The following is a 57,671-nucleotide window of genomic DNA, read 5'->3' as shown; positions in this document are numbered from 1 at the left end:
CATCCCCTATTCGACGCTGGTGCAGGCATTTCAAAGCCTGGTGCGGCCGCTCCTGGGCAAACGCGACACGGAACTGGCGAGCTGGCGTAGCGCGTTGCTCGAGGCACTTGATCCCAATGCGCGGCTCATGACCGACCTCATCCCCGAACTGAAACTCATCATCGGTGAACCGCCACCGGTCCCGGAGCTTGAGCCACTGCAGGCACAACGCCGTTTCCTGCTGGTCTTCCGGCGCTTCATTGCAGTATTTGCCCGAGCGGAACACCCGCTCGCGCTTTTTCTCGACGATCTGCAGTGGCTCGACGCGGCGACGCTCGACCTGCTCGAGGACCTGTTGACCCAGGCAGACGTGCGGTACTTGATGTTGATCGGCGCATATCGCGACAACGAGGTCGATGCCACGCATCCGCTGAAGGTCAAGCTTCGGGCCATCAGGACCGCGGGTGTCAGGATCGACGAAATCACGCTGCCTCCGCTCGCCAGCGAGCACGTCAGGCAGTTGATTGCGGAGGCACTTCACTGCGAGCCGGCGCACGTCGAGTCTTTGGCTCAACTGGTGCGGGACAAAGCCGCCGGCAATCCGTTCTTCGTGGTCCAGTTCCTGCACGCACTTGCCGAAGAGAATTTACTCAACTTCGACCATGGCGCGGGGCACTGGTTCTGGGATCCCGTTCGCATCCATGCCAAGGGTTATACCGACAACGTCGTGGACCTGATGGTCGACAAGCTGACGCGCCTGCCGGTTCGCACGCAGCAGGCGTTGCAGCAACTTGCCTGTCTCGGGAACGTCGCCTCAATTACGAAACTTTTGACCGTTCTTGGAAGCACGGAGACACAGATCCACGCGGCGTTGCGGGAAGCCATCCATCAGGGACTGGTCGAGAGACTGGAGGACTCGTACCAGTTTGGACACGACCGGATTCAGGAAGCCGCCTATTCACTAATCCCCGAAGTCACGCGCGCCGAGGCCCATCTGCGGATCGGGCGTCTGCTCGCCGCGCAGTCGCCCTCCGAGAAGCTGGAGGAGGCGATCTTCGAGATCGTGGGTCAACTCAATCATGGCGCCAGGCTAATCACCGAAAAGAGCGAGCGCGAGCAGCTGGCCGGGCTCAACCTGCTCGCAGGCCAGCGTGCCAAAGCGTCCACAGCCTATGCCTCGGCGCTCGCCTATCTCGTCACCGGTGCCGAACTGTTGGACGACGACTGCTGGGAACGCCGGCATCAACTGATCTTCGCTCTGGGACTGAACCGCGCCGAATGTGAATTTTTGACGAGCCAACTATCGATGGCAGAGGAACACCTGGTGGCACTGTCGAATCACGCCACGACAACTGTCGAACGAGCCCTCGTCGCGTGCCTGCAGATGGATGTCTACCTGATTCTCGATCAGACGGGCCGCGCGGTCGACGTTTGTCTCGCCTTCCTCCGGCATGTTGGCATCGCGTGGTCGCCCCATCCCGTCGACGAGGACGCGAGACGCGAATATGAGCTCATTGGTTCACGGCTTGCAGGCCGGACCATCGAGGATCTCATCGATTTGCCCATGATGGAGGACGCGGCCTCCCTCGCGACCGTCGAAGCGCTGAGCAAGCTCTTCCCGTCGGCCGTGCAGACGGACGCAAACTTGGCAGCCCTGACGATCTGCAAAGGAGTGAGTCTCAGCATCGAGCGGGGCAACTGCGATGCTTCGTGTGTGCTCTATACCAATGTCGGCAGGATCACCGGACCGCGTTTCGGCGACTACCAGGCCGGATTTCGATTCGGTCAACTAGGCTACGAGCTCGTCGAACGACGTGGGCTCAAACGCTTTGAGGCAAGCGTCTATCTATGCTTCGCGATTCTTGTCGTGCGCTGGTTGAAACCCGTACGGGCTTGCCGTGATCTGCTACGCCGCGCGTTCGACGCGGCAAACCGGATCGGAGACCTCGCGTTCGGCGCCTACGCGTGCAACTGTCTCAACACGGACCTGCTGTTCGCCGGCGAGCCGCTGCCTGAGGTGCAGCGCGAAGCCGAATATGGCCTCGCGTACGCCAGTAAGGTGCGATTCGGTCTTGTCGTTGACTTCATCGCCGGGCAACTCGCGCTAATCCGCATGCTCCGCGGCTTGACGCCGACTTTCGGCTGCTTTGACGACGGGCAGTTCAGTGAAGTGCGTACCGAATACCATCTGTCCAGCAACCAAGCTCTGGCGCAAGCTGCGTGTTGGTACTGGATCCGGAAACTGCAGGCGCGCTATATTGCCTGCGACTACGCGGCGGCGATGGACGCCGCATCGAGGGCGCAGCATCTACTTTGGACCTCATCAGCGTTCTTTGAGGAGGCCGAATGTTACTTTTATGATGCGCTGACCCGAACCGCCTGGTTCGACTACGCCCCGGCCGGCGAGCGCCCGCAGCACCTGCGCACTGTGGCTGCGCACCACAGGCAGCTACAGATCTGGGCGGAACATTGTCCGGAGAATTTCGAAAACCGCGCCGCGCTGGTGGGCGCCGAAATCGCCCGCATCGAAGGCCGCGTGGTTGATGCCGAGCAGCTGTACGAGCGCGCCATCCATCTCGCCCAGGAAAGCGGCTTTCTGCATATTGAGGCGCTCGCCTGCGAACTCGCTTCCCGCTTTTACGCGGCGCTCGGTCTTGAGAAGATAGCCCGGCTGTATCTGCAGGACGCCCGATACGGCTACCAGCGTTGGGGAGCAGACGGGAAGGTCCGGCAACTCGAGGAAACCTATCCGTACCTGAGAACGGAAGCGCCCGCCCCGGGCCCGACGAGCACGATTGCAACGCCGGTTGAACGCCTCGACCTCGCGACCGTGATCAGGGTGTCACAGGCCGCCTCAGGCGACATCGTGCTTGAAAAGCTGATCGATATGGTCATGCGTACGGCGATTGAACAGGCCGGCGCCGAACGAGGTCTGCTGATTCTGTCTGACGGCAGCAAGCAACGCATCGCGGCGGAAGCGAACACAGGTGGCGACACGACCCAATTGCTACTGCACGACGTGCCGGTGAGCGCGGAGATGCTGCCGGAGTCGATTCTCTACAATGTCCTACGCACACGGGAGAGCGTTTTTCTCGACGATGCTACGGCCGGGCAACAATTTGTCGCGGATCCGTATATTCGTCAGCATCGTACCCGTTCGATCCTCTGCATGCCTTTGATGAACCAGGCAAAGCTCACCGGTGCGCTCTACCTCGAAAACAATCTGACCGCCCATGTGTTCAGCCCTGCCCGGATCGCCGTGCTCAAGCTGTTGGCTTCGCAGGCCGCCATCTCGCTGGAGAATGCCCGCTTGTACCGCGACCTCGCAGAACGCGAAGCGAAGATCCGGCGGTTCGTCGACGCCAATATCATCGGGGTAATCGTCTGGAATGCAAATGGCGACATTCTTGAGGCCAATGATGCTTTCCTTCGCATGATGGGATACGAGCGGGAGGACCTTGTCTCAAGTCGCGTTCGCTGGAAAGACCTGACGCCGCCGGAATGGAGTCAGGGCGATGAAATGGCACTGGCAGAGGCTGAACAAACGGGGCACACGCAACCGTTTGAGAAGGAGTACATCAGGAAGGACGGTAGCCGTGTCCCTGTCATCGTCGGTGCGGCCACATTCGAAGCAAGCCGCAAGGAAGGCGTCGCTTTTGTGCTCGACCTGACCGAGCGCAAGCAGGCGGAGGAAAAAGTCCACGAAAGTGAACGTCGCTATCGCGAAGTGCAGAACGAAATGGCACACGCTAACCGGGTCGCAACGATGGGGCAACTCACGGCATCGATCGCTCACGAAGTCAACCAGCCAATTGCCGCGACGGTGACCAACGCACAGGCTGCGCTGCGTTGGCTGAAAGCACAGCCTCCTGACATCGACGAGGCCGTGCAGGTGCTCAGTCGCATTGTCAAGGACGCCAATCGAGCGGGGGAAGTGCTCGGCAGGATCCGTGAGCTGATCAGGAAGGCGCCACCACGCAAGGAGCCCGTGGACATTAACGAGGCGATTCGCGAGGTGATCGAATTCACCCGTGGCGAAGCCGCAAAGAGCGGCGCCTCTGTGAAGTCGCAACTGGAGGACGGACTGCCATCGGTCGAAGGAGACCGGATCGAACTGCAACAGGTATTGCTCAATCTGATCATCAATGCGCTCGAGGCGATGCGCGAAGTCAGCGACGGCGTAAGACAGTTGCATATCAGCACAGGGAACGCCGACTCTGGCTGCGTGCTTGTGACAGTGCGCGATTCGGGACCGGGCTTTGCGTCGCACAGCGCGGAGCAAGTCTTCGCCCCTTTCTACACTACGAAGCCAACCGGTTTGGGGATGGGGCTGTCGATCTGCCGTTCGATCATCGACGCGCATGGCGGCCTACTGTGGGCGAGCGCGAACGTGCCGCGGGGCGCCGTCATGCAGTTTACCCTACCTGCCCAATCCGCCATTTCATCCTGATTGCCAACCAGAGCGAGGACTGAATATGCAACGCTTGACAGGAAAAGTCGCCATCGTGACTGGCGCCAGTGCAGGAATCGGTCATGCCACCGCGAAACTGTTCGCCATGGAAGGTGCAAAAGTAGTGATCGCGGCGCGCCGAGAAGCTGAACTGGAAACGCTCGCTGCCGAGATTGTCCGAGCGGGCGGTGACGCCGTGTTTCTGGCGGGCGACGTACAGTCAGAAGACTTCTCGAAAGCGTTGGTCGCGCTCGCCATCAGCCGGTTTGATGGCCTTGACGTCGCTTTTAACAACGCTGGCACCCTTGGCGAAATGGGGCCGTCCACCGGCGTGTCAGCGGCAGGCTGGTCGGCCACATTGGCGACCAACCTTACGGCCGCCTTTTTGGGTGCGAAGCATCAGATTCCCGCAATGCTGAAGCGTGGAAGAGGATCGATCATTTTCACGTCGACGTTCGTCGGCTACTCATTCGCTTATCCGGAAGCCGCCGCGTACGCTGCGAGCAAGGCCGGCTTGATTGGACTTACGCAGGCGCTTGCCGCTGAATATGGAGCGCAAGGTGTTCGCGTCAATGCCATACTGCCGGGCGCCGTGGACACACCGATGTATCGCGGCATGAACGCCACCCCCGATTCACAGGCGTTCACGACTGCGTTGCATGCGCTCAAGCGCATCGCGCAACCGGCAGAGATCGCCCATTCCGTGCTTTATCTTGCGTCTGACGACTCGTCCTTCGTGACCGGCACCGCTTCGCTAGTCGATGGCGGTGCATCGATTACACGTATGTAAGTCGAAAGGCGGCCGGCGTCCGCGGGTCTAGACACTTTGTGATGCGCGCCAGCATTCCGTGAGGCGGCGGTGGCACGCTGCGCTCTTCGATGACATTGGCGCGGCGCGGTATCGGTGCCGATTGGTGTTAGCGCCGATGTAAAACTAACCCGTCGGGGGTGCGGCCAAATTCTTGGACTGTTTATGCCGCAATTCCAAGACTCTGCCGGTATTCGACCGGGCTCAGGAAGCCGAGCGAGACCTTGATCCGCTTTGCGTTGTACCAGCGGATGTACGAGTCAAGGACTTCGATGAATTGATCAACGGTCGTGGCCCGCCAGTCACGAGGATAGAATAACTCCGTCTTGAGGCGCCCGAAGAAACCTTCGCAGGCTGCATTATCCGGCGAACATCCTTTGCGCGACATCGAACGAATCAGTCTGGCATCCTGCATCCGTGAGATGCCATCCTGGCCAGCGATAGTGCGCACCGCGATCGGAGTGAACCACGGGCCGCTGCTCGCAGCCAGCCACCGACTCAATCGCCGAATCCAGCATGGTATTGACGAGTTCGGCATCCGGGCGCGTGCCGATTGACCAGCTCACAACGAGACCGTCGAAGCACTCGATCACAGGCGACAGATATACCTTGCCGTCCGGGATCTGGAATTCGGTAATGTCGGTGAGCCATTTCTGATTTGGAGCGGCGGCACAGAAGTCACGATTGATGATGTTCTCCGGCGCGGGGCTTATTTCTCCGCGATAGGAGCCGTAGCGACGTCGCCTGGTCGTGGCAGCGGCCAGTCCTTCTTGTCGCATCAAACGTCGCACTACCTTCTCCGAGATGAAGATCTGCTGCCTGCCCAATGCCGCGCGGATTCTGCGATATCCGTAGCAACGGTGATTGAGTTCGAAGAGTCCGCGATGACGCGACGCGCGCCAGCATGCCTGTCAGCAACCAACAGACGTGCACGGTGATAGAAGCAGGAACTTCGGGCAAGCCCCATGGCGGCTAACAGCTCAGGCAACGCATACGTCTGTTTCAGGGCATCAACCAGCATCGTCTTCTCCCGGTTGCTCAGGAGTTGCGGGTCGACGCCCATTCCTTTTTTTATCAGTTCATTCGCCTTCTTCAGGATATCGTGCTCAAGTTGCAACTGCCGGATGTCGCGTCGAAGCGATTCGACCTGTTGTTCCAGTTCCGCACGTTCATGGTCCGGCGCTGGCTTCTTTTTGCGTTTCATCGATGCTGGAACCTCTCGACCGAGTAGCTGGTTCTTCCAGTTATACAGCGTCGGCCTACTCACGCCTGTTTTCTCGGCAACCACGCGCGCGCTTTGCTCTCTGGTGCACAGTTCGATGACTGCCGCCTGCTTCACTTTATGCGATTTCGGAACTCTACCAACCGCTCTGCCAACAATACGTTTTCTGATTTCAGGGCACAGTTCTTCGATCCAGGCTGCAAGCGTCTCGCGACTAGGATAGCCCAAAGCTCTCAACGTTGCGGCAGCACACCGGTCATGGCTCAAATAATGATCGACGGCAACCTTCTTCTGTTCAGCCGAGTACCGCGGCCTCGAACGGACGTAGCCAGCCCGTAGATCATTGCACTGTTCGTATTCGCGATGCCAGGCTTTGAGAGAATTCTTTGTCGGGTAACCCAGCTGTCTGATGGTCGCCCCGAGGCGCTTTCCCAACTTTAGATAAAGCCGAACCGCTCGAAGACGCTCTTCATACGAGTACATGAACTACCTCCAGGTAGTCCAAGTTTTCGTCCGCACCCCCGTCGGGTCAGAATTCAATCGGCGTTGACAGATTGGTGTCTGCGCGGAAACATTGAGCATTGCGATGCGTATCTACCCGTGCAGGGACTGAGCGCCTACCATTCCGGCATGGCAACGCTGGTGACCCGATCTACCTTCCAGCTCTCGATCTCGCGCCGCCATCGAAGCAGAACGATGGCAAGGCGCGGTTCCGAAGGTGGACATCCAAGCGGATTGGCAACTCGCATCACTTCGTCCGGGGGCAGCCGCGCCACTCCACCTTCACGGCTGCCAAGCACCGCTGGCGTGCGAATGTAGCCCCACTGTGACGCAGTGTTCAGTTTTTCTTAGGAGAGGAAATCTTCCCGGAGGGACTCGCTTGCCTTTAGTCAGTGGTTAGCACTTCGGTGAAGAACATTTTCACTTACCTACCCGACAGGTTGAGCAATGAACACTCAGTTAAAGACCAGGCAGCACGCTACTTCGACAGATGCAGTGCCCTCGATAGCACGATGCCCCGCTGTTGGCTCACCAGCCAGATGGCGCGGATATCAACATAGAGCGTGGAGGTTCTTGTCGTGATGTCAGTAGGGTCGTCATCAGTAGGATCGCTGTGATCGATCCGATCGTTGAGATAGGGTGGCACGAGGCGGCCCATGAGAACAATCGCGTACTTCCCATTCGCTTCGGCGTACGCAGCCCGTGAGAGTGTCACGCGTCCGCGGACCGTGGTCTTCTTACTTTCTCCAGACTCGAGTTCAATCATATCGATATGCTGAATGAACCCCTTTGACATCGCTTCCGGTGCGACCACAAGCCTTCGACCGCTGGGTCCGCTTGTTGTCTTTTTGAGAAGGATGCGTGCGTGATTGTCGTCATCGGACAAATCCACGTTTATCTTCAAGAGGTGCTTCTCTGCCTGATACCTCATCCCATACGGGACGGGTACAACAAAAGTCAGGTCGCCATCGAGATGGGCTGGCGTCAAGTCGGTATTGTGGCGCTGCCTGCCGGTGGGAATGCGGATCAGGCTCAGGACGCGATCGCCCAAAGACGGCGAGCCTTCACTCAGATGCAGATTCAGCACCCGGTCCCGAATAGCTAGCGGATCATCGCCTACAAAAGCTTGGCCCGACGAAGAATCTTCCAAACTGGAGGTTTCAATGTGCACCGCACGCGTCAGCGCGGCTGCATTCGCCTGTGTCACTTCCGCCAGCATCAGTAGACATACGAGGATGCGCGCGGCGTTGGATACCATTCTTTTGCATTGCAGATGAAACAAGATAATACCCCTCGTATTCCGACACGCGCTGTCGCAAAGCCATACCGGGTTCGATTCAGACGCACGACATATGCACCTGGCTCCCACCATTGCTTCTGCCGGCAAGCTCATGTGTTTAATGCTCGGTGAAACAACCAGACGCCGAAGACCAAATCTCGGCGGGTTGCGAAATGAGTCCACCGGGGCTTCTGGGCAGTGGGCTACCATATCGCTCCGAGTCATCGTAGGTTCAACGCCTGCATGCCGGTAGATAGCCACAGGAACTCGTAGCGTTGCCTTTGCGGCAACAATTCTGGTTGCCGCGACATTTCACGGTGCATGGGGATCTCAGCCGAGTGGTGCGCATTGAATTGCCAGTCTGAGAGGCTTTCCGGTAAGCCGGTTTTGTCAACGTCTGAGATAATGGTGCCTGTTCCACGCCAAACCGAACGCTGATTCCAAAGCAAAGCGAGCGCCGATTCCACGGCAAACCGATCAGGGATTCCGCGTCTGCCCGAGCGCGAATTCAACGCGTAACCGAGCAGTAAGATGGAGGGACGGCGACGCGGATAACTATGGCACGCTCGACGATTTTGTCGGGCGGCCGAATGTCGAACAAAAGGTTAGGACCTGGGACTCATCAAGCCTGTCTTTATCTCTGAGCTTCACAAGCTCGCGATTTGAATGAGGCGTGAGTCAGCGGATTTCATACGGGCCCGCAGCCGAGCAGGCGCTGCAAAAAGGCCGAATGTAGAGCTGCAGCCCACCCCGATTGTCAAAAGCTCGAAAACGTGGCGCAAAGGGGGGCGTTCATGTAGACATAAAAGAATTGAGAAAAATTTTGAGATGCTTGGACAATTCGCAATCTTTTTCGGTTAGACGTGCCCGGCATCAGAGTTTCGGACGAATGACACCTATGTCTCGTCTGCTTGGATGTCAGTGCGAACGTCACTGACCTCGGTGGTCAAGCAATTGTTAGTTGCCACTGCGCCGGCCTGAGGCGTGGGTTCTTCTGTTGCGCCAGCCTCAGAATGTTTCGTGTCCGCGTGCGCGAGCCATGCGTTGCTGACCTCACCGAAACGCTCCGATCGTTGTTGGCCTGCCTCCATCTCGGGAGCCCGGCTGAAGGCACTTGACGCCGGACTGCTGCGGTCGACAGTTTTCTCAGGCGGCAGGAGGCGAAGGCGCGTTTCAAAAATTTGCTGGGCCAAGGCGTTTTTACGCGGGTATTCGTTGAAGGGTCCTGCCCTTATCTCTGAAAATCCGGCTCAGCGTTTTTGATGCGGCCGCGGGGCTGCCTGCGCGGCCGTGCGTCGGCCTCGGGGGCACATAGCTCCCGCATGTTCCGGTGAATCACAGGGATCTCAGCGGATTTCGCCTGAGTGGACCGGAGTGTTACCGTCCGCTCGAAGCGGCGTCCGTCATGAGAAGCCCTCTTGGAGAGGCAGCGCACTGTCTCTACTTCTCACTGGCGATGGCCAGCAAGCGACTGCGCAGCAAAGCGGTCGTCCGTTCGACCTCTTTGGGCGTCAGCCGTTCCATGTAAGCCGCCGTCAGAAGGGTTAGCGGATGGACGCCCAGCACGTCTGCAAGTTGCTCGATCTTCCCCAATGTTGGCGATTTCAGGCCCCGCTCGACCGTACTGATGTAAGTGCGGCTGGATACCAGTCCGAAATCTTCCTGTGTCACTTCGGCGACCTGCCTGAGTTGTTTCAGTGCTTTGCCGAAAGCGGCGTTGGAACGCATGCAAGTCCTCCTGATAAAGGACCTGATGAACTCATTGAGAGCGCTAAAGGGCTACAATCTATAGTGTTCATTTGCTATTATTCCGGCCACCCTGGGCGAGCAGGTCAGAAGTGCCGCCTTGCGGTGCCTGACTCCGCGAGATGTCTATGGTCGACCTCTGTTTGGAGCGGTCAGCCAGATCCGGACCGGAGAGGCCGAGGCCCACACACATGCAGGGCGAGGAATCTGCGTGCCGTTTGCACGGGCCGACAACGCATTGGAGGCAGATAGATGCGCCGGAGTCGCCAGCGCAGTGATGTCGGGCCGACATCCAAATGCAGTTGCGGTTCGGCGGGTTTTGGAAGCAGCGAGACGTTCCCTGAGAACGTTTGATTGCGTTCAGGGTGCCGACAGGGTCATCGAGCGGTTAGTTAAGACAGAAAGCGTTTGAGGTAGCGGCTGTATGTTTGTGACAAGTGAAAAGCGTCTGCCGCCGTGGGCCATGTTCCAGGCCGACGCCGGGGGCGCGTGTACGTGGTCGGCGATCGAACAGCTGATTCCGCGCGACGTGGCGATCCTCCGGGTGTCGCGCGTACGCTCGCGCGTCGTCCCGACGATTGTCATGCTGGATCTGCGCGAGACCGCGCCGTCGCTGGAGCAGTTCGTGGGCGGGGATGTCGTGCTGCGCGGCGCCGCCGTGCTGAGCACGCGGCGGGCGGGGGAAGTCGACCAGTGGACGCTCGATCCGCTGGACGAGATCCGGGTGGGGTCACCGAGCCCGAACCGTACAGCGGGGGCGAGCGGCTGGTGACGGCGACCCGGTTCACGACGGCCGCGGGGCGCACGTTTTCCGTGCCGGTCGCCCTGGCGACGCATCCCGCGCGCGGCCGGCGGCTGTGGCGGGCGAAGCAGGCCGCCGCTCGGGCTGACTGCTGAGCCTCGCTGTTCGTGGACGCGTATGCGGAACGGGGGGCGGGCAGGGCCATCCGGGAGACGGACGGGCTACCGCGCTGGCGCGGTGGCCCGGTACTGTACCTCGATTTCGACGGGGTGCTTCACCCGGAAGAGGTGTGGCGTTGCCGGGGCAGCGGGCCGTATGTCGCGAGTCCGCCCGGGCATCAGGTGTTTGAGCACGCCGCGCTGCTCGCGCGCTGCCTTGAGCCCTTTCCCGGCGTGCGCATCGTGCTGTCCACGAACTGGGTGCTGGTGTTTGGCAGCGTGCGCAAGGTGGCGCGCCGTCTGCCGCCGGCCCTGCGCGAGCGCGTGGTCGGCGCGACTTTCCACCGCCAGATGGATGGGGCGTGGTTCCGGTCCATCCCGCGGGGCGTGCAGGTCTGGGGCGACGTGTGCCGGCGCGAGCCCGACGCGTGGCTCGCGCTGGACGACGATGACGCCGGCTGGCCGGCGGTGTGCCGGCGCCATCTGGTACACACGGATCCGGTGCTGGGCATCAGTCACCCGGCCGTCCTCGGGCAGCTGCAGGCGCGGCTCGCCGCGATGTATGGTCGCGACGAAGGCTGGCCGTGATAATCCGCCTCTGGGGTGTCCATTTAACCGGACTTTGCGCGCAGACCTAGGTAATCTTGTCGTCCTCAAGCCGTCATCCTCGTGGATGCCGACCGGACGGGCAGACGAAGCCGTAGCTCACGGATGCCGCACTACCGGGTCCTAAAGCTCGCTGTCGCCCATGGACCGGTTCGTCTGTTCCTCCAGCCGCCGAGGCAACGCGGACATCCGCCCAGCTTGGAGCGACATTCGCAGAGCCGCCCGCGGAGGCAAATCGCTCTAACTCCGGTTAAATGGACACCCCAGATCCGCCTTATCGCGGCCAGCTTGTAGTCGCCGCCTCGAGAGGGGCATCCGGAGAAATGACATGAGTCGATGCAGCAAACGGCCGGCGCTGCCGCCCGACGAAACCTCCGGGCAGTTGCGCGCGCGGTTGCGGCGCTTCGCGCTCGCGACCTGCGACGGCGCCACCCACGCCTCCAGCACCGCGACGATTCCGTTTCCGGAGCACGTGAGCGTGCTCGCCGGTCCGCTGCGCCGCGTGCGTCCGCCGGGCACGGAACCGGCGCGGGCTCACAGCAGCACCGGAGAGCCAGGCCAGGATGACGAGGACAGTCAATGAAGAACCCGGAACGCCTAAGCGATGGTCAGTGGCGCGGATCACACCGTGCGGGCCGTCCAGGCCGGTTCAATCAAGCAGGAGCAAACAGATGCTGAATGTCGAATGGACCGGCCACGGCGATCGGCCGGCGCGTCCCGGTCACGCGAGGAGGCGCACGCGGCCATGACCGATACCCGCTATCACGGCGCGCTGGTGTATCCCACCCCGACCGGGGATGCCCCCAGCTGGGACAACCGCTACTTCATCGACACCGAGTTCACCGATTTCCAGCGCTGCCAGCTGATCAGTCTCGCGGTCGTCGGCGAGAACGGGAACGAGTTCTATGGCGAGCGCACCGACTTCGACCGGACACTGTGCAGCGACTTTGTCCGCACCGTGGTGCTGCCGCAACTCGGCCAGTTCGAGGGGCGCGCAATGCCGTTCGCAGCACTGCGCGAGGCATTACGCGCCTGGCTCGCGGACATCCCGGGCGATGGGGCGCCGGCGCTCTGTTACGACTACGAGACGGACCTGAACCTGTTCCGGTTTCTGCTGGACGGTCCCCTGCCGCGCGGCTGGCGGCTGGAAAACATCGCGGGCCGGCGCGACCGGGAGCGGCGCGCAACGTACTTTGCCCGTCATGGTGGCGAGCACCATGCGCTGCATGATGCGCGGGCCAATGCGTATGCCTGTACCCGCTGAACCTGGGACGCGGCTGCGCCGCATCCACGGATGCGCGATTGGCGGTGGTGCTGGCCGTGAAGTAGTGCGGTGGCTCGTCGCTGACGCGGGGTCCAGATGGCAGAGGCCGGAACGCGCACCGCGCAGTCGGCCAAGCAATTCAACAGGACGCAGGCGATCGCCACGCACCGCGCCGTCGGGATGCGTTTCCGCAGGACGGCTGCACTGGATGAAAAGGTCAACAGAAGGAGAGATCGATGCTTCGGGTCACCGTTGAGTTGCTGCCCGGCGGACGGGAAAGTGAAAAACATGTCATCGCGACCGCGGACATTGCGCGAGTGGGCGGCGGCACCCTCGCGGATTACCGGGTGGCCCTGAGAGATACGGCGCTCGGTGAGATCGGTGAACGCGCGCTGGTACAGGGCTATCCGGGACGGGCAGGCAGCGTGTGGGACCTGGTTGCACGTGGTCTTGCCACTGCGCTGAACCGGGGCCGCGAAGAATTGCCACCAAGACCGGTGAAGCCGGAGGTGACGGTCCACGTGGACGATGCGGGCTACCGTTACGTGCGTCTGGATGAGATTCCCGAGCCGGTCAGGACGCTCTTCGACCGGAGCCTGGCTGGTTCGGGCATTCCGGATCACGGCTGCGCTTTCGCGCACGACTGGTTCGATTTCCTCAACGGCCAACGCTGATGCCAGGACACAGGCTCCACGACACTGGCGGGTCTGACGTCCATGTGACGTGGATCGCCGGTGGAAATCCGGGCGAACTGATGATTGTCGCCCGTAGTCGGCCCCGCATGTCGTACCCGTGTCGTGGAACCATTCGTGCAGTGTTCGCGACCGTTCGGGTCGTTGTCGCCTGTTTGCCGCAGGCGGGGTCCCGGCCCACCAGCTGGTAGTAGAAAGGAATTTTTTGATGCTGATGACAGTTACACAATGGGCCGATCCCACCCGAGCGCCCCTGACGGAGTCGCATCAGGCATGGAAGTATGTTGCCTGGACCTGCGGGACGGTGAGCTTCTGGGTGATCCGCTCGGATGACGACGCGCCCGATGTGCCCGACGTATCCGACGCGCCGGACGGCTGGCTGGTCGCCGGCCCCGAGGCTCTGCACGAGGCTGCCGGCGAATTCGAACCAGGTGCCATTGCGGTCTACGTGCTTGACCGCGTCGGGACGCAGAGTGCGCGGCTGAGCCGGGTCACGGGGCTGTGGCGGGAAGTCGGTGCGCCGCATGACGCATCGTGCTTCTGGTACGCCAACGACAGCGGCGAACTCAAGCCCTGCACGCCTTCGCCGCGGCCGCCACGCTCAAGGCTGGAACTGGCCGTCAGCCTGGTGCCCGAGCCGCCGCCGCGTGCTGCCTGTGCATGAGATGGAGATCCAGGCTGGCGGGCGACCTGTCAGAACCCACCGGGAGGACAGGGGCCCGCGTTTGACAGTGAATGACCGACTCAGCGTGAATCCTCCATGTGTAATGAGCCATGGATTCATCCCGGAGCGCGTGATGGAGAAAACACAACCGGACGGTCGGGATAGAACGGCGGCCACTTCCTTGCGGGCCGGGATGCAGGAAAAGGCAGCCGGAGCGGTGCTTGACGGCGCGCACTGGCTGACGGCTCAGGCGGTCGGTGAGCGGCGCGGTTCGGAATTCGCCCGGGACACGGCGGACCGGTGGCAGGCAGAGGGCAAGGTGTTTGCCATCGGGTGGGCTGGTGAGACCTTCTATCCCGGCTACGTCTTCGACGCTCAAGGAAACCCGATCCCCGACGCGAAGGCGATCCCGAAGGTGTTTGAAGGCTACAGGCCTTTCCAGATTACCTCATGGTCGAGTCGACGAACCGCATGTTGCGGGGCAAGCGTCCTCGCGAAGTTCTGGCGTCGGTCCCCTCGGCAGTGCTGGAGGCTGCGAGGGATCACGCGGCAGAAGCACTGCATGGGTGGTCCACTGGGGAAGCTTGCCAACTCTGGCTCCTCGATCCCCAGCGCGTTTGCGGAAATGCGGTCGGCCCGCTGCACCCGGTGCATCCGACGCCTCGAGGCACAAAATGGACATCCGGCCACTTCACACTGACGATGACTATCGGGCGGCGCTGGCAGAAGTGTCGGCGCTCGTCGACCAGGAGCCGGAATCCGGCACGCCGGAAGGCAACAGGCTGGAGATCCTGAGCATCCTCATTGAGCATTACGAGGACGCGATAGGGACGGCGCATCTGCTGCGGTCTCCGGCCAATGCCGCGCATCTGGAACGCTCTATCACCCAGTTACGTGGAATCATCCGAACGCCAGTTCGGCCAGTGTCGGTCGATAACATGAGCGAAGCGGTCCGGGACACTGCAATGACCGGCTACAACACCGACTTTGCATTATGGGCCGAGGAACAGGCGCTCAAGCTACGCGCCGGCATGCTCACTGAACTGGATCGCGAGAACATCGCGGAAGAACTGGAGAGTCTCGCGCGCGCACTGCGGCGTGAGGTGGTTGATCGCCTCGCGCGGCTGCTGCAAAACCTTGTCCAGTGGCACTTTCTGGACGGCGTGCGCCTACCGGCGTGGTACGTTGCAATTACCGACGAGCGCGACATGATCCCGCGCATCCTTGATGATGCGCCGAGCCTTCGCGCGACCTTGTCCGAGACTTTCGCGGACGCGTGGCAGGAAGCACGGGAGCGGGCAAGCGGCGCGACGGGGCTCTCTGATCGTATATTTCCGGAAGCGTGCCCCTACACCCCTTCTCAAGCGCTGGATGCAACATTCTGGCCCGAGTGGAACACCAGACAGGAAGATCCAACGCGCCTCGAGCAGCTGCGAGGTTCAGTCCGCCGGTACGACAACCCGACTGGGTCGGTCTGGCCTGGTGACGGCCCTGAATACCAGGAAAGCATGCGAGCGCAATGGGATGACCGAGACCGTCCGAAGGAGAACTCATGAGCACCAAGGTGACCCTTGCATACCGCAATTCCGAAGGCGGCAAACCCTCGTGGCATCTTTATGAGGAGGTATTTGAAGCGGGCGTCGTATATCTTCAGCTTGAGGGCGTTGCTATCGATTTCACCACGCTCGGCAACATGGAACACGCGCCAGGCACCGTAGTACTGCGCGTTCCAGTCGAAACCGCGCAGCAGCTGGGATTGCACACCAGCGTGCCGGCTGAAGAGTGGACGCGAGTCTGCGACCACGAGAAGTAATCGAGGGAGCAGCCACCAAAGAACGAGCGTTGAGCCGATGTCCCTGTTGCGGCCGCACGTGGCACCTTTTCGACGGAAGGAGCGCCATGTCGATGACACTCGGATAGAGCTAGCTGAACAAGCCAACTGGACTGCTCTTGCGGAATCCCGAAGCATCCGGGAGGCCGCCACTAGTGTTTACCAACCTCAACTTGCGGTGTGGGGTGGGCCGCTCCACTCTGGAAGCAGACGGAGGAGCAACGCACGCAATTCGGCCGAAGCCGTCATCCGAGTATCGGCATCTGTCAGGCTGCTACCTGTCGCTTTCCCGACATTCGCAGGTGGGCGGTCGCGAATGACAGGTCTGGCGAGTGCCGAATGCGTACTCTCGACCCATATGCGCCACTCTCGCAGAGTCGACGGACGTCCGTTCGCGAATCCACTGAGGACGCTCAGGTATGCACTGAATTTGCTCCATGATAGTTGTGCGAGGACTTTATCGTGCATGGCTTAAGAACGAGTGTTCAGCGGATGCACCAGACGCGCAGCGGATGCGCTAGACGATGGTCTAAACCGTCGTAGCACGATCCAAGGTCTTTGCAGAAAGCGCTGCTGATCGACTCGCTCTTCGTCGGGCAATTGCATTCTCCCGCCGCCAGCACATTACATTCCGGCCAGAGACGGTTACCTTCGAGCACCGTGGCGTCTGCGGATGCCAATAAGCTCATGCCGCGTTCATGCGCAGTGATGGTTTCGCTGTTTTCGGTGGCCCGGCAGTGACAGATTAAGGCCGCAAAGCCAATTGCGCACCGCCCAAAATGCTGCACTGCGACGTACGCGCCTCGTACCCGTCGCAAGCGTTTACCGGTCAAACAACAATGCACGTACGCCTTCAATCGGATTATTTCGGAGATTGAATTAAAACTATGAGTTAAGCACCGTTTTTCTAGCAGGCTCGACGGGCGGAGTGGGAGTGGACATGGAACTTTATCTGGATCCGAACGGAGACAATGTTAAATTGTCTTGGCGATCGGACGACGGCCGTCGGTCAAAGCCAATCTTGCTACCGAAGCAATGCTTGATTGATCGCGCCTGTAAGGTACGAGCTGAATTGAATGACCTCAACGACTACGTCAAGGAAACCGGGCTCAATGGGAGCAAAGACCCGGGCTGGGCTCGCTACCAAGAAATACTCGGCCATCTAAGGGAGTGCGGGCGGTGGCTCTTCAAAGCGATCTTTAATTATAAGGATGCACGCGCGCAGGGACTGCTCAACACCCTTTATTCACTGCCAACTGCCACCGAATTGAAGATCTGCTGTTCTGACGAACAAGTTACGCTGCCGTTTGGCTTCGTCTACGGGGACGACGGCGACGTGCCCAATCTGACAAGTGCGATGCGGCCGTCTCGTAAAGACCTTGGGGGATTCTGGCTTAATCGATTCAAAATCACAATGGTGATCGACGGAGACCCTTGCGGATCGCTTATCATCGATCCCGCTTCGTTCAAGTCGCTCTATGCACTGCATGAACGCGAACTGGACAAAGCCGCCGCTTACATGGGCGAAGACCGAGAGCGGCTTGATTTGTTGCTCAAAACAATCGACTTTCGCAGAGGCTACTACGACTGGCCTAATGCCGAGCGCGCCTGCGAAGAAGTTGCAGGTTGGGACGGCGTCGTTTTTGTCTTCGCGCATTCTGACGGGGACATCCTCGAACTCGAGAATACAACAATCGACTCGTTGATGTTCGCCGAGATGCTGCACCGCAACCGTAACGAAGCCCATACCGCACTGATCGTGCTCAATTGCTGCCTATCTGCGACGGGCGGCGAAAACTGTTCGTTGCTTGGGTCGGTCGCCGAGCGAGGTTTCTGCGGGTTGATCGGCACGGAGGCGAAAATCCTGAACACGCATGCCATTTGCTGCGGCACCCGGATTATGTGGGGTTTGTGTGCGGAAGGCCTCCCGCTCGGAGAGGCGTTCGATCGTATGCAAGACGATGGCGACTTGTTTCCGCTGAACCTGTTTTATACCTGTTACGCGGATCGCCGTTTCAGGCTGGCAACACCGTTTACCCATTTAAAGGCGGCGTAAATAGTGGACTCACAACTACGCGATGTGAAATGGCCAACGAATCCGTATCCAGGCCTGCGTTTTTATCGCGAAACCGATGCTGCTCTCTTCTCCGAACGGGACGATAACGTCCGCCAATGCGCGGAATCGCTATTGCGCTTCGGGGTGAAGATACTTCTGCTCCAAGGTTCGAGCGGCGCGGGAAAGTCTTCGTTTCTCCGTGCCGGTCTCATCCATTATCTGCGCCAGGACCCCGAGCGGCGCAGTCTGTTTCTCGGCGGTGACGATCATACGATCCGATGTACCGCGGACCCTTTGCCGCAGATAAGTCAGGCGCTCACGAATGCAGTCGATAGTGGCGCTATCATCGTTCGGGAAGTCGCCGAGGAATGTTCAAACGACGTCTGCATGCTCGTCGACCGCGAGGTGCGTGACGGCGTTTGCAATCGCCTTCGTGCTCTCGCGGACTGCCCGCGAAGGCACCTCGCGATCGGGCTCGCCGACGCACTACTCGATATCTGTGGCCAACTGCCTGGTAAGCTCGTCCTCGTGCTTGATCAGGCCGAGGAAGTGCTCACGCGCGATACCGGTGATCCGGAGATCCGCGAAGTGTCTGCCGCGTTCTTCTTTTTTCTGGAGAAAGTTTATCTGCTGAACATCGATGTGCGCATCATCATCTCGCTGCGAACGGAATACTACGGCCGCTTTCGCGATGAACTGCGCATCAGCGACGCCCGACTCAGCGATCGCCCGAAACGCGGTGGTGTCGAGCCTTACCTGTTGCGCTCGATACGCGACAAGGAGGCCTTGCTGCGCGTGTTGAGCTTACCGACCACCGCCAAGCATAAGGACCCTGACGGGCGCTTGCGCTCTGTTTACAATTTCACGTTCAACCCCGGCGTGCGGGAGGAAATCCTCGATGATCTGCTGAGGTCCTATCCGGTCGGCTCGGTGACGCCGGTACTGCAGGTCATCTGTTCGGCGCTCTACAGCTGCCTGACGGAGCAAAAGAGGGTAATCACGCAGGCGGATTTCCATTCGCTCGGGCGGGTCGACGGAATCATGAAGACCTACGTTCATGATGTCGTGACTGAAGCCGCCCGCAGCACCCGCTCGGAGGCAGATCAATGGTATGCGCTGTTGTACAGCCTCGTAAGCCGGCAAGGCGGAGGCACACTCGTTTCGCTGACCGAGTCCGTAGAGGAACTGGAAAAGCGAGCGCGTGATGAAAAGATCGAGGGAGACGTTCGCTCCGCTTTTTTTGAGCTTAGCCATGGGCGGCGTCCGTTGCTACGGGGAGAGCCGTCGGAACGACCGAGGTATTTCAGCCTTCAACACGATGTTCTGGCAACGGCACTGGTGCGGTGGAAACTCACCCACACCGAGCGACTCGAACGACAGAAGGCAGAGCGCAAAAGCAAGCGGAAGGTACTGGGTGTCATTGCGTTTGTGGTCGCCATCGCTGCGATGGCGATCATGCAAATCGGCTGGCGAAGCAACGATCTGCTGCGCGTGAAAGAAACGCTGGTCACAGGTCGCAACAGCCTCGCGAGTTTCGCGCCCCGCGGCAATTTCAGGCAAAGCCTTGCATTGCTGCTCGCCAATCTCGATGCGACCGACCATGCCGACACCATCTATGAGTGGTTGGTGCGGGGAAACGAGCCGTTGCATGACGCATCCGTCACCGTGTTGAGACAAACGTTGGGGCGGATGCCGTCCCTCACCGGTCAGTACCTTGCCGCGGGGCTGGACGCGGCGGGTGGGCAGGTGGCTTTGCTGGAGCAAGGTGGAAGATCTATTGCCATTGTGGCTCTACCGTCAGGTTACGACTATGCGCAAGTGCCGGTGGTTAAACGTCTTGCATTGCCTGCGTCACCTGCGAATAACCCTAACGGAAACTTTTCACCGTCGGTAGGGTTCGTCGACCAGCTTGGGCCCGTCGCGCTTGTCGCCGGATATGCCTATTTCTGGGATGAGCAGGGCAAACCGGTCACGCGTAACTTGCGGAACATGTTGCCGGAGGTGGTGAGGGGCGCCGTGTTTCCCCGCTACGATTTTGTCGGCGGCAAGTTGTTAATCACCGCAGGCACCTTTTCCTCAAGCGACACCTACGACCTGAGTCTCGTCTATGTGGACGCTGATGCACTCAGATCGGAAACGGCGCTGCCGACGAAACGAGTGATACAGAGCCTGACGCGCCTGTCGTTCGGCCCCGTGTTTTCGCCCTCGATAGAATTACCTGCCACTTTCGCGTACCTCTACGAAGGTGGGGAACGGGCGGCTGCGGATTACAGCGATCTGATTTCTCGCCATTACCAACGTCTTGTGTCGAACTCAGGCCCGTCCCCGGCAGCCGGACTCGATCTGTACGTCGGACGCGTGGACGGCATCGATGCCCCAAATCACATTAGCGTGGCCGCGCTAAGCGCGACCAGCGGACCGGGCCGGCGTCAGACCGTGGGAGCGAGCTTCGTGCTTGGCAAGGATGCCATTCTCTTTAAAAGTGTCGAGCCGTCGCTTTATCTGTTTGACGTGCCGGCCATGCTGAGCAGTGCCTCTGACAACGTAGCGCCGCTGCAGATTAAATTTGTTCCGCCGCAGGACCCGTTGCAGACCAAACAATCTGGACCGGAGGACCTGCGTCTGGTGAGTGGCCTGACGCCTTGGACAGCCCCGCCGCTAACCGGCGTGTCGATCGACGGCCGGCTGCGCGCCGCCTGGGCGGCGCCGCGAGGACTATGGGTCGTCGAAAACAGCCACGTCCACCCCGACGTCGCCCTAGCACTCCCTAGACTGAGCGGACCGCTGATGAGCGGCGATACCGGTGGCACCAAGCTGCAGTTCACGCGCGATGGCAACCTGTTGCTTCTTCTACAGCAACGAGATTTTCGGAACCCGCTCTCGGTACGAATCTGGGATCTTCGTCAGGGCCGCACCGATTGGCTTCGACAAGCATCGCTTTCCAGGCTTAAAGACACGGCGTGCGAACTTATTAAGCGAAGTACCGCGGACACCGCTTTCTTCTCCGAACCCGAAGCCGTGATTTATCAGCTTCGGGCCGCCACACCGTCCTGCCTATCGTGAGAGGCCGATCCATGACGGATTTTTTCGATCAGATAGAGCGCGTGTGGGACACCATAAAAAGTGGTCATGCGCCGCTGCCTATAGTCGCCGCGATTGCGCCCGAAAGATGCTCGCCAGACGGCGCAGCCGGTGTTTGGATCAGGCGCGACGAAACCTACTTCACGCTGCGAGTGAACGAAATGCGTTTAAGCGCCAATCGCCAGTGGTATTCGGTCTACGATCCGCTTGTGCTGGTCGTGACCGAGTTCAACCACGGCAACCAGCGTGTGACGGTGCCCAGCGTCGTCGGTCCGAATCTGATTCGCAAACAAGCCGCAGGCCAAACGCCGAGGCATGGCTCCTTGCTCCTCGACACGCGCGTGACCGGTCCGCATCCTTACAAGGGCGGGGATATCGACGTGTCGGTCAGCTTTTACCAGATTGAGCGGAAGAACTATGCAGAGGTGCTGTTTAGCGTGGTCGAACGTCTGTCAAGCGCGATCGGGGCAGCAGGACAGTTGGCGATGATTGCGAGAACGGGAGCAGCGCTGCTGGAAGGGGTGGCAGGCCTGCTCGGGCTCGATGGAACCGTTATGCTCGCCGGCCAGCGAATTTCGTTGACCACGTCGCCGCTGGATCCACTCAAGACGGGTTTTTACGCGATGATCGCTCCACCGGTGCCGCAAAGACCAAGCGCGCTTCGTGTACGCGATCGACGTCTGTGTATTTCCCGTGGCACTAATGGAAACGACGAAACACCTTACCAGGATTCGGACTTCGTCTTGGTCGGCATCAGCGGTTCCGATGCACGCGGGGACGACAGCCTTTTGCCATTCCATGATTTGAAGGTGGATGCGCTGATGGCGCTGTGGGATCGGACGGACGGGGTCGAGCTTGCCAAGGCGAACTTGATCGCTGCGTACCAGCAAATGCGCAAAAGTCCAGACTTGACGCAGCGCGAGGCCAGCGCGCTGTTCGATAGTTGGCTCGTGGAGTTTGAAGAGGAGCGAAAGCGCGTTAACCAGGTAGGCTCGATGCCCGATCGGCGCACACGTGAAACGCCACCCGAACTGTCCACGGATATCGGCAACGCGCTCAGGCGAATCGAAGAAAAGTCTCGCTTGAACGGCTAATCCCCGAGCTCTTGCGGCCGCGTCAAATCTTTCCCCGCGCCTTAGTGTGCCTTGCAGTAATCCAAATCTGAGCGTTCACTTCTTGTTCCGGAAACTAGCGCTGCGATTGGCGTCAGTTCGTGGTTTGTACACACGGCGATCTGAATTCCTCGGCGAATGTCGCTTGACGGACGAACAACAGTCGATAGAAGTTCTTCGGCGAACGGCTCTAACTGGCCGACTGCTGCCTGCTGGCGTTCAGGGCTGGATTGCGTCGCCGCCGAGGATCTGCATCAGGGTCTTCGCGTTGCGCTGCCCTTGGTCCTCCCAATTGTTGTTCTCTACACCGACACCTGTTAGCGGCGATGGCGGACGACAGACGATCCATCTCGGCCGTTGCCTCGCACGGACTCAATGACGGCTTCCGGGCACACGCGGGTCGTCACACTCAATCGCAAATTGCGGTAGAACGCGCGCTTTGGAATTGTCCGCGCCTTATAACTGAGTGGTATGGCAAGCTGAAGTAGGTGCTGGCACTCGCATCATTCTTCCTTGATTAGTTGCCCAAGGTTTCCCGACAATCAGCGAGACGTTTGCGACCATCCGGTTTGATACCTTCCCCTCCTAAATGCACGTTGCGAGCCTCGTTTGATAACCGTCGACATTCGAAATAGATCAAATTCAAAATCTGCCGCTAAAGTGACCAGGCCCACATTTCCTTTAACTCCTGCTGGCAGCAGCCTGGCGTAACAAATCGTCATTTTGTCTTTCTTTACCACCCTCGTCTTTCCTATATTGAATACGGGAGCCCCATAACGACAACTAGGTCAGCCTTAGCCTAGATTCCGTTCATAACGTCACCTTTATTGATTGGACCGCAGTATTTCGATCGGAGGAGTTTCGCATGAACCTCAATGAGATCGTTTCCGTCGCAGAAAGCGGCCCCTGGTGTGGGACAAAGCCACCGGCACGTTCTAAGGTCAGCACAGGCGCAACGATGCCCGTTGCAAAGCCGGAGCAGAACCCACGCTTCAGGCTTCGTTGGGATGCATAGCAGGCCAATCGAACCTACCGGCGCAGCGATTGAAAACCCGATGGCGACCGATTTGATGAACAACATTTGCCCCTCCCTCGCGATGCACGTCGATATAGCGCGACATCGTAGGCAAAAAGTCCTCGCGAAGGGATCCGACGAGAGCGATAGGTAGGTCAAGGTCAGCCGTCTAGTGCGAAGCCGCCGGCCGAGGAACTAGCGGGGAGTAATCCGCGATTCCTTCTCTAAAAAGCACCCCGATCGAGCGCTTTTGGTTTAGCGCGCCTGCATCACCAGGATGAGTGAGAAGCCGCGATCCTTAACGCTCTAGTTCGAACTGGAAAATTCAAGGTCCTCTACTATAGTTGGGCGTGGATGAAGGCAATAAGGCCAGCACACAGAATCAATTGCAAATCTGTATTCGTAGGGGAGGTGACAGTGTCGAAGCTTACGAAGCGGTTCTGGCTGGAGTGCTCACTGGCCGTGGTCAGCGGTGCTGCCCTCATCGTGACCTTGATCTGGCCACGGTGGATAGAGATGATTTTCGGCGTCGAACCAGACGTGGGCAACGGCTCGGCGGAGTGGGGAGTCACCATCGGGCTAGCCGTTTTCACGACGCTGCTTGTCACGCTTGCGCGGAGGGAATGGAGCCGGTCGTATGCGAAATAGATCGCTGGTCAACACGTAGTGCGCTTCTCGCCGTCCACCGTAACGGGACCTTCGGTAACCTGGTTGATTGCGAAGAAAGCGAATCTCTCCGAGCGGATCTAAATCCGCGGGTCGACAGCCAATCGAATTGGGTAAGCGCATCAATAGCGTAATTGCCGCTCCTTTTCAAACATCCTTAGTTCGCCACCCCTCGTGGTGAAGCTTGATTCAAAGTCAGGAGTGCATATGATCAAGTCGACCCATTCAGGCCGCCACCACGACGGCGATTCCGGGCGTCACCCGGACGGCCATGAGGAAGAAAGCGGCGATGATCCGGCGCGGCATGCCAGCATCATTGCGCGCCGCTGGCTCGATAGCGCTGAACCCACGACGGAGCGGTACGCGCGCACGCTTCAGCAGTGGCAAGCGCTGCCCGGGGCTGTAGTCCGGCCAGCAGCGGCCGTTGTGGCGCCCGTCGGAAAGCGTGAACCTGGTGGGGAGGACGAGTCATGAGCCTGACCGGAACCGTGTGGGCGCCTATCGGTCCGAGCCCCATGAATGAGGGCGGCACGCAGGATAATGGCCTCGTCACGGCTGTCGCCGTTAGTCCCAACAACACGAATGTGCTTTACCTCGGCACTGCCCAGGGAGGCGTGTGGCGCAGCGGCGACGGGGGCAACACGTGGACGCCGCTCTTCGACCAGCAGCCCGTGCTCGGCATCGGCGAGCCGGCGGGCATCGCCATCGATCCCAGCGATACGAACATCCTCTACGTCGGCACTAGCAACCGCGTGGGCAGTGCTGAGCCTGACACGATCGGGCAGCCCACTGCGGGCCTCTTCAAGTCGACCGACGCGGGCGCAAGCTGGATCGCGCTTGGCTCCGGCTATCCGGCGAGCAACACGGGCAACGCCACGCAATTTGTGGGTCAGACGATCAACGTCATCCTCGTCGATCCGGCCAGCGGCGTCCTCTACATCGGGGCGGTCGGCGGCGTCTTCACTTCCAATGACGGCGGCCTGAACTGGACAGCGGCTGCGGGAATCGGCGTCGACACCCGTTCGCTGGCCCTCGACCTCTCGTCGCCTGTAGGCGCGCGCATCCTTTTCGCTGGAGGCTCCGGCCAAGGTGTGTTCCGCTCCGTGGACGGCGGAAATACCTTCAACCAGGTGCTCAGCGCAGCGACGCCCGCTGTGTCGGCGGTGCTGGCCGGTGGTGGCTTCAACCGGGTCGTGGTGGCGCTGGCTCCGCCCACGTCGCCGCCCAACGTCAACGGCGTGCAGGTGATCTACGTCACCATGTCGGGCAGCGGCGGCACGCCCGACCCACTAGGCGTATTCGTGAGCAAGGATCAGGGCACCACGTGGACACAGCAGGCCGCAACCGGCGTCTCGGGGACCACCTACGGCGGTTACGCCCTGGATATGACGGTCGATCCGGCCTCCCCGGGTGACGGGAGCAACGATGTTCTCTATTTCGGGTGCCTGAACCAGTTCAAGTCGACCGACTCCGGCACAAGCTTTACGTTGAAGAGCGTCGGTCACGCCGACACGCACACCTGGACCACCGTCGCCCAGACTGGCGGGGCCAAGACTCTTGTCTATTGTGGCTGTGACGGCGGCATCGACGTCTCGACAGACGCTGGCGGCACGTGGAATCCGATCAACGAGGGCGGTCTCCAAACCGGTCTCTTCTACAACATCGCGGTCAAGCCCGACGCGACCGCGAGTGTCACAGCTGGTGCGCTCCAAGATAACAGGCTGCAGACGACCGCTGGCGCGGTGAGCCCAGCCTGGAACGCCCCTGTGGGGGGCGACGGATGGGACGTCGCTTACGATGGCAGTTCGCCTCCCGTCCTTTACGGCGCATACGGCGGTCCGGCATCGTCTATATTCGCGTCCCCAAACGACGGCCTTACTTGGCCGACTAACCTCACGCCTCCGTGGACCGCGGCTGACACCGGCGGTTTCCTTTTGACGCAGATCGCAGCCGACCCAAGCGCGTCCGGCATCCTTTACGCAAGCGGCCTGCAAAATCTGTGGCAGCTAACAGGCGGCGCCTGGCGCAAGATTTTCAGCCCCGGAACAAGCGGTAACGTGGACGTCGCCGCGACGAACGGCAACAACGTCGTGATTGCGGCTGGCAATCAGGTCTTTGTCTCCGCCAACGCACTGGCCGCCACGGTCGGGCCGCCCACGGGCGTGACGTTCTCGAATATCAGCAACGGCTTGCCGGGTCGGAACGTGGCTCGCGCCGTGTTCGATCCCGTCGACCCCAACGTGCTCTACGCGGTGGTCACAGGGATCAGCGGCGGCGCTGCGCAGAATGTCTTTCGAACCACGATCGGCGCTACGACGTGGACGAATATCTCACCCGCAGTCGATGTCCCATGCGGCGCGATTGCAGTGGATGGGACGACTACGCCCACCACGCTCTACGTAGGCACCGATTTCGGCGTTATCCGCTCGGTGGACGTTGGCGCATCGTGGACCGTTCTCGACAACATCCACTTTCCCAAGGCCCCCGTATTCGACCTTGCCTTCAATGCCAAGGCTGGCGTGCTGCGGGCTGCCACTTATGGACGCGGGGTCTTCGAGTTCGTCAAACCGGCTGGCCAGGCGATCGCAGTCAGTCTGCAAGACGGGTTGGCCTTCGGCACCGTTTGCGCGGGCCCGTATTACCTGACGCTCACGATCTACAACGTCGGTAGTGCCGATCTGCTGATTGTCGCCGTTCAGCGGCACACGGGTTCCACCGACTTCGCCGTGCTGCCGACGCCGCTCACGCCGCTTGTCATCAGCCCCGGAGAGGAGGTGGACTTCACGGTCAGCTTTACGCCGAGCGTAGCGGGCGTCCCCGAAACGGCCACCATCCGGATACTCAGCAATGATCCCAACGCGCCCGCGGTCGACCTAAGCGCCACCGGTCTCCTCGGCACCGGCGCCGTGGCAACGGCCATTCCGAACGGCGGCGACTTCGGCAATGTATGCGTGGGCTCGTTCGCCGACGAGCTGCTAACTATCAACAATTCGGGCGCCTGCAAGCTTTCGATATTTGATATCGCGGGATCTGCAGACTTCCTGGCACCGGGCGTGCTGTCATACCCGCTACTTGTCGACACGGGCGACTCGCTGGACGTGGTGGTGCGCTTCCGGCCTTCGTCCTTTGGTCCGAAAACCGGCTCCTTCACGATCATCAGCGATGACCCGGCCGGTGCGCATGTAGTGAAAGTGGCTGGCGTCGCACCCGCACCACGGGCGAATCTGATTGTGGCCGACACCGGAAAATTCGGTAAGGTTTGCATCGGCTCCTTTGCCGATGAGCCACTCACGATCACCAACAGTGGCAAATGCACGCTCGCCGTCACCGGAATCGCTTCGACCTCGTCCGAGTTCCTAGTGCCCGAAGTGCTCTCGTACCCGATTACCGTCGGGCCTGGCGATGCGCTTCCCGTGCCCATCCGTTTTCAGCCCACAAGCTTCGGCGCCAAGAACGCGACAATAACTGTGGCAAGCGATGATCCGGCCGGCCCGCGCAGCGTCAATGTTTCGGGCGTCGCGCCTTCTGGCAAGCTCGTCGTTGGCGGTTCGACAACTTTTGGCGGCGTCAATACATGCTGCTGCGCCGATCGCACACTCACGGTCTGCAATATGGGCGCCTGCACGTTAAATGTGAGCAGCGTGCACTTTAAACGCAAGAGCCGCCACTGGAAGTTGCTGCACAACCCCTTCCCTGAAAGCCTCCATCCCGGCTCTTGTCTTCCGGTGGTGATTCAATACCATGCCAACGAGAGGTGCGCTCGCGTATGCGAATTGATCATCGAAAGCGATGACCCAGCAATGCCAGTGAAGTGCATCGAGGTGCAGGCCTACACCATTTGGGACGCTTGCGGTAAGCAGCACTGCGAGGATTGTCACGATGACTGCTGCGACAAAGGTCGTCACGAACATTCCTGCCACCAGGGATACCCGTGCTGCTGCGACGACGATGAGGAGGATCGGGAAGAGCCTTGATACCGTGGGACTCCATCAGCAACGCCGCCACGCGGGCCGTTGTTTCCTACGGCAGGGAGTTCATCCGCTCGCACCCGGCCAGGGGACGCTGAAATTTTTAGACTGAGCGTTTAAAAACGGCACGCAAGCCGCGCGGGACCTTGACTGCATTCCAGATCCCGGATGAGGTTGTCGGCAAAACTCATTCGCAATGGCGGGCCAACATGAAGGACGCTTCCGGAAATCCGGTCGCTAATAGGCAACGAAAGGAAACGAGGTGCGAGGCTCATCACTTGTCGATCGCCCAAAGGCCCGCGCCACTCTACGGAGCACCGCCCGATGGCACAAACCCGTCTGAACCTAGGTGTGCTGCGCAGCAGCGCGGCTTCCCCGCTGAGCAAGCTTATTCCTTTTCCCCCGCCGCCCATCGGATTCGGGGTGGGAAAACTCGACATTATCCACGGTGTCGGCTTTATCGCGTTTAAGTTGGATGGAACACTACGCTGGGTGATCGACGTTCGCCGCTTCGCCGGCACGCCGTCGTTATCGACTAATCCGACGCTAACCGGCGGGCTGCGAATCGAACTCAAAGGTGCACGATTTCCCGGCACCGAGTTGCCCGCCGATTTGGTCTGCATCCTCGGCAAGACCGGATTATTCGGAACGCCCATGGATCTGACCTTCACCCTCGGAGGCTTTCACGCGCAGGCGACAATCGAGCGCTGGCTGGCCGGTCAGCAGTCCTTGGAATCCGAGGTCTCGGTGAGCACCGATATTTGCCAGCTGGGGGCGGCGTCGAAACTGGCTATTTCCGGCCACGCCCGGGCGCACTTCTTCCCGAACTGGATTCTGCCTATGGAGGGCTCGGAGCTCACAACCCTGAGCGGCTTGGGGGCGGACCTCGTGAGCGACAGCTTTGCACTCAAACTGCTGTTTCCCGGCGAGCCGAGCATCAGCATCCACCCCAAATCCAGGCGCACCCTGCTGGGTATGACTGCCGGCGGCAACATCTGGCACCTGACACCGGCGCCGTCCGCGCTGCCGATTGGAACTCTGACCGCCGCGGACGGCCTCTTTAATAGTCTCGAGATCGAGGCCGGCGAAGGTGCGACGGGCGATGTAGCACGCGAGCTATTGGCGCTTTCACCACGGGTCGATGGACTGAAGCTGAGCGTAGCGGGCGGCATTACGGACCTGGATAACCATCCGTTCACTTTGCAATTGGTCGCTCCCTCCTACGCGATCGCCTTCGATCCGACGTCTGACCACTCACTGGGTGATGAAGCATTCTTGACCGCCCGATTCAGCACCGTGCCGAGTTGGCTGACCCTCGATGGGTTCGCGCTCCAAGTAGGCGACCTGGGCGTGGGCGCACCTCCGGGATTTGAGGTGGAAACCCTGAAGGGAGATGTCACGAGCTTTCGCTGCGCACCCGAACTACTTGCCGTGGCCGCGCCGCTGCCTCCTCAGGCGGGTGAAAGCGTGGCTACCAAGCCGGTTTCAGCGTCGACGCTGCGGTTGCTGCCCTTCGTGACGACGGCAGGGGCGACACCAGGTTGGGGAGTAATCGCGGGTCCCGAAGTGGCGGGACGACGACGCTTGTCGGTCCCGGACTTTGGCGTCTCTGTCGTGCGCCGAGAAGACCTGCTCTCGCTCGACCTTCTCTTTTACAACCTCGCGGCCGAGGGCGGCGGAGGGAGTCCGCCGGAGCTGGTGGTGCAAGACGCGACTCAGCCCGCTTACCTGGCGGTCCGTTTCGACGATCCGCAAAACATCGCCGAGCAGGCCTATCTGGAGGGCTACAGCGACCCTAAGAACACGCAGTCCGGCGAAACATTTCCTCCGGTAACTCCCACGCAGCGGATGGCGGCAGGCCCCAGCCGGCTGGTCTTCCAGCTACCGGCGGGTACCAATTCGCTGGCCTATGCGCTCGATTCGTTGCTCGATTGGGTTAAATTGCAACAGAGCGTCGTGCCGGTGGCGATCCCCGATGCTGGCCCGCACGTTCTGCCGTTGGCAGAAGAGCGGGCAATTGTCCCTCCGGGAATCGGGCGTCCGCCACCGCCGCCTCCGCAGATTCGCCCACCAACGGACACGGAGACGGCCATCGAGGCGCCCTGGCATCTGTTCCTTTCGCCGAATACTTCCGGCGCATGGGCGCACTCGAAGACCGCAGCGACGCTGAGTAATCGCACGGAACTCTGGCACACCCGTCTTGCAGTGCGCGATCAGCGTAACGGGCAGCCGTTCGCCAACGAGAATCTGCCGCGAAAGATCCGCGCGATCTGGTCGCCCGATTACAACCCAACCATCATCCCCGGGCATTTCGATCCGTTACAAAACCCGCCTGATCCGAATGAACCCTTCCGCATGTCACTCGATCGCAACGATCGTGATCAGATCGTGCGACTGTCCTCGGACTTCACCATTCCGAAATATCAGCCGGCCTCGATCGACGCGCAGAAGCTCTTCCTAACGACGCTCGGCGCCTGGATGGAAGTGTTCGGCAACTGGGAGGATCCGCTTCCCGTCGATGGTCACGCGGTATTCAGCCTTGAGCAATGGCAGCATCGGGCCGCGATGGCCCGTGACAACTACGTGCGGGTCGTCACAGCCGGTTTTCTGCTGCCCTTCGGCAACCGCGCGTCGCTGGTCAAGATCACGGAGCGAAAATTTCAGCCCAATGGCGAGGGTCGGACGACCGCCTTCCTGAAGCAGACATTCTTCATTCTCGTCCGCGAGCCGTTGAGGACCTACGGTGGCCTGACCGCCGAGCAGCAGCGCGCGTTCCCCTACCAGAATATGCGCATCACCACCCTGGTCACGCCGAACCTGGATCCCGCGAGCATCAAACTCGACGGGACCAACCGGTACTCGTTCATGCCGCAGGTGAACGGGAGTCCGTTCCTCTTCCACGTTGTAGGCACGGATGCCGAACAGCAGGCGCTGCAAACCTCCGAGTTCGTGGCGCCGCTCTACTTTGTCGAGCGCGGTGGCGATTACGCGACCGCCGTGACAAATTACAACGGTTCCGGCGAGAACACCCGCGACCTGGCCGGGCAGAAAGTCGCCTTTGCGCCTAGCGCCAAGATTGGGGACACCACTCTACACACCTCCGCGATGACCTTCTCGGCCCAACCGGCTTCTCCGTCATCCACGGCCGCCGCGCCGTTCTTTCCTCAGATGGACGGGGCGGACGTGGTGGTCCCGGCAATTCAGCAGGTCGCGGGCCAGACCGGCGCGACCTCGATCAAGCTCTATGACAAGTACATTTCCGGGGCCTTCGGACCGGACGGCTTCGGACCGGGCGGCGTTTTCATCCAGACGGTTGATCCGGTCACGAAATTGCCCGGTCAATTGCCGGTAAAGTTCAAGGGCGATCAGTCCGGCGGCGTGGCGACCCCCAATCTGACCGTCTCCGGCCTATCGCGCAAATTCGGCGCGGTCAGCGGCTCGACGCCTGACAACATCGCTGCTGGCACTTTCGATACCAAGGACATCTTCCAGGACATCGGTTGCAAGCTCTTCGGCGTAGTCGATTTGTCGGTCCTCGTCGATGCACTGGGAGGGGACAAAACCGCGCCGGTCCTGACTACCGAGCGGTCATCGACAGCAATTACGACGACGCTGACCTGGGCGCCGAAGCTGATCAATTACTCTCTCGGTCCGATTGAAATCGTCTTCGACGACCTCAACACAGCCCTTAACATCAGCGTTCTCATCGTCACGCCCTTTGGCGCGGCGCCGCAGACCTCGGTCGACGGCTCCCTAAAGAACTTCGCGCTGACTCTGGGGGGGGTGGTCGGAATTAAATTCGACGACCTGTCATTCAAGGCCCCGGCGGGAAAGAAGCTGGACGTCGCTGCGAACATCCATGGCAAGGGGTTGCAGTTTCTCGGCGACTTGAGCTTCCTGCAGACGCTTCAGGACCTGATTCCGACGGATGGCTTTCAGGATCCGCCTAACCTCGACGTCAGCGCAGACGGCATCACGGCGGGCTATACACTGCCAATTCCCTCGGTCAGCGTGGGCGTCTTCAGTGTCGAGAACATCAGCCTGAGCGCAGCGCTCACGCTGCCGTTCCTGCCGCCCAATCCACTACGCTTCCGCTTTGCCTTCAGCGAACGCGAGCATCCGTTCCTTGTCTCGGTTTCGCTCCTCGGCGGCGGCGGCTTCTTCGGCATCGCCTTAGGTCCGGACGGTGTCGAGATGATCGAAGCCTCGATCGAATTCGGCGCCAACGTCTCCATCGATATCGTCGTAGCCAGTGGCAATGTCCACATAATGGCTGGCGTCTACCTGAAGATCGATCCCAATGACAATGCCTCGCAACTCACCGGCTACCTGCGTGCTGGCGGCTCTCTGGATGTGCTGGGCCTGATCAGCGCCTCGATCGAGTTCTATCTGGGCTTCACTTACTTCTTCGGGCCGCCGTGCAAGATTGCTGGCGAAGCCACCGTTACCATCGAGGTCCACGTGCTGCTCTTCAGCGCCTCGGTGTCGGCCTCACTACGGCGCGAATTCTCCGATCCCAAAGCCTCGTTCAAAGACCTCATCGACACCCAACAGGTCTGGGACGATTACTGCGACGCGTTCGCTGCTTAGAGGAGATCTCCGATGAGCATCCGAAACATCATGTGGACCGCGCTACCGAACGGACTCACTCCGAGCGGCGACCATCTCAAGCTGTCGGTCCTGGTCTCCCCGCGGCTGGAGACCGACGGCGCGGTGGACGGCACTCTCATCCAGTTCTCGGACTTTCTCGACTGGCCAAAAACCGTGTCGAACTTGAGTTTCACCGTAGAATTTCAGGGCGGTCCGTCATCCACGGTGAAGCCCATCACCGAGCCAGGTTACCCGGGTCTCGATTCCGCGGCGTGGACGGCGTTGTTTAGCGACAAAACACCGGTACACCCTTTCGGCTTCGACGACAGGAGTGGCATCCCAGTCCGCTCCTTCCCCACCAAGAAGGTGTTCTCGTTTCTCACCGAGCAATACACTATCTTTGCGGTCCAAACGCCGGATCAAAAGCCGTCTTTGAGCCAGCTCGGCTTTGTCGACGGCGGCAAGTCGCTGGGTCGCCTTGCCGAAATCGTGATCGATGCGTCGACGCAAAAGCGGCTTGACGCCCAACTCGACGAGTTGCTCCACGGACTCAACTACGTGCCCGCAAACTTCGGCCGCGCGGACTCGGATTTCTACCAGGTGCGCGTGATGCACCAATTCCTCTCCAAAGCGGAGATTGACCCGAACGGTCCCGTGCAGGCGCGGCCGACCTTCCGCAAGCAGTTGCCCAAGCAGAAACCCACGGACATCGACTTTCATAAAGTCGTCGCCAGTCTCTCCCAGTACGCCAAGCTGATGCGCGCGATGGGCCTCGCGATCGACCTTGAAGTTCCGAGCCAGGGCGTTCCGCCGGCTTCGACGATGCGCGTCGTTCCCAGCCTCGCCGGGCCCGCACCGATGACGCCGTGGACCGCGTATCAGATCAATCTTCCCGCAAAGAGCTTCTTGCCAGCGCCCGGCCCGGAGTCGGACGTTGCCGACGGCATGCTCCTGCTTACTGATCAGGCCACGCAGTACGACGTCGTTGAACTGGATGTTGACGGTGCCGCCGAGAAGGCCATGGACTTCGCCTCTAATCTCTCGCGCATTGCATTTGGTCCCGTGGAAAATTCGATCGACACGCCGCAAAACTATGGCTTGCCTTCATTGCGTTCAGCCGGTTTCTCGGCGGCGCGTGCCGATCGCGCCAAACGGCTGGTCGACGTCTTCCACGGTGCGCGCGATAAAAACCAGAACCTTACGCAAGTCCCGCCGAAGCAGGTGATTCTGCAGGCCGAGGACGTTACGCGCGGCTATCGCATCGACGTTTGGAGTTCGTTGGACGGCCAATGGCAATCGCTATGCGCTCGCGACGGAACCTACACCTTCCTGACCAAGGGTCTCACGCGCAATTTTTCCGACGAGGGTTTTGTGACAGTCGCCACCTCGCAGTCGGCTGATGGCACGACACCGGATCTGCGCCTGCCGGAATCGCTCTTCCGTTGGGCCGGATGGAGCCTGTCGGCGCCGCGCGTCGGCCGCACGATTGGCTCGGACTCGACTGCCCAGGACGTCCAGAATCCGCCCGTCACTGACTTTCAGCTCCAGACCGCTTTTCGCGTTACGAAAGGCACGCTGCCACGGCTGCGCTTCGGCGCGCTATATCAATTCCGTGCCCGCGCCGTTGACCTGGCCGCCAACAGCATCCCTCATGATGCCGTCCTCGGCGACATCTACAACCTGCCGCCGCAGCCGCTGCCCTATCTGCGATATGAGCCTGTCGTCGCCCCGGCGATCGTCCTACGCACACCGCTCGGGCCCGACACAACGCCGGGCGAATCCGCCCAGACCATTGTCATCCGCAGCAATTTCAACACGCATATTGCGGCCGTCTCCGAGCGCCACATCGCACCGCCCAAGACAACTGAGATCATGGCCGAAACCCATGGCATGTTGGACACGCCGGCCGGGCCACCCGACAAGGCGCTCTATACGATGTTGACCAACAAGGACGGCGATTTCGGCGTCGATCCCGCGCATCCGGCGCAGCCGGTCCCACATCCCGAGGCGCAGTTACGTGTACCTTACCTGCCCGACCCTTTCGCGCCCGGCGCCGCTTTCCGCAACCTACCCGGCACGCCTGCGGGGTCCGTCTGGAAGACCCCCTTCACGAAAACCTGGCCCGAGGTGCTGCCCTTTCGCCTCATGCTTGATGAAGGCTCAGGTCCGCCGACCTTTGTCGAAAATGCCATCGAGCGCGTACTCACGGTCCATCTCTCCAAGGCCGAGACCACGACTGTGGCGATGAGCTGTTTCCTTACCGATGACGCCAGCGCCAATCCTCCGAGCATGCTTTCCACTATGAAGATCTGGTCGTGGATTGTCGGAGCCGAGCCGTTGAATCTCTCCGACCTGGAGCGACTCGCCCTCGACGGCGGTCACTGGATGCTCACCCCACCCAAGCAGCTCACGTTCGTTCACGCCGTCCAACAGCCGTTGCTCGAGCCACAGTTTCAGCATCTGACAGCGGCGCGAGTCCTCGGGCAAACCTCCGCCGATTTGACCGACGAGTTTCCCATCAGCGGAAAGAGCACCATCAAGGTGGGTATGGAAGCGCACTGGCAAGAACCCGTTGATGACTTGGCCGATACGACCAACCCGCAGCCGATGATTCGTGACGGCAGCGCCAAGCCCTTCGAGTTGCCTTTGAAGCCGGACGACGTCGTCGCGACCATCGATGCGGCCCACGTCAGCAATAAGCACGAGTTCCACGACACCAAGCATCGCAATGTGGCCTACACCGCCGTTGCAACCACCCGCTTTCGCGAATATTTCCCGACGACCATCACCGACAACACGGATAACATCACGCGCAGTTCTGTCCCGTTGACCATCTCGATTCCGAGCTCAGCCCGGCCGGCCGCGCCGCAACCACTTTACGTGATTCCGGCCTTCGAGTGGGAGACCAACGCCGAAGGCGCCTGGACCGTGAGCAAGCGCGCGGGCGGCGGTCTGCGCGTGTATCTTCAGCGCCCCTGGTTCTCGTCCGGCGAGGGTGAGTTGCTCGGCGTCGTCATGTGGGGCTACTCGCCGCCGCCACATTCGCAATTTCTGTCCTACGAGACGCCCGATTACCTTAAAGGCTACGTTACGCAATGGGGACTCGACCCGATCTGGACCACCGACGCTCCGCCTTCGGAGGCGGTGCCGTTGCCCGAACATTTCCGCAAGGCCGTTAAGATCGGAACGGAGCTCAGTCTCGAGGAACTGTCCAACCAGCCTTACGTGCCTTTTTCAGTCGCGGGCCATGAGGTCGCTTACAACCTCGAGCGCAACCTTTGGTATTGCGATATCGCGATCGACCCGGGCGATTCTTATTTTCCGTTTGTGCGCCTGGCGCTGGCGCGCTATCAGCCGGAGTCGCTCCCCGACGCGCACCTGTCCCGCGTGGTGCTCGCCGACTTCGTCCAGCTGATGCCTGATCGCGCCGCCAGCATCACTTTCGATCCGCTCGATCCGACTGCCCTGCAACTCGCCGTGACCGGGTTGACTAACCGCGGCCCGGGTACCGCGTCGATGACCGCCACGGTACAGATGCAACCTGCGGGCGGCAACGGCGATCTGGCTTGGGTGCCGGTCTCCGTTATTCCCTTGCAGGCCCGCACGTTCGGTGGTCCCGACACGCTCTGGAGTGGTCCGATTACGCTGCCGGCCGCGCGCAGCTCGCGTCCGTTCCGTATCCTGATCGAGGAGTTCGAGGGCTTCGAGACGGATGTCTTCCACAACCAGCAGACCCGGTTGGTCTACGCCGATATTTTGAATCTGTAATTAACGGGTCCACTCTACCCAACACAAGAGTTCCGAATTGGACAGCTTGTCTGCGACCAGGCTTTTCACTGGCAGTCGTTTTTAAAAATCCGCAGATGTGAATCGTGTTCCGATAGGCGAAATTGCGGCGAGGGCGTGTCAAACAGGTCGGTCGACATCGCAATGCGCGTGGCGTGTTCGAATCGGTCGGCCACGACGGGCAACCCGGCTGGAGCACAGATATGGCGAACCAGTCTGATCCGTTCGGGAGAGAGGAATTCTGGGACGATCTGCTCGCCTTTATCGAGGAGGGGCGAGTGGTCCCGGTCGTCGGTCAGGAACTCCTGGCGATCGATCGGGACGGGAAGACCGTGCCGCTTTACCGGGCAATTGCCGAATCCCTGTTGGACCGTTATGGACTCGTGGCCCAGCCCGCCGGAGCATCGCCGAGCTCACCGGCCAGCGGCTGCGCGACCGGACAGGTGTACCTGCGCCCTCACCAGGAACTGAACGATGCGGTATGCGCGGTCGCGGCGTCGGGACGACGCGTGCAGGACCTGTACCGCCCGATCAATGACATTCTGCGCTCAGTACTGCGCGATCAGCAGATCCCGCCCGCGCTGCGGGAACTGGCGAGAATCCGGCCGTTCGACCTGTTCGCCACAACGACATGTGATGATCTGCTCGCTCGCGCGCTCAATGAAGTCGCCATCCTGAAAGGGACATTCACCATGAAATTTATTGTTCAATGGAAAGGTGAGCCAGCAATGCAGCAGGCTGCAATTGAGCGCTTCATAAAAACAGGCGGCCAGCCGGCGAGTTTAGGGGCGTTGCAATCGTTGAAGCGATGGACGCCAGCGCAGTCGCAGCAATGGTGATGCAATGGGGTGATATCTTCTCTTTCACTACAGCGCCAGCACTCACTGACGAGGAACTCGGCGCTGTTTTGGCAGCTCTACAACGGCCGTCAAACTGAAACGACGGCCGGGCCTGGAGCGCGTCGGGGGTCGCGCTCAGGGCATATTCACGTCATGCCTTGCCGTCGACTGGACGTCCGGCATCAATGCGCTTGAGAAGCGTTTGTCAGATCCGTGGCAAAACATCATAAGGCTACGCCAGGATGCGCCAGACGCAGGACTGCTCCGGCATGACGCACAACGAAGCCGCTACCACGCCGAATTGCTGACGTAAAACCCAAGACGCCCCCATGCTGGCAAAGACTGAATTGTCCGCGTAATTCGTCAGTCGGGTTCCGGATTAATGCAGCCGTTCCAACGGCAGGTTTATCCGCTCACCGAACGACAGGTTGTGGCCGAAAGTGCCCCTCTTTGAACGATGCCATCAGGCGGATCGTCGGCCAAATCTGCGATTCGCGAGCCGCACGCGGCTATCGTGACCGACCGCCCGCTTCCGGGAGGCACCCGACGGTGCCGCGCCGGTGCTTGACCCTACCTGATCGGGATGGAAAGACCCTTAAACGCGGGTAGGGGCGATCGCGGTACGCGGCCGCAGCGTCGCCATGATCAGGTAAATGCCGCCGCCGATCACTACGCCGAAGAACCAGCCATATGTATTCCACCAGGCCGGCAGCAGGTTGGTGAAGTTGGGCAGGAAGGTCGAAAACACGCTGCCGACCGCCGCCGCGGCCAGCGCGTTGACGTTCCAGCCGCCTTCGTAGCGATACTCGCCGTGCTCCTGGTAGAGCGCCGCGACGTTGATGTTCCCCTTGGCCACCAGATAGTAGTCCACCAGGATGATCCCCAGCAGCGGGCCCATCGTGGCGCCGATGGCGTTGACGAAGTGCGCGGCGTTGCCTTCCCACGGCGCAAACGGGTAGAGCACCAGCGCGATGGCTGCAGCGATGAAACCGCCCTTCTTGAAGCTGATCTGCCTGGGGAACGTGTTGGAGATGTCGAACGCCGCCGAGACGAAATTGGCCACCACGTTGATGCCTAGCGTGGCGACTGCGAAGGTCACCGCCGCGATGAGTGCCAGTATCCAGCTGTCGAACTTGGCTGATATCTGCTCGGGGTGCAGCAGCACTTCGCCGTACACCCTGAAGGCGGCGATGGTGGTGACGCCGGCGACCAGCGAGAACGCAATCAGGTTGACCGGCAGGCCCCACAGATTTCCTTTCTTGACTGCGTCGCGGTTTTTCGCATAGCGCGAGAAGTCGCAAAAGTTCAGGTACAGCGCCGCGAAGTAGGTGATCCAGGTCGCGCCCACGGCCATCAGCGCCCAGAACGACCCGGGCTCGCCGCTGACGCCGGCGTCCTTGGTCTTCTCGAGCAGCGCGTCCATCGGAATGCCATGCTCGAACGAAAAGCCGCCGGCCTTGACGCACAGGCCGATCGCCAGGATCAGCATCGCGATCCACACCGCCGGGCCGGCCAGGTCCTGGAATTTGCGCACCGTTTCCATGCCCTTCTGAATGATGAGCAGCTGCAGCGCCCAGACGATGAAGTAGCAGATCACTTCCAGCACCGAATGGCCGAGGAAGTGCGTGCCCTTGTGGAACTCCATCAGGCTGGTGCTGCGGATCAACAGCGCGACTATCGCGCTCGAAGCCGCTGCCGTCTGCGCGCCGTACCAGAAGCAGGCCACCACGGCGCGCACCAGCGCGGCGAAGTTGGCGCCCCACACGCCGAAAGAGGCGCGCGCCAGCACCGGGTATGGCACGCCGGTCTTCTCGCCGGCGTAGCCGATCAGATTCATCAGCGCGAAGATCACGAGTGAGCCGAGCCCGATCGCCAGCACAAAGTTGGTAAAGCTGCCGCACAGCAAGAACAGGCTGGCGGCGAGGTAGTAGCCCCAGAGGCTGTGCACGTCCGAGGTCCAGACGTTGAAAATGCTGAAGGCACCCCAGTTGCGCACCCTGGCAGGTGCGAGATCTTCGTTGTAGAGGCCGGGGGAAGGGTTGCGGATTTCCATCTGTCATCTCCTTTGGATTTCGTGGAACTGAGGAAACACCGCCAGACGACCCTGGGCCGCGATGCCCCCGCGTCTGAAGCAAGCTCGTATGCAAGAACTGTATGTACTTTGCGGCACAGCTCTGAATGGGTTAACCCTGATCGAGTGCATGCCGGCGCAAACCAACCCTCCGATCCCACGCACAATGAGCGCAATCGCAAGTTGGTCGTTGTTGTCCGTATGACCGCGTAAATCAATAAAATTGCGCGACGCTTACCGTTGCGGCGTCCCGCTCGCAATCTGTGGGGCCGTTGATGTGGAGATGGCCGGAGGCCCCTCGTCGAAGGGTTCGATGTGAGGGCAGCCCGATTCAAATGCCGTGTTCGATTGACCTCCGATGGTCCCGCATCGGGCGACAGCTGGCGTTCGTCAGTTCAGATGCGATCTCAAATGGCAGAAGTGGATGGGTGCCGCCGAACGCAACCGGCGGTGCTCAGCCCCCTCACCGAAGTTTGCTGTCGGACCGGGTTCGGCCATCTACGGTCCTCCGCAATTCATTGGCGAATGTCTGCTCAAGAGTTGCCGAGCCGCCATTTGATCCCGTAATGGAAGCCACTCCTCAGCCCTGGCTGACTCTCTGGTTGAGACGAAGCTCAGGATTTCGCAATGCCCGTTCCACGGCTGACAAACGGGCGTCGATAAGCCAATCGTCTTGGAGATGAAGGTGCGGCTTATCCGGCCAATTTGTACGAATCCTTGCCACTGCTAAGGCTTTGGCGTGCCCGATCTATCGTCTGGTACGGCCGGAAGCCCCGCTAGCCGTGCCACGCGTAACTGCCGGTCAAATTAATGCGGCTCCATCCAGGCGACGGTACATGCGATGGGCAGGCTCCGCGCGGTTAAATTAGAACTTGACACGCAAATACGCACGACTGTATCGTACTGGAATACGTACGACTGTATTTATATTATGAGCAAACCATCATTTCGCGAAGACATTCTCGCTGCCGGCCTCCAGGTGATGCTTCGGTCGGGATACGAAGGGGCGAGTGTGCGCGATATCTGCGCAGCGGCAGGTGCTCCGCACGGCTCCTTCACCAATCACTTCCGCTCCAAGGAGGCTTTTGCGGAGGAAGTGCTGGACCGCTATTTTGCTCACACCAAGGGATTAGTCAAAGAGGCTTTGAACGACAAGTCACTTACTCCCCGGCAGCGACTGAAGCGGTATCTGGACATCATCAGCCGCGTGCTGGCAGACGACAAATGGAATCGCGGTTGCCTGATCGGCGATTTCAGTCTTGAGACCGCCTCTCAAAGCGAGCTTTTGCGCGAAAGGCTCGAGGCGATATTCCAAGAATGGCGTGCTCCATTTGCCTCGTGCATCGGCGAGGCTCAAGCCGCCGGTGAAATCGATTCAACGTTCGATCCGGTGGATCTCGCCGAATTTCTCCTGGCTTCCTGGGAAGGCGCAATTCTTCGCATGAAGGTGGAACGCGGCCCTGCCGCCCTCGATCGCTTCAAGAACATCGTTTTCCAAACCATATTCAAGGAGCAGAAATGATCGTCCTTTCTGACGTTGTATTGCCGAGAGTGAATGTGCTGGGTTCCACCATGGCCTATCGGGAAGCGGGAAATCCCGAAGCACCGGTCGCGCTTTTTCTGCACGGAAACCCAACGTCGTCGTACATATGGCGGAACATCATTCCCCTGGTCTCACCCGTGGCGCACTGCATCGCGCCGGATCTCATCGGGTTTGGTCAATCGGGGAAACCGGACATTGCGTATCGGTTTGCGGATCATGTTCGATACCTGGATGCGTTCCTCGATAACGCTGGAATCTCGTCAACATTTGTCATAGCGCAGGACTGGGGAACCGCACTGGCATTTCACCTGGCTGCCCGAAGGCCGGAGTTTATCCGTGGGCTTGCTTTTATGGAGTTCACCTGGCCAATGCCTACCTGGGAGGATTTTCACGCGGATGCACGCGAAACCTTTCAGAAGTTCAGGACGCCTGGCGTGGGTGAAAAAATGATTCTTGAAGGAAATGCATTCGTAGAGCAGGTTCTTCCCGCTGCGACCGTACGAAAACTGACGGATGAGGAAATGTCGGTTTACAGAGCACCATTTCCAACTCCCGAGTCGCGTCGACCAACCTGGCGTTTCCCGAATGAACTGCCGATCGCTGGAGAACCGGCGGATGTGTACTTAACCTTGGAGAACGCACATCGTGCTCTAGCACAGTCGTCTTATCCGAAGCTGCTTTTCACTGCAAATCCAGGCTCTCTGGTCTCGCCGACCGTCGCCGAGAGTTTTTCGAAGAACCTTAAGGACTGCAGAGTAGTTGAGCTTGGCGCTGGAATTCACTACTTGCAGGAGGATCATCCTGAGGTCATCGGCGCCACTATCAATGAGTGGCTAGTCGGACTGGGAGTAAGCTCCAGCCCAAAACAAAGGCTGACATTATAGGCATTCCTCTGATGCGCGGGCCGGAATGAAAAGCCGATGAGCGGATAAGGACCGTCGTCTGTGAGCGTCCGGTCCGTGGAAGCTCAGCGGACATTCGCCGCCAAAGTGCGAGAGAGCGCTCCGGGTCGGGAGTGTGAATTCGCTGATGCAGGAAGCTGCCGTCGGGTTGCTCGATGCCGCCACCGTCAGCAATCCGCGACATTGCTGACGCACGACCCGGACCGCCCCAACGTCGGCAATGGCCGAAACGCCTCTGCCACTCATCTGGTCGAATTTCGATGTGAACCAGCCGTTGAGTCACGATGGCTGGGAATGCGCTGGCGGCAACAATCGGCACGATTGTGAACAGTGGCGAGAGCGTAGTTTCACAATGGAACTCCCATCGTTCCCTGTGGGAGTCTGCCATGAAGACCGAACAATCCCGTGAAGCGTGGAATAAAGGCAAGCTGGTCGGCCAGAAGCCACCGCTCAGACCCAAAGACGTCTGGGCCATCCGGATCCACCTTCAGAACGCTCATGCTGTCCGCGATCTTGCCTTGTTCAACCTCGCAATCGACAGTAAACTGCGTGGCTGCGATCTTGTCAGTCTGCGAGTTCGCGATGTCACTCACGTCAACCAGGTCTTGCCGCGGGCGCAAGTCGTTCAGCGAAAGACCCAGCGTCCCGTCCAATTTGAGCTGAGTGAGCCGACCCGGTCGGCAGTCCGCGCGTGGCTTGACAAGGCCGCCCTGCGATCGGAGCAGTACCTCTTCCCGAGTCGACTGTCGGCGTCCCCGCATCTTTCCACCCGGCAGTATGCCCGGATGATAAGTCGATGGGTGAGCGCAGCTGGACTTGATCCGACAGTCTACGGCACCCATTCGATGCGCCGTACGAAGGCGACCTTGATTTACAAACGGACCAAGAATCTCAGAGCCGTCCAGTTGTTGCTCGGCCATAGCAAGATTGAAAGCACAATCAGGTATCTTGGCATTGAAGTCGATGACGCGCTGGAGATTTCCGAACAAACTGAACTCTAGTGCAGTCAGCGCTGGTCGCACGACGTGATGTTGCACGCGCATTCGTGCGGCCACTTTCTGTCGCGCCTCTTTCCGGCGAAGCGGGCAAGTTGTCGCCGCTCACCCATCCTGCGAAACCGTCACCCGAATGAATGGCGTGCATCGGAGATCCGCCCGAGGACCGTCGAGTACAGTTCGGCCATTCCCGACAGCCGGAGACCGGCGTTGGTGAGGCGGTTACGAGATGCTTTCCCGACATTCGCGTTTCGACAACCGCGAATGTCGGACCTCCCACGAGCTGTCGCTTGGCTTCCGATCATTGCCGGCCGCACAGCCATCGGCAAAAGGAACTTCGACTAGTCTTCCGAGCCTGGGACTTGTCCGACGAGAGGTGGCACCGGATGACATACTGGAGACGCTGCGGCGATGCGATGCAATGCGCTCGCCAGCGCGTACCCGGACGGGGCGCATCCAACTACATGTATGCCGAGGTCATTTGTTCGAAATGTACGCTAGCGAACATTTCGAAGACGGGACCGGTCCGACGAAATGTTTCGAGACATAGATGAGCGCGTGTACGCATCGCGGCTCTCCCGTATGTATGCAGACGTTGCAAACGTTCCTTTTCCGACGGTCAACTCGCCCAAGGTGAAATAGTCTACTTGGCTAGCGTTCGGTAAGTGCTTTCGTGTTGTCTCGTAAGCTTCCGTGACTACACTGGATCGACGCGTCACGGGTGGGAACGAACCATTCACTAAGAACCGACCGTCATACGCAGAGAATAAGGCTGAAGGAACGACCTTTATTTGGCGTTGCTTCGGCCAAAGGAGGCGAGTGAAAGCGAAATCGAACGTGCGCCTCGCATTGTGGTTTACCACGGTGCTGCTTACCGGTTGCTCGTCCGGCGCGCTGACACGCCACGACGAGGCGGCAAAGATGCCGCTCTCGACATCCGCTCAGCCAATCCTGCAGCCGCCGCGGAACACGAATGACATGCTCACGGAAATCCGCACCGTGAAGGGCAACGAGGCCACGCTGCAACGTCTCACGGCGATGGCCGACGCAAGCGCGCCGCCGGAAGGTCAAAGCCCCGTGACCTTCTATTGGAAACGTGCGGGTGCAGCCGAACAGATTGGCCGTCCCGAACAGGCGCTCGCCGATCTGCGTACGGCCTATGAGCAAACGGTGCCCACTCGCGTCTCAGGTGTGCGACGTGACGTGGTACGCGAACTCGCCAACGCGGAATCAGCGGCCGGCAACTTCGAAACGGCCATCGAGCTCATGCAACAGGCCTTACGCGAGGTGCCGAAATCAATCGGCAACTATGAAACGCTGAGTGCCATCTATGCATCAATGGGCGACACGAGCAACTCTCGCAATGCGGGTCGCCGAGCCCAACAATTGATGACCCGCATCAACCAATCCGATCCGCCACAGGAGTGGCGCGCCCCGACAGTCGAATATCTGATACTGGAGTCGGACGGGCAGTGGCGAAAAGCCGAGCCGTATATACGCGACTCAATTACCGCGTATGAAGACAGCGCCCGCAAAGACCGGACGCCCAACTGGATTGAGAAACGGTTGCTGCATCTTTCCACGAATCTGGTGATGCAGGGGCGATATGACGAGGCCGAGGCGATAGATCGTCAGGTGATTCGCAGGCTGCTTCATCGAGTGGGGCGAAACAACCTTGATACCGTCGACGCCATTCTTGCCCTGGGCGAAGCGGTTTATGCCCGCAATCACATCGCCGATGCGCTTCGTCTCAGTGACGAAGCCGTAGCGATTCTGGACGAGATGAAGGTGCCACCCGATGCACGTCAACGCCGCCTGATTGAGCATTTCAAAGGGCGAATCTTTCTGGCGGAAGGTGACTTGTCCAGGAGCCTTGCATCGTTTGAGCAGGCGAAAGCGGCGCTGCCTGACGACGACTTCTTCGCGAGATCGCTCTTTCAGCAGTCCCCGGACGCGATTCTGTCTCTGGCCGCGAATGGCCAGTCCGCGCGGGCGCTTCCGCTCGCGAGTAACCTGGTGGAACTGCGGCGCAGCATGTACGGCGAAGGCAGCCGCGAATGGGTCGAGGCAGGCGCGATTCATGCGTTCGCACTTGTGCATGCCGGACAGAGTGCCGCGGCGATCGCGGAGTTTGACGTATTTGCACAACACGCCACGAACCGTGGGGGCGATAACGGATTCGACCATGTGCGCTACCGTCTCCTGACGGAATGCTACGTCGGCATGCTGTTCGACGCGTCTGCGCACGCGAGCGATGGCAACGCGAGGCGGCAGATGGCCGAGCAAGCTTTTGTCATGGCAGATTCGGCACGCGAAGGCGAGGTGCGTCGAGCGATTCAGGCTTCGTCCGCGCGAGCCGCCGCTTCGTCGTCGCAAACAGGAAACACCGTTCGTCAGGAACAGGATCTCAGTTTGCGCGCAAGTGCATTGCGCGTTCATCTCGCGACGCTGTCAGCCACTCGACCGAGCCCGCAGATCCTGCAGATCACGGCAAATCTCGTCGACGAACTGAAGCAGACTCAGCAAGAACAGGAAAGTGTCCACAAGGAGTTAACCGCGCACCTCGGCGAGCGCGGCGACGCACTGGAATCGCCAAGCGTGGGCGTGAGCGCGGTCGCGAAGGCACTGCAATCCGACGAAGCGCTGGTTATGACGTTCCTCACCGGCGATCGCACATACATCTGGAGTGTCGATCCTTCCGGCTCGATCATGTTTCGCGCGTCCAGCGGCGGGCGTGAGCAAATTGGCCGCCTTGTGGCGTCGGTCCGGGCGACGACCGAAATACATGGCGATACCTTCGCAAGCATTAAGCCGTTCGATTTCGCCGCGAGCCACGCCATCTACAAACAGGTGCTCGAACCTGTACGGCCGAGATGGGAGCACGCGCATTCGCTCGTCATCGTCCCTGACGAAGCGCTTGGTTTCGTGCCGTTTGCGTTACTGCCCGTGGATTTGCCGGCGCGTCGGACCGACGGTCAGGCGATGTTCGACGGTTATCGGCAGGTCGCATGGCTGGTCCGCACGCACGCCACTTCGAGCGTGCCGTCGGCAGCGGCCTTCGTCAGTCTGCGTCGAGTATCGCAGGTGACCGGCACCCGCAAAAATTTCATCGGCTTCGGCGACCCCCTCTTTAGCGCAGATCAGCCAGCCAGAACGCTTCAATTGAGCCAACGCGGTGCGGGCACCATCCATGTACTTGATACACGTATCACCAATCGTGGCGCACTGGACAACCAGGCGCTCGTCTCGGCGCATCTGGACGATCTGATGCCTCTCCCGGAAACGGCCGACGAGGTGCGCAACGTCGCCCGTGCGCTTGGTGCGGATGAAAGCTCGGACGTCTTGCTCGGCGCGGCTGCGACGGTAAGGGCGGCGAAGAGCCCGTTGCTCGCCGATCGCCGTATCGTCATGTTTGCCACGCACGGACTGGTGCCTGGCGACCTCGACGGGCTCGAGCAACCTGCTCTGGCCTTGTCCAACCCACGCGTGGTGGGTGGCACGGGCGATGGGCTGCTCAAGATGGATGATGTGCTCGCGCTCAAACTGGACGCCGACTGGGTTGTGCTGTCGGCCTGCAATACCGCAGCGGCCGATGGCGCGGGTTCCGAGGCGGTGTCAGGCCTCGGGCGGGCTTTTTTCTTCGCGGGCACGCGCGCTCTGCTTGCAACGCATTGGGCAGTGGAAACCGAATCGGCCCAAGAACTGACAACCCAACTGTTCTCTCTTCAAAGGGCGGATCCGACGCTGGGACGCGCACAAGCATTGCGGCAAGCCATGATAGCGATGATCGACAAATCTGGACGGTTCAGAGATGGCAAGATGATCGTGTCGTATGCCCACCCCCTTTTCTGGGCACCGTTCGCACTCTTTGGAGACGGAGGAGGAAGCTAAGACGTCTGCATCATCAGTCTGGCGGTCACCCGTGTGTCAGCTTGGCCGTGCGAGGATACGCGTCATCGTTGTTGACCCTCTGCACGATTGCCATGCCTTTGTTCTTTTGCTTCAGGCAAAGAACTCGGGTTGCGCATCGTCGCGCGTTTATTTTTACTGTGCGTGGCTCAGCTGACGTTACGATCGAGACCAGACCGATTGCTGCGTCAGTTCCCGTTTCTCAGGTCAACGCAGTTACCCTAACATTAGCGACTACTTCCATTGATGCCGCCCACGTATTTGCTTCTGTTGATTGCTTTCAGCCAGATCCGCTGCGAGTTCGACTGTGTCGCGGCTGGGTATTACGGAAAGAAAACACATGTTTTCTGCCGCACAGAATGCACTTGGTCAACGCTGTATGAGCAGATACTGATAGTGCCGTCCTTAAAGGACCACTAAATGGAGCCGATCCATCATGGCAGATCTTACGTACAACATCGAGTCCGGCATCCTGAAGGGAAAAATCGCAGGACACCATATATGCGCTTCAGCGGGATCGGGAGGTCGATCTGGATCAAAGGTTAAGGGCGCGGTAAATAGGCTGCTAGCAAATAATTCCCTGGCCACTCATATCGGAGGACCAGGAAGCCGTATGTTTGGACCGTTGCCTCAGGGGACTTACTTTTTGCAATTGCATGAATCTAAGGCGAATTGGATTAGACTGATTCCATCCGCTGGGAACGAAATGTTCGGAAGGACTGGCTTTGCCATCCATGGCCGAGGTAACATCGGAAGCCATGGTTGCATAGTTCCCGAAGATTTTCATGTTGTGCTCTATCTTTGTAAACTGCTCAAGGAAAATAAGGAGGCGAAACATGGCGACGTCACGCTGAAAGTCTACGCCGAAGGGACCGAGATTGGGACGCAGCTCTACACTGTGTAACGTGTGCGACTCATAGACATCGTTCCTCCTTGCAAGCAAACCCTTTGGTCCGCATCGCTTCGCGGCTGATTCGATACATCTGCGGTTCGTAGATCGATGATTCGCGGCGCGACCTTGCTCGCGGCTGTATGTCCATAAATGTCCCAGATGACCAGCCTTCCGATCGTGGGTTCGTCAACTGATTGACACTGCAGCAACGCCATCTCTGTCGGGTGATCGTACTTCCCATGCGAAAGTACCGAATGTACGGCTGCAATCTACCTTCCAGCCTTCACGATTTGAAAGCTTGGCAAACCGGGGGCGTCCATGTGCCGAGTCCGTCGGACCCGATCACAGATTGCCCGGTCTGAAATCTAAAGCGGTCGCGCCGCCGCGATCTGCGAGCGGCAGCTTTGCACCGATCACCCGCCGGCCGACTCAGTTAGGCAAGTGGCGGTTGTACCTTGCAAGTCGTCGTTGATCAGAGAAGCTCGAACGATGGCTCGGCGTTGATCGCGTTGAAAAGGCCGTGACCCGACGGTATCGCTGACGGTACCAACCTCCCAAGTCATCTTCAGATGCGTGGTTTAAGCGAAATTCTTTAGGCGAGCAGCGGTGATTTTCCAATGCGGCCCACCTCAAGCCGTTGAGTGCCGGGAGGGAATGCCGGTATCGCTGACGGTATCGGCAGGCGCGATGGAATCGGAGCGACGCCCAACGTTGGGTTGGCGGCGGGCGGTTGCTATTCGAGTGGGGATATTTTCATTCAGGCGATTGATGGCGCATGCTATCAGCATAACGAAACACGAAGAAGTCGAGCGGAGAATGGATTTCAAGGTGGGCGGCCCGGTGACCTTGTCCCGAGAGCAACGCTATATCTTCCCGCTCAGCGAACGACAAGTATCGACCAGCGATAGGTTTCGACATGAATAGTGGCATGCCGCCACGATAGCGGAACCAGCGCGAGCCTACCGCTTGAGATACGCCTACCGCCTCCGCTGCTTTCTCGCTTGTAATGCCCGTTGCGATCTGTTGCCAAAACCGACGCTCCATCACATGTCCAAGTGATGGCGCACCCGGCGAGTACATCGCTTCTCGCCCTGTCAACCGATACACCTGCTTTGCACTTCGTCCCATGCAACACCTCCTCGATCAAAGGTGTTGCAACGACCGGTTGAATCCGCCCAATACGTTAGCATTCGCTATAGCGAGCGACTGGCCGAAGCGGGCATAGAGCCCTCGGTTGGTAGCCGTGGCGACAGTTACGACAACGCACTGGCCGAGACAATCAACGGTTTGTACAAGGCTGAACTGATTCATCGCCGCACCTGGAAAACACGGGAGTCCGTCGAGTTGGCTACGCTGGAATGGGTGGCCTGGTTCAATCATCATCGATCGATGGAACCCCTCGGCTACATCCCGCCTGCTGAAGCTGAGGCAAACTACTATCGGCAACTTGAAACACCGGTCGCCGAATCCGCATCAACTTAAACCAACCAGCCTCCACGATTTCCGGGGCGGTTCAAAGAGTGGCAACAATGACTTCCTAGCGATGAGAGTCGCCAAGCCGAACAGGCTGAAATAGAGGTCCTTTGTCTCGGTACGGACGGTGCCATGTATCACTAAGTACGGGTAAGTGATAGTTAGGTCCCCCGAAACGGTCGGGAATCGCTCGGAGGCAAGTTCACAAGGCAACCGGTCGCCGTCGCGTCGCGAGTGACCGGTCGCTTAATTGATATCTTTGGAATCGGCGCGGACGGTGCGTTGCATCACAAGTTTTACAGAGGAGGTGGGAGCTCGCTGGAATCCAGGATGTACGTAGGACAACCTCGGCGGTAAATTTATATGCAATAGCCTAGACCAAATCTGACAGTGGTCGGTTTCTGGTGCTGTTGCGCGTGGGCCAGCATCCGGCTTCGCGCGTGCACGAGCTCACGCCGCGGATATGGAAATCGCTCTTCGCCGACAACCCGCTACGCTCGCCCCTGCATCACATCGTCTGAGACCGCAAGGACGTCGGTGAATTACCGATTACGGTATGCGGAAGATCAGCAACGATCTGCTCTGTGGAAACTGTGGAACGTCGTAGCGAGGTGGCTTAGGACCAGTCGGCGCCGTTGCGTGGGAGTCGCCTATGACGTTCCGCCTGGCTGAGGGGCCCAGCAACGCTGCCAGATGCGGTCGTGATAGGCAACGAGATGCGTTTGTGATGCAATGTAATCGCGAATCGGGCTCTCAAATGGGTGAACGAGACCCACGTGTATCCAGGCAAACGAGGTGGCGTCGACGGTGCTCGGCCGGTCGCCCATCAGATATGCCTGCTCGCCCAGCAAGTCCGCCACCGCCCCCCACGCCGCCATGCCCATTCGGACGATTTCCTCATGACTGTGGCGCCCAATACCTTGCTCCCATGCTTGCCGCATCATGCGGCGCCGCACAAGCGGCAGCGCGAGCGGGGCGAACAGCGGAACAACAGGCCTGACAAAGGTTGGCGCACTGTGCGTCGCGTAATCGACCAGCATCGGACGGTAAATGTCCATATTGCGGTCGATGCCCCAGCGCAGGTAGAGCCCCACGAAGTAAAGGTGCGTCTCGAACAATGCCTTGATCGCCAAAGACTGTGCGCGCTGTAGGGGCGTCAGGTGACTGTCGTTCAGAGCTTCCGGATTGCGCATCTGCAGGTGTTCAATGATGAGCGACGAGTCGGCGATGAGTTTTCCATCGATCAACGCGACCGGCAACTTGTGTTTCGGCATCCTTCCAAGGTTGCCGATGCGAGTCTCGTATGGTAACCCCGACATGCGCAACCAGGTTTCCAGCTTGACGACGAACGGACTGATATCTGGCGAGTCGACGCTGACTCCATAGCCGAATTTGTAGACAATCATTGGAGGTCCCTTTCGCTTGCCCGCATTGACCTTCAGGAGCCGCTGCCGAATCCGTTTTTCTCGAACACGACGGGAGGCGTCGCCGCTTCGTTGACGTGCAGACGGAAGACGTCCGGCCGCGAATAGTGACCCACGACGTCAAAGTCATATTTCGCCCGCGCAAGGTCGTTGAGGTCGAGATCGCCCACGAGCAATGCGTCCTGCTCAAAGACTGGGCCGGCAATGAGTTCGCCAAGCGGGCTGACGATGCAGCTTCCACCGCTCATCAGCACAGTGGACGGATCGTTACCCTGGATTGCGGCATAGTCGGTAGGGCAATCCGATCGGCGCAGGTGCTGGCAGGCCGACAATACAAAGCAGCGCCCCTCCAGGGCAACGTGCTGCATCGAGGAAGCCCACGTCGGCCGGCTGTCAGCGGTGGGGGCGCAGTAAATCTGCACACCCTTCGCGTACATTGCCATACGCATCAATGGCATGTAGTTTTCCCAGCAAATGACTGCGCCGAGCCTGCCGAACGGCGTGTCGAAAACCGGGAGGGTCGACCCATCGCCATAGCCCCAGATCAGCCTTTCGCCGGCGGTTGGCATCAGCTTGCGATGCTTGCCGAGCATCATGCCGTCCGGACCATAAAACAGCGCAGTGCAATACAACGTGCCGTGGTCCCGCTCGATGACGCCGATCACGATGTATTGCTTGTACTCGGCGGCGATCTCCCCCAACCGGCGGGTGCCAGGACTTGGCACTTCTATCGCACTGTCATAGTACCGGCGATAGTCGTCGCGCCCGGCAGAGGTTCTTCCACCGATTGTCGAGCCAAAATCGAGCCCCTTTGGATAGGCTGAGACAAATGCTTCAGGAAATACGATAAGTTGAGTACCCTGTCGTGCGGCGTCGGCGCTGAACGTTGCGATTTTATCGATGGTTCTATCAACATCGAAGACCACGGATCCCGATTGCACAACCGCAGCACGTAGTTTCTGTTGCATCAGCATTCTCCGTTAATGTAACGGATGCACTCGAAAACGCTCTGGCTTGCAGTCGTGGACTGCGCTAGCCCAAATTGTTTGCGATCGACTGGGATCGTGGAAGCTCGCCGACGGAGCCCGCCAGTCGCAACTAATTTGGTCTGCAAAATTCGCCGATTGCGAACAAGGCCACTGTGGATTGCAAGGCACCACAAGTATAGGTTGCTAGCAGGCAAAGCTTCCAGGCTGAATAACCACCTTTTTTCTGGAAAGCATGCGGCTAACATGCGGGTTGTAGGTGCAGGCGTCTGACGCGCTACGCCTTATCTGCGCTGACTCGATCGGCTCCATGACATCTCAACTACGACGCGACACGCACGCCGACATTTAAATCTCACCTCGACTCGCTGCGGGCACATCGCGGACAAACCGAGGCACAGATTCATCCGGTGTTCGCTGGCGCCACCGTTCGTCAGGGCAAAGCTAAACGTCAGGCGATCGGTCGCTCCGGCTCCTGTCGGCGTTGATAGTCGCGAGGCTGAGTGGCCGTTTATCAGCGAGGTTGGGATCTCGGGAGACGCTCGTCGCATTCTCCGACTTGAGCTTCTCATCGCAAGAGATACTCAAGTCGATTGTCATCTTCGCTGTTCGGATCGGCCCGGCAGCAGCCAGTCGTTACGGACCGGTATTGGTCCGCTCTGCGTCATCGCCGAACGATGTAGCCCACCGGATAGCGTCGGTTCATGCCCCAAGCTGCGCCTATAGTGAGTAAAGTCGTACCCTGTACCGGCTTGGATTCTGGCGGGAGAACGAGGTGAACAACACCGAAGTCTGCGACACTGAGCCACCGCCATCGAGCGCGCCGATGAATGGCCGCTTTGATGTCGTTGTCATAGGTGCAGGTCTCGCTGGGTGTACGGCAGCGCGGTTGTTTGCGTTGCAAGACCTGCGTGTCGCGCTGGTCGAACATCATTCCGACATGGCCGCTTTCAAGCGGTTATGTACACATTTCATCCAGGCGTCAGCGACGCCAACGCTGCGGCATTTGGGTCTTGACCGGCTGATTGAGGACGCTGGCGGTTTGCGCAACGGCGTTGATATCTGGACTCGCTATGGCTGGACCGGAGACGTCGCCCCGCTCGACAAAAACGGTGAGCCTGCCTTCGGGTACAACATCCGGCGCCAAACTCTTGATCCGATCCTGCGGCAACTGACGATGAACACCCCGGGCGTCACAACCCTGTTCGGCTGCGGCGTGAGCGGGCTCGTGAAAAAGGACAGTGTCGTCAGTGGCGTCAATCTTGGCGGGAGCCGCACGGGTGTAGTCTCGGCGCCCCTGATCGTCGGTGCGGACGGCCGCAGCTCTCCGCTGGCGACGCTCGCCGGGATCAAGCCTACCTCGTCGGAGAACTGTCGCTTCGGTGCGATTCGCGCTTACCACGGCGTGTCACTGCGGCGGGGAACTTGCTCGCAAATGTGGTTGCGTGGTCCGGAGACCGGCTACGTATTTCCCAATGACAATAACGTTACGGTGATTGCCTACATGGCGACCAAGGACAAGCTCGACGGCTTTCGCGGCAATCCAGGTGAGGCACTCGAGCGAAGCATGGCTGGTTTTCCAGATGCCCCCGATCTAGCTTCCGCCGAGCCGCTCGACAACGCGCTGCTCATCAAGGACTATCCGAATTTGTGGCGGCAGCCGGCTGTTGGGAACATCGCGTTCGTCGGCGATGCCCTAATGAGTATCGACCCCCTGTGGGGCGTCGGTTGCGGGTTCGCGTTCCAGACGGCGGAATGGCTCGTCGACACTGTTACTCCGGCGCTACGGCAAGGGCACCCGATTGCGCCGGCCCTGCATAGCTATGCGAGGCGTGTTTCTCGGGAACTCAATGGACATCGCTTTCTTATCGTCGATTTTTCACGCCGACGCGGACTTAACGCGATCGAACGGCTTAACTTCTCGGCCGCGGCAAAAGACGCGGCGGCGGCGAGACATCTGCACGCCTTTGGCGCGCGTCTGATAGGGCCGGCAAAGTTTTTGTCACCCGGCGCTCTGCTGAGGGCCGCTTGGGTCGATCTGCGTCGGCCGGCCGCGCGCTCCGCGCAACCTGACGCACTGGTCTGATGACGCGTCCGCCGTCGCTCCCCCGGACAGCCATGAAAGGAGACCTCCGTCCGCGTCGATGGCATCCGCCCCTCTGTTGGAGGCCGCACGGCCCGACGCGGCCGACGCAGTCGTTTTCGTGAACCGCAATCCGGGATCGACTGCTGACTGGACGCGACTCGTGGCCAGGGTGGGTGAATTTGGCCGGGCACTCGCCATGGACATGCCGGGTTTCGGCAATGCCGACAAACCTGAACAGTTTGACTACAGGGTGCGTGGCTACGCACCCCATCCCGGTCGTTTGCTGGTTGAGTGCAATGTCCAGCGTGCCCGTCTCGTCATGGACGACTTCGGCGGCCCTTGGGGCCTCGCGTGGGCCGCTGCCAATCCTCGCACCATCGCGAGCGTTACATTAATCAACGCAGGCATCTTGCTTGACTACGGATGGCCTATCTCGCGCGTATCTGGCAGATACCGTTGCTGGGCGAATGTTCATGGCCACGACAACGCGTGCCGGGATGCGGCTCCTGCTTCGAAACGGGAACCCGCACTGCATCCGGGATGATTCGCGTCGTGCGTGCGCTCTGGAAGGCGGCGCACATGGGAATTGAAGGTCCGCTGACGCGAAGGCTAACTGGCTGATGTGGGTCGGGAGTGTGAGTTCGCTGATGCGGGAAGCTGAAGTCCGGCTGCTCGATGTCGCGACCGTCAGCAATCCGCCGCCACATTGCTGGCGTAGAGCCGAGTCTGCCCCAATGTCGGCAAAGGCCGATGACCGGCGAGCGGCTGGGAGGAGTGAATGGCCGCTGTAGTTGGAAGCTGCCGAATATGTGCTGCCGGGTCAACCGTCGGCTCAGGATCGTAAGTGCGAGTTCGGTGATCGAGGAAGCTGCCGTTCCTCTGCTCGATGCCGACAACGTCGGCAATCCGCCACATTGCTGACGAAGAATCCAATCCGCTCCAATGTCGGCTCAGGCCGAATTTTTGTCACTGGGCGGCTCCATCTGGCGACTGCTGGCGCCCTGAGACCGGCCGTCTAACCGCTCGCGCCGCGACCGCCGGCGGTAGGGGCGACAACCGACAGATGAGTCCGACCCGGAGGCGAATACCTGCCACGCTCTCGCGTACGGCACGTGGACAACGGGGCGGCCCGCGCGCGGCGGGCGCGAATCCGTCGGAGCACATGAGCAGGCGGGTTCGGTCTGAACCCTGGCCCGATCCCGTGCACGTCCGGCGTGGGCCACCCGCGCCACCGACCCGGGCGGCCGCGCCGTGGCCGGGCAGGGTGGCGCGCCGCGCCTGCTGAAGCGCTAGGCGTTGCGGGGGCACCGGTTACGCCGCGCCGGGGACGCGGCGCGGCGGTGCGCCCCGGCCGGCCGGCGGCGGGGGCCGACCGGCCGCGATAAGCGGCGTTATCGCGGCAAGGGTTCAACCAGTACCGGTTCCTTTTCACGCACAGAGCGGCATACGGCTCACCCCAGCAACGCGGGTGTTTCCCTGATCCAGCTTGCCCCGGCTTAGCGTCGCCTTGGGAACTGGCTGACCTTCGAATTTGCAGATGGACCTTCCAAGCCGGCCAGTTTCGCTTGTAGGTCGGCGTTTTCCATGGTCAGTTCAAGTATCTTGGTGTCGGCTTCAACCAGCAGGGACACTGCGTGATCCCGCTGAGCTTCAATTTCTTTGATCCTGAGATTCAGTTCGCGATTTTCTTTCCGTTTGACGAGTGTCGTCTGGCGCTGCGATTGTGGCTTGTGTTGTGGATGATCTCTGATCCACCGCTGTATTTCGCTGATTAGAGCGGCATAACGCGCCTTACGAAGCGCGGACGGATCGCGGCCAGCCTCCCTCGCTACGTTATTCTGCGTAACAGGTGTACCTTCGGGCAGAGTTTCGGAGGTTCCTTGTTTTAGTCGATCGAATGCTCGGCGAAAATCCGCTTCGGCGGAGTTCAACGGGTTCGCGCTATTCTTCATTGAGGATTCCGAGGGCGTTCTCGGCCGCGAGTTTCTGTGCACATAGTGAGCGATGGAGGGGCGAGTCGACGGACGTACTGGCCAATCTCTCATCGATCATTTCAACGAGGTCGCAAATGAAAGACTTCTGCTCTAGATCGAAAAGAGCTTCGTTGCACGGGGCGCGACCGTCCCCGCCGCCACAACGGATGATATTGTCGATGCCCCCGTACTCGCATGGACCGCGACGGGTGCAGGCACCAAGTAGCGTCTGTCGGCACGCCACCTGCCCTGATTTTCCTGCTGCAGCGAGCTTTCTCAGATCCTTGGGGTCGACAAGTCTCAGAATTTCTGCCTTTCGCTTGGCTCCGTAAGGACTTCGAAAGCGGTCAGTGAAAAGGCGTGCAATTTCCTTACCCATCATCTCATACATTGTACGAACGTACTCTTTTCGCGCAGAATCGTTAAGGCGGACTCGGGAGTACCCTTGCCCATAGTACAGTGACATGGCGCGGGTCGCATGCTTTGCCTGATACTGCAACGACGAATCTGAGACTACTCCTGATGCTTGCATGTTGACCATTCCAGTCCGTCGCAGTTGGTGGCACGCTAGTGGCCAGATTTTCCCTACTTCAAAAAAGTTGCTATCGAGCGTCGGGGTTACAAGCCTTGCAATTTGCAGATCGGGTTCGGTGATACGAAGCACGTCAGGATCAAAAAGGTTCGGGCATGACATTGTCAACGAGCCGTACCCCGGAAGCGGCGAGCGCACACTGATTGGCGTGTGGCACTTGTCGTGCCCCCATGGTTCATACGCACGTTGGAGCAGACGAGGGTTTCGGACCTCGTCAGAATCGCCCAGCACATCTGGATATCCCTTAGCGGCTTCTAACCGTAGTCGCGCGACAGCTTTTGCCGCGTTGACCGCAACTTCGACGGACGGCGAGGCCACCCAGCGGGCGTCGTCATCTTCCACGGTCTTAGTTGTCACTCCTCTGATCAGATAAATTGGACCAAACGACGGGTCCTGCTCTATCAGCAAACAGTCTGCGCGCAAAGAGGCTACTTCGGCTTTCCGCATCAGCGAAAAATTGAGGATATATGTAAGACTGACTTTGCTGACGTTACTCAAATAACCTGCAAAAATGCTGATCTTTGCGTTATCCAGAGAAACACCTGTGGGCACACACCACCGCTGCAACAAAGCATAAATGCCGAATCGCTTTGCAACGTCGCAGAAGCGCCCGTGATAGGTTACGAGCCTTTGCGGATCTCGCGAAAATGGGGGGTTGCAGTGTTGTCGCTCAGTGGCCGAACACGCCGCGCGGAGCGAACCGAAGTTTGTTATGTAGGCGTTGAGGCAGAAGCGATAGCATTCTTCGATTTCCTTCTGATGAGCAAGGAAGTCATCAAGAAAAGTGCGCAGGCGCTTCAACTGGTAGGTCCAGATTCGAGGTGGGATGTATGGCGTCTGCTGGTTCTCGTGGTCCGGCAGGTCCGCCGCAAGGCGCCTCAAAGCCTCATGGTTCAGTAGCGTAAAGCCGACTTCTTCTCTGCTTTCAAACAACGTGTGAAGCAGCGCAAACACCGAGTCCGCACGTGCCGGATTTAGCAATGCAGCAATTTTGTCGACGACGGGCGGAAACCGGAACAGTTCGGATGCGAGAATACGCTCTTGCGAACATAGAACAAATATCGGCTTCAGGTTTTTAACCGCATGATAGAACGTGTTAGCCTTTTTAACCGTGCGGTCGGCAAACAATATCCACGCGGCAACCTGACGCAGGAGACAAGCGTTCTCTGGAGATACCACTCCAGCGCCCTTGCGTTGAGCGCCATCACCAAACCCTAACATGAGCGGATGGCCGTGCCACGGCGACAGGTCCCAACTTGTATCTCCGTACCTGCTGATGACCTTCCCCTGCCGATCGATGACGATCGGAAAATCTTCTGTCGGCGGCCACGTCGGTGGTCGAAAATTTGGACTTGATGGGAGGGCAAGCGGCGAATCCACCATGAGTCGCAGTTTGGCGAGGTCTGTGCTCATTTGCGAAGCTCCATCAGTTGGATGAACCCGTCCCACGCTGGGTGAAACACTCCTTCAGCGACCCGCGTCAGGGCTTCGTTGACCCATTGTGCGCGCTGCGGATCGACCGAACGCAGCGCATCGAGTTTTGACCTTGCCCCTGTTTCGCGAATCCCATAGCTGAGAGATTTATGCGGCTCGCCCCTGTTGAGCGGCGAACCAGTTTTTCTCGAACGTCATGGGGCTGACGTAATCGAGCGTCGAGTGTAGCCGGTGCGAATTATAAAAGCCAAGCCAGTCGACGATTTCATCCATTGCCGCACGCCGGGTCGCAAAGTGCCGGCCATGCAGGCGTGCAACTTTCAACGAACCCCACAG

Annotated in this window: 36 protein-coding genes and 3 pseudogenes (1 of these 39 running past the window's edge); 29 read left to right on the top strand and 10 right to left on the bottom strand. The window is 59.8% G+C overall.

Annotated features, from left to right (window positions below; all coding sequences use genetic code 11):
• Together HDG37_RS31270 and HDG37_RS31265 are read left to right on the top strand one after the other, a co-directional pair.
• Positions 1-4,429, top strand: partial view of an ATP-binding sensor histidine kinase gene (locus HDG37_RS31270; RefSeq protein ID WP_184054417.1) — the 3' portion only. Its footprint begins 1,082 nt before the window's first position; 4,429 of the gene's 5,511 nt are visible here — the last part of the coding sequence; its start codon lies beyond the left edge, outside the window; the stop codon is at positions 4,427-4,429.
• A gap of 25 nt (positions 4,430-4,454) precedes the next feature.
• Complete coding sequence (locus HDG37_RS31265; protein WP_184054415.1) at positions 4,455-5,219, top strand: SDR family oxidoreductase; 765 nt, start codon at positions 4,455-4,457, stop codon at positions 5,217-5,219.
• 181 nt (positions 5,220-5,400) lie between these two features.
• Here the strand turns inward: HDG37_RS31265 and HDG37_RS31260 are convergent.
• The 3 genes and pseudogenes from HDG37_RS31260 to HDG37_RS31250 form a co-directional block, all read right to left on the bottom strand.
• Positions 5,401-6,942, bottom strand: a pseudogene (locus tag HDG37_RS31260) (IS3 family transposase).
• A 496-nt stretch (positions 6,943-7,438) separates the two neighbouring features.
• Complete coding sequence (locus HDG37_RS31255) at positions 7,439-8,242, bottom strand: hypothetical protein (protein ID WP_260335164.1); 804 nt, start codon at positions 8,240-8,242, stop codon at positions 7,439-7,441.
• Between the two features lie 1,437 nt (positions 8,243-9,679).
• Positions 9,680-9,967, bottom strand: coding sequence for a helix-turn-helix domain-containing protein (locus HDG37_RS31250; RefSeq protein ID WP_184054413.1), 288 nt, complete (start codon positions 9,965-9,967; stop codon positions 9,680-9,682).
• Positions 9,968-10,409: 442 nt separating this feature from the next.
• Between HDG37_RS31250 and HDG37_RS31245 the strand changes: the two genes are divergently transcribed.
• The 19 genes from HDG37_RS31245 to HDG37_RS39690 all read left to right on the top strand — a co-directional run bounded on the left by HDG37_RS31245 (position 10,410) and on the right by HDG37_RS39690 (position 37,153).
• On the top strand, positions 10,410-10,757 hold the full coding sequence (locus HDG37_RS31245) for a hypothetical protein (RefSeq protein WP_260335163.1): 348 nt from the start codon (positions 10,410-10,412) through the stop codon (positions 10,755-10,757).
• 137 nt (positions 10,758-10,894) lie between these two features.
• Positions 10,895-11,473, top strand: coding sequence for an HAD domain-containing protein (locus HDG37_RS31240; RefSeq protein WP_311541665.1), 579 nt, complete (start codon positions 10,895-10,897; stop codon positions 11,471-11,473).
• Between the two features lie 346 nt (positions 11,474-11,819).
• Complete coding sequence (locus HDG37_RS31235; protein WP_184054411.1) at positions 11,820-12,074, top strand: hypothetical protein; 255 nt, start codon at positions 11,820-11,822, stop codon at positions 12,072-12,074.
• Positions 12,075-12,236: 162 nt separating this feature from the next.
• Entirely contained in the window at positions 12,237-12,755 is a 519-nt protein-coding gene (locus HDG37_RS31230; RefSeq protein WP_184054409.1) for a 3'-5' exoribonuclease, read from the top strand.
• 236 nt (positions 12,756-12,991) lie between these two features.
• Positions 12,992-13,429, top strand: a complete 438-nt coding sequence (locus HDG37_RS31225) for a hypothetical protein (RefSeq protein WP_184054407.1) — start codon at positions 12,992-12,994, stop codon at positions 13,427-13,429.
• A gap of 226 nt (positions 13,430-13,655) precedes the next feature.
• Positions 13,656-14,111, top strand: a complete 456-nt coding sequence (locus HDG37_RS31220) for a hypothetical protein (RefSeq protein WP_184054405.1) — start codon at positions 13,656-13,658, stop codon at positions 14,109-14,111.
• 133 nt (positions 14,112-14,244) lie between these two features.
• Entirely contained in the window at positions 14,245-14,811 is a 567-nt protein-coding gene (locus HDG37_RS31215; RefSeq protein ID WP_184054403.1) for a hypothetical protein, read from the top strand.
• Positions 14,786-15,667: a DUF29 family protein gene (locus HDG37_RS31210; protein WP_184054401.1), complete on the top strand. Its 882-nt coding sequence runs from the start codon at positions 14,786-14,788 to the stop codon at positions 15,665-15,667. The genes HDG37_RS31215 and HDG37_RS31210 overlap by 26 nt, the downstream gene beginning before the upstream one ends.
• Entirely contained in the window at positions 15,664-15,924 is a 261-nt protein-coding gene (locus tag HDG37_RS31205; protein WP_175163947.1) for a hypothetical protein, read from the top strand. Before HDG37_RS31210 ends, HDG37_RS31205 begins: the two co-directional genes overlap by 4 nt.
• Positions 15,925-16,882: 958 nt before the next feature.
• Entirely contained in the window at positions 16,883-17,998 is a 1,116-nt protein-coding gene (locus tag HDG37_RS31200) for a hypothetical protein (RefSeq protein ID WP_184054399.1), read from the top strand.
• Positions 17,999-18,001: 3 nt separating this feature from the next.
• Entirely contained in the window at positions 18,002-21,061 is a 3,060-nt protein-coding gene (locus HDG37_RS31195; RefSeq protein ID WP_184054397.1) for a hypothetical protein, read from the top strand.
• 11 nt (positions 21,062-21,072) lie between these two features.
• The gene (locus tag HDG37_RS31190) at positions 21,073-22,173 is read left to right on the top strand and encodes a hypothetical protein (protein ID WP_184054395.1); all 1,101 of its coding nucleotides are present in this window, start codon (positions 21,073-21,075) and stop codon (positions 22,171-22,173) included.
• A 1,450-nt stretch (positions 22,174-23,623) separates the two neighbouring features.
• Positions 23,624-23,854 carry an ABC transporter permease gene (locus HDG37_RS31185; protein WP_184054393.1) on the top strand — a complete coding sequence of 77 codons (231 nt, stop codon included), beginning with the start codon at positions 23,624-23,626 and terminating at the stop codon, positions 23,852-23,854.
• 225 nt (positions 23,855-24,079) lie between these two features.
• Positions 24,080-24,346 carry a hypothetical protein gene (locus HDG37_RS31180; RefSeq protein WP_184054391.1) on the top strand — a complete coding sequence of 89 codons (267 nt, stop codon included), beginning with the start codon at positions 24,080-24,082 and terminating at the stop codon, positions 24,344-24,346.
• Positions 24,343-27,846, top strand: a complete 3,504-nt coding sequence (locus tag HDG37_RS31175) for a choice-of-anchor D domain-containing protein (RefSeq protein ID WP_184054389.1) — start codon at positions 24,343-24,345, stop codon at positions 27,844-27,846. The genes HDG37_RS31180 and HDG37_RS31175 overlap by 4 nt, the downstream gene beginning before the upstream one ends.
• 318 nt (positions 27,847-28,164) lie before the next feature.
• Positions 28,165-32,430, top strand: coding sequence for a hypothetical protein (locus tag HDG37_RS31170; RefSeq protein WP_184054387.1), 4,266 nt, complete (start codon positions 28,165-28,167; stop codon positions 32,428-32,430).
• A gap of 12 nt (positions 32,431-32,442) precedes the next feature.
• Positions 32,443-36,198 (top strand): hypothetical protein, encoded by a 3,756-nt coding sequence (locus tag HDG37_RS31165; protein ID WP_184054385.1) that lies wholly within the window; start codon positions 32,443-32,445, stop codon positions 36,196-36,198.
• Between the two features lie 221 nt (positions 36,199-36,419).
• Positions 36,420-37,055, top strand: coding sequence for a hypothetical protein (locus HDG37_RS39695; protein ID WP_260335162.1), 636 nt, complete (start codon positions 36,420-36,422; stop codon positions 37,053-37,055).
• Positions 37,025-37,153, top strand: a complete 129-nt coding sequence (locus HDG37_RS39690; protein ID WP_311541663.1) for a DUF3303 family protein — start codon at positions 37,025-37,027, stop codon at positions 37,151-37,153. Before HDG37_RS39695 ends, HDG37_RS39690 begins: the two co-directional genes overlap by 31 nt.
• A 497-nt stretch (positions 37,154-37,650) precedes the next feature.
• Here the strand turns inward: HDG37_RS39690 and HDG37_RS31155 are convergent, their stop codons facing one another.
• Positions 37,651-39,108 carry an NCS1 family nucleobase:cation symporter-1 gene (locus tag HDG37_RS31155; protein WP_184054383.1) on the bottom strand — a complete coding sequence of 486 codons (1,458 nt, stop codon included), beginning with the start codon at positions 39,106-39,108 and terminating at the stop codon, positions 37,651-37,653.
• Between the two features lie 949 nt (positions 39,109-40,057).
• On the opposite strand from HDG37_RS31155, the gene HDG37_RS31150 reads away from it, so the two are divergent.
• From HDG37_RS31150 to HDG37_RS31130, 5 genes are all read left to right on the top strand, one after another.
• Positions 40,058-40,648: a TetR/AcrR family transcriptional regulator gene (locus HDG37_RS31150; RefSeq protein ID WP_184054381.1), complete on the top strand. Its 591-nt coding sequence runs from the start codon at positions 40,058-40,060 to the stop codon at positions 40,646-40,648.
• On the top strand, positions 40,645-41,553 hold the full coding sequence (locus tag HDG37_RS31145; protein ID WP_184054379.1) for a haloalkane dehalogenase: 909 nt from the start codon (positions 40,645-40,647) through the stop codon (positions 41,551-41,553). The genes HDG37_RS31150 and HDG37_RS31145 overlap by 4 nt, the downstream gene beginning before the upstream one ends.
• A 404-nt stretch (positions 41,554-41,957) precedes the next feature.
• Positions 41,958-42,572: a tyrosine-type recombinase/integrase gene (locus tag HDG37_RS31140; RefSeq protein WP_184054377.1), complete on the top strand. Its 615-nt coding sequence runs from the start codon at positions 41,958-41,960 to the stop codon at positions 42,570-42,572.
• Between the two features lie 813 nt (positions 42,573-43,385).
• Entirely contained in the window at positions 43,386-46,457 is a 3,072-nt protein-coding gene (locus HDG37_RS40125) for a CHAT domain-containing tetratricopeptide repeat protein (RefSeq protein ID WP_184054375.1), read from the top strand.
• 454 nt (positions 46,458-46,911) lie between these two features.
• Positions 46,912-47,379: a hypothetical protein gene (locus HDG37_RS31130; protein ID WP_184040692.1), complete on the top strand. Its 468-nt coding sequence runs from the start codon at positions 46,912-46,914 to the stop codon at positions 47,377-47,379.
• 834 nt (positions 47,380-48,213) lie between these two features.
• Here the strand turns inward: HDG37_RS31130 and HDG37_RS31125 are convergent.
• Positions 48,214-48,474: pseudogene (locus tag HDG37_RS31125) on the bottom strand (IS30 family transposase); the annotation flags it as partial.
• A 66-nt stretch (positions 48,475-48,540) separates the two neighbouring features.
• Here HDG37_RS31125 and HDG37_RS31120 point away from each other — a divergent pair.
• Positions 48,541-48,849: pseudogene (locus tag HDG37_RS31120) on the top strand (integrase core domain-containing protein); the annotation flags it as partial.
• 641 nt (positions 48,850-49,490) lie between these two features.
• Here the strand turns inward: HDG37_RS31120 and HDG37_RS31115 are convergent.
• Positions 49,491-50,246: a glutathione S-transferase family protein gene (locus HDG37_RS31115; RefSeq protein ID WP_184054373.1), complete on the bottom strand. Its 756-nt coding sequence runs from the start codon at positions 50,244-50,246 to the stop codon at positions 49,491-49,493.
• Positions 50,247-50,278: 32 nt separating this feature from the next.
• A complete protein-coding gene (locus HDG37_RS31110) occupies positions 50,279-51,232 on the bottom strand; it encodes a carbon-nitrogen hydrolase family protein (protein ID WP_184054371.1) in 954 nt (317 codons plus the stop codon).
• 793 nt (positions 51,233-52,025) lie between these two features.
• On the opposite strand from HDG37_RS31110, the gene HDG37_RS31105 reads away from it, so the two are divergent.
• Positions 52,026-53,336 (top strand): NAD(P)/FAD-dependent oxidoreductase, encoded by a 1,311-nt coding sequence (locus tag HDG37_RS31105; RefSeq protein ID WP_184054369.1) that lies wholly within the window; start codon positions 52,026-52,028, stop codon positions 53,334-53,336.
• 118 nt (positions 53,337-53,454) lie between these two features.
• Entirely contained in the window at positions 53,455-53,880 is a 426-nt protein-coding gene (locus tag HDG37_RS31100) for an alpha/beta fold hydrolase (protein WP_184054367.1), read from the top strand.
• Between the two features lie 952 nt (positions 53,881-54,832).
• Here the strand turns inward: HDG37_RS31100 and HDG37_RS31095 are convergent.
• The 3 genes from HDG37_RS31095 to HDG37_RS31085 form a co-directional block, all read right to left on the bottom strand.
• Positions 54,833-55,288 carry a hypothetical protein gene (locus tag HDG37_RS31095; RefSeq protein ID WP_184054365.1) on the bottom strand — a complete coding sequence of 152 codons (456 nt, stop codon included), beginning with the start codon at positions 55,286-55,288 and terminating at the stop codon, positions 54,833-54,835.
• Entirely contained in the window at positions 55,278-57,314 is a 2,037-nt protein-coding gene (locus HDG37_RS39680) for a hypothetical protein (protein WP_184054363.1), read from the bottom strand. Before HDG37_RS39680 ends, HDG37_RS31095 begins: the two co-directional genes overlap by 11 nt.
• Positions 57,315-57,482: 168 nt before the next feature.
• A partial coding sequence (locus HDG37_RS31085) for an IS3 family transposase (protein WP_184054361.1) occupies positions 57,483-57,671 on the bottom strand: 189 nt, incomplete at its 5' end.

This window comes from Paraburkholderia sp. MM5384-R2, from assembly GCF_014201025.1.
In the GTDB taxonomy this organism is placed as follows: Bacteria; Pseudomonadota; Gammaproteobacteria; order Burkholderiales; family Burkholderiaceae; genus Paraburkholderia; species Paraburkholderia tuberum.
Note: the sequence above shows the minus strand (reverse complement) of the source record. Positions and strands in the feature narration are given on the sequence as shown.

Coding starts and splice junctions, on each gene's coding strand:
- HDG37_RS31265 (WP_184054415.1), top strand. CDS start 4,455: ATGCAACGCTTGACAGGAAAAGTCGCCATCGTGACTGGCGCCAGTGCA.
- HDG37_RS31250 (WP_184054413.1), bottom strand. CDS start 9,967: ATGCGTTCCAACGCCGCTTTCGGCAAAGCACTGAAACAACTCAGGCAG.
- HDG37_RS31245 (WP_260335163.1), top strand. CDS start 10,410: ATGTTTGTGACAAGTGAAAAGCGTCTGCCGCCGTGGGCCATGTTCCAG.
- HDG37_RS31235 (WP_184054411.1), top strand. CDS start 11,820: ATGAGTCGATGCAGCAAACGGCCGGCGCTGCCGCCCGACGAAACCTCC.
- HDG37_RS31230 (WP_184054409.1), top strand. CDS start 12,237: ATGACCGATACCCGCTATCACGGCGCGCTGGTGTATCCCACCCCGACC.
- HDG37_RS31225 (WP_184054407.1), top strand. CDS start 12,992: ATGCTTCGGGTCACCGTTGAGTTGCTGCCCGGCGGACGGGAAAGTGAA.
- HDG37_RS31220 (WP_184054405.1), top strand. CDS start 13,656: ATGCTGATGACAGTTACACAATGGGCCGATCCCACCCGAGCGCCCCTG.
- HDG37_RS31215 (WP_184054403.1), top strand. CDS start 14,245: ATGGAGAAAACACAACCGGACGGTCGGGATAGAACGGCGGCCACTTCC.
- HDG37_RS31210 (WP_184054401.1), top strand. CDS start 14,786: ATGGACATCCGGCCACTTCACACTGACGATGACTATCGGGCGGCGCTG.
- HDG37_RS31205 (WP_175163947.1), top strand. CDS start 15,664: ATGAGCACCAAGGTGACCCTTGCATACCGCAATTCCGAAGGCGGCAAA.
- HDG37_RS31200 (WP_184054399.1), top strand. CDS start 16,883: ATGGAACTTTATCTGGATCCGAACGGAGACAATGTTAAATTGTCTTGG.
- HDG37_RS31190 (WP_184054395.1), top strand. CDS start 21,073: ATGACGGATTTTTTCGATCAGATAGAGCGCGTGTGGGACACCATAAAA.
- HDG37_RS31180 (WP_184054391.1), top strand. CDS start 24,080: ATGATCAAGTCGACCCATTCAGGCCGCCACCACGACGGCGATTCCGGG.
- HDG37_RS31175 (WP_184054389.1), top strand. CDS start 24,343: ATGAGCCTGACCGGAACCGTGTGGGCGCCTATCGGTCCGAGCCCCATG.
- HDG37_RS31170 (WP_184054387.1), top strand. CDS start 28,165: ATGGCACAAACCCGTCTGAACCTAGGTGTGCTGCGCAGCAGCGCGGCT.
- HDG37_RS31165 (WP_184054385.1), top strand. CDS start 32,443: ATGAGCATCCGAAACATCATGTGGACCGCGCTACCGAACGGACTCACT.
- HDG37_RS39695 (WP_260335162.1), top strand. CDS start 36,420: ATGGCGAACCAGTCTGATCCGTTCGGGAGAGAGGAATTCTGGGACGAT.
- HDG37_RS39690 (WP_311541663.1), top strand. CDS start 37,025: ATGGACGCCAGCGCAGTCGCAGCAATGGTGATGCAATGGGGTGATATC.
- HDG37_RS31155 (WP_184054383.1), bottom strand. CDS start 39,108: ATGGAAATCCGCAACCCTTCCCCCGGCCTCTACAACGAAGATCTCGCA.
- HDG37_RS31150 (WP_184054381.1), top strand. CDS start 40,058: ATGAGCAAACCATCATTTCGCGAAGACATTCTCGCTGCCGGCCTCCAG.
- HDG37_RS31145 (WP_184054379.1), top strand. CDS start 40,645: ATGATCGTCCTTTCTGACGTTGTATTGCCGAGAGTGAATGTGCTGGGT.
- HDG37_RS31140 (WP_184054377.1), top strand. CDS start 41,958: ATGAAGACCGAACAATCCCGTGAAGCGTGGAATAAAGGCAAGCTGGTC.
- HDG37_RS31130 (WP_184040692.1), top strand. CDS start 46,912: ATGGCAGATCTTACGTACAACATCGAGTCCGGCATCCTGAAGGGAAAA.
- HDG37_RS31115 (WP_184054373.1), bottom strand. CDS start 50,246: ATGATTGTCTACAAATTCGGCTATGGAGTCAGCGTCGACTCGCCAGAT.
- HDG37_RS31110 (WP_184054371.1), bottom strand. CDS start 51,232: ATGCAACAGAAACTACGTGCTGCGGTTGTGCAATCGGGATCCGTGGTC.
- HDG37_RS31095 (WP_184054365.1), bottom strand. CDS start 55,288: ATGAAGAATAGCGCGAACCCGTTGAACTCCGCCGAAGCGGATTTTCGC.
- HDG37_RS39680 (WP_184054363.1), bottom strand. CDS start 57,314: ATGAGCACAGACCTCGCCAAACTGCGACTCATGGTGGATTCGCCGCTT.